This window comes from Alteromonas sp. AWJ4_197, from assembly GCF_056160285.1.
In genome coordinates this window covers 57,672-115,342 of record NZ_JBSWWW010000005.1, presented here as the reverse complement: position 1 = coordinate 115,342, position 57,671 = coordinate 57,672, and the positions used below count along the sequence as shown (strand labels likewise).

At 48.6% G+C, this 57,671-nt stretch carries 51 protein-coding genes; 21 read left to right on the top strand and 30 right to left on the bottom strand.

Going from position 1 to position 57,671, the window contains the following annotated elements:
- Positions 1–348: 348 nt before the first annotated feature.
- Positions 349–4,245, bottom strand: a complete 3,897-nt coding sequence (purL, locus tag ACXAGC_RS12165; RefSeq protein ID WP_474844617.1) for a phosphoribosylformylglycinamidine synthase — start codon at positions 4,243–4,245, stop codon at positions 349–351.
- Positions 4,246–4,459: 214 nt separating this feature from the next.
- Between purL and ACXAGC_RS12160 the strand changes: the two genes are divergently transcribed.
- Positions 4,460–5,413, top strand: a complete 954-nt coding sequence (locus tag ACXAGC_RS12160; RefSeq protein ID WP_474844616.1) for a membrane-bound lytic murein transglycosylase MltF — start codon at positions 4,460–4,462, stop codon at positions 5,411–5,413.
- Between the two features lie 275 nt (positions 5,414–5,688).
- On the opposite strand, the gene tadA is transcribed toward ACXAGC_RS12160, so the two are convergent.
- Complete coding sequence (gene tadA / locus ACXAGC_RS12155) at positions 5,689–6,225, bottom strand: tRNA adenosine(34) deaminase TadA (protein WP_474844615.1); 537 nt, start codon at positions 6,223–6,225, stop codon at positions 5,689–5,691.
- 295 nt (positions 6,226–6,520) lie between these two features.
- On the opposite strand from tadA, the gene ACXAGC_RS12150 reads away from it, so the two are divergent.
- On the top strand, positions 6,521–6,754 hold the full coding sequence (locus ACXAGC_RS12150; protein WP_119500502.1) for a hypothetical protein: 234 nt from the start codon (positions 6,521–6,523) through the stop codon (positions 6,752–6,754).
- Positions 6,755–6,762: 8 nt separating this feature from the next.
- Here the strand turns inward: ACXAGC_RS12150 and ACXAGC_RS12145 are convergent, their stop codons facing one another.
- Complete coding sequence (locus ACXAGC_RS12145) at positions 6,763–8,700, bottom strand: cation:proton antiporter domain-containing protein (protein WP_474844844.1); 1,938 nt, start codon at positions 8,698–8,700, stop codon at positions 6,763–6,765.
- 174 nt (positions 8,701–8,874) lie between these two features.
- Here ACXAGC_RS12145 and ACXAGC_RS12140 point away from each other — a divergent pair, with 174 nt between their 5' ends.
- Positions 8,875–9,780 carry a GGDEF domain-containing protein gene (locus ACXAGC_RS12140; RefSeq protein WP_474844614.1) on the top strand — a complete coding sequence of 302 codons (906 nt, stop codon included), beginning with the start codon at positions 8,875–8,877 and terminating at the stop codon, positions 9,778–9,780.
- Positions 9,781–9,842: 62 nt separating this feature from the next.
- On the opposite strand, the gene tilS is transcribed toward ACXAGC_RS12140, so the two are convergent.
- The 17 genes from tilS to rpsB all read right to left on the bottom strand — a co-directional run bounded on the left by tilS (position 9,843) and on the right by rpsB (position 29,408).
- Entirely contained in the window at positions 9,843–11,195 is a 1,353-nt protein-coding gene (gene tilS / locus ACXAGC_RS12135; RefSeq protein WP_474844613.1) for a tRNA lysidine(34) synthetase TilS, read from the bottom strand.
- A 16-nt stretch (positions 11,196–11,211) separates the two neighbouring features.
- A complete protein-coding gene (gene accA, locus ACXAGC_RS12130) occupies positions 11,212–12,168 on the bottom strand; it encodes an acetyl-CoA carboxylase carboxyl transferase subunit alpha (protein WP_119500499.1) in 957 nt (318 codons plus the stop codon).
- Positions 12,169–12,201: 33 nt separating this feature from the next.
- Positions 12,202–15,684 carry a DNA polymerase III subunit alpha gene (dnaE, locus tag ACXAGC_RS12125; RefSeq protein WP_474844612.1) on the bottom strand — a complete coding sequence of 1,161 codons (3,483 nt, stop codon included), beginning with the start codon at positions 15,682–15,684 and terminating at the stop codon, positions 12,202–12,204.
- A gap of 11 nt (positions 15,685–15,695) precedes the next feature.
- Positions 15,696–16,271, bottom strand: a complete 576-nt coding sequence (rnhB, locus tag ACXAGC_RS12120) for a ribonuclease HII (RefSeq protein ID WP_474844611.1) — start codon at positions 16,269–16,271, stop codon at positions 15,696–15,698.
- Positions 16,264–17,418 (bottom strand): lipid-A-disaccharide synthase, encoded by a 1,155-nt coding sequence (gene lpxB / locus ACXAGC_RS12115; RefSeq protein ID WP_474844610.1) that lies wholly within the window; start codon positions 17,416–17,418, stop codon positions 16,264–16,266. The genes rnhB and lpxB overlap by 8 nt, the downstream gene beginning before the upstream one ends.
- A complete protein-coding gene (lpxA, locus tag ACXAGC_RS12110; RefSeq protein ID WP_474844609.1) occupies positions 17,419–18,189 on the bottom strand; it encodes an acyl-ACP--UDP-N-acetylglucosamine O-acyltransferase in 771 nt (256 codons plus the stop codon).
- A 1-nt stretch (position 18,190) separates the two neighbouring features.
- On the bottom strand, positions 18,191–18,640 hold the full coding sequence (gene fabZ, locus ACXAGC_RS12105; RefSeq protein WP_303574431.1) for a 3-hydroxyacyl-ACP dehydratase FabZ: 450 nt from the start codon (positions 18,638–18,640) through the stop codon (positions 18,191–18,193).
- A gap of 186 nt (positions 18,641–18,826) precedes the next feature.
- Complete coding sequence (locus tag ACXAGC_RS12100; protein WP_119500493.1) at positions 18,827–19,342, bottom strand: OmpH/Skp family outer membrane protein; 516 nt, start codon at positions 19,340–19,342, stop codon at positions 18,827–18,829.
- Between the two features lie 48 nt (positions 19,343–19,390).
- A complete protein-coding gene (gene bamA / locus ACXAGC_RS12095) occupies positions 19,391–21,868 on the bottom strand; it encodes an outer membrane protein assembly factor BamA (RefSeq protein WP_474844608.1) in 2,478 nt (825 codons plus the stop codon).
- A gap of 57 nt (positions 21,869–21,925) precedes the next feature.
- Entirely contained in the window at positions 21,926–23,281 is a 1,356-nt protein-coding gene (gene rseP / locus ACXAGC_RS12090) for a sigma E protease regulator RseP (RefSeq protein WP_474844607.1), read from the bottom strand.
- Positions 23,281–24,462 carry a 1-deoxy-D-xylulose-5-phosphate reductoisomerase gene (ispC, locus tag ACXAGC_RS12085; protein WP_474844606.1) on the bottom strand — a complete coding sequence of 394 codons (1,182 nt, stop codon included), beginning with the start codon at positions 24,460–24,462 and terminating at the stop codon, positions 23,281–23,283. The genes rseP and ispC overlap by 1 nt, the downstream gene beginning before the upstream one ends.
- The gene (locus tag ACXAGC_RS12080) at positions 24,462–25,325 is read right to left on the bottom strand and encodes a phosphatidate cytidylyltransferase (RefSeq protein WP_119500489.1); all 864 of its coding nucleotides are present in this window, start codon (positions 25,323–25,325) and stop codon (positions 24,462–24,464) included. The genes ispC and ACXAGC_RS12080 overlap by 1 nt, the downstream gene beginning before the upstream one ends.
- Before the next feature lie 53 nt (positions 25,326–25,378).
- A complete protein-coding gene (gene uppS, locus ACXAGC_RS12075; protein WP_474844605.1) occupies positions 25,379–26,158 on the bottom strand; it encodes a polyprenyl diphosphate synthase in 780 nt (259 codons plus the stop codon).
- Between the two features lie 9 nt (positions 26,159–26,167).
- Positions 26,168–26,725, bottom strand: coding sequence for a ribosome recycling factor (gene frr, locus ACXAGC_RS12070; protein WP_119500487.1), 558 nt, complete (start codon positions 26,723–26,725; stop codon positions 26,168–26,170).
- Between the two features lie 16 nt (positions 26,726–26,741).
- Positions 26,742–27,482: a UMP kinase gene (gene pyrH / locus ACXAGC_RS12065; RefSeq protein ID WP_119500486.1), complete on the bottom strand. Its 741-nt coding sequence runs from the start codon at positions 27,480–27,482 to the stop codon at positions 26,742–26,744.
- 193 nt (positions 27,483–27,675) lie between these two features.
- The gene (tsf, locus tag ACXAGC_RS12060; RefSeq protein ID WP_474844604.1) at positions 27,676–28,548 is read right to left on the bottom strand and encodes a translation elongation factor Ts; all 873 of its coding nucleotides are present in this window, start codon (positions 28,546–28,548) and stop codon (positions 27,676–27,678) included.
- A 128-nt stretch (positions 28,549–28,676) separates the two neighbouring features.
- Positions 28,677–29,408: a 30S ribosomal protein S2 gene (rpsB, locus tag ACXAGC_RS12055; protein ID WP_119500484.1), complete on the bottom strand. Its 732-nt coding sequence runs from the start codon at positions 29,406–29,408 to the stop codon at positions 28,677–28,679.
- Positions 29,409–29,812: 404 nt separating this feature from the next.
- On the opposite strand from rpsB, the gene map reads away from it, so the two are divergent.
- The 3 genes from map to dapD all read left to right on the top strand — a co-directional run bounded on the left by map (position 29,813) and on the right by dapD (position 34,264).
- The gene (gene map, locus ACXAGC_RS12050; protein WP_474844603.1) at positions 29,813–30,607 is read left to right on the top strand and encodes a type I methionyl aminopeptidase; all 795 of its coding nucleotides are present in this window, start codon (positions 29,813–29,815) and stop codon (positions 30,605–30,607) included.
- A gap of 184 nt (positions 30,608–30,791) precedes the next feature.
- Positions 30,792–33,443: a [protein-PII] uridylyltransferase gene (glnD, locus tag ACXAGC_RS12045; RefSeq protein ID WP_474844602.1), complete on the top strand. Its 2,652-nt coding sequence runs from the start codon at positions 30,792–30,794 to the stop codon at positions 33,441–33,443.
- Positions 33,440–34,264 (top strand): 2,3,4,5-tetrahydropyridine-2,6-dicarboxylate N-succinyltransferase, encoded by an 825-nt coding sequence (dapD, locus tag ACXAGC_RS12040; protein WP_119500480.1) that lies wholly within the window; start codon positions 33,440–33,442, stop codon positions 34,262–34,264. The genes glnD and dapD overlap by 4 nt, the downstream gene beginning before the upstream one ends.
- Before the next feature lie 100 nt (positions 34,265–34,364).
- On the opposite strand, the gene ACXAGC_RS12035 is transcribed toward dapD, so the two are convergent.
- Genes ACXAGC_RS12035 through ACXAGC_RS12025 form a run of 3 tightly spaced genes read right to left on the bottom strand, consistent with a single transcriptional unit; the run spans position 34,365 to position 35,896 of the window.
- Entirely contained in the window at positions 34,365–34,814 is a 450-nt protein-coding gene (locus tag ACXAGC_RS12035; protein ID WP_349584919.1) for a flavodoxin domain-containing protein, read from the bottom strand.
- A gap of 22 nt (positions 34,815–34,836) precedes the next feature.
- Positions 34,837–35,556: a pseudouridine synthase gene (locus tag ACXAGC_RS12030; RefSeq protein WP_474844601.1), complete on the bottom strand. Its 720-nt coding sequence runs from the start codon at positions 35,554–35,556 to the stop codon at positions 34,837–34,839.
- Between the two features lie 28 nt (positions 35,557–35,584).
- On the bottom strand, positions 35,585–35,896 hold the full coding sequence (locus ACXAGC_RS12025; protein WP_474844600.1) for a YqcC family protein: 312 nt from the start codon (positions 35,894–35,896) through the stop codon (positions 35,585–35,587).
- 109 nt (positions 35,897–36,005) lie between these two features.
- Here ACXAGC_RS12025 and ACXAGC_RS12020 point away from each other — a divergent pair, with 109 nt between their 5' ends.
- Positions 36,006–37,058 carry a DUF3549 family protein gene (locus ACXAGC_RS12020; protein ID WP_474844599.1) on the top strand — a complete coding sequence of 351 codons (1,053 nt, stop codon included), beginning with the start codon at positions 36,006–36,008 and terminating at the stop codon, positions 37,056–37,058.
- A 4-nt stretch (positions 37,059–37,062) separates the two neighbouring features.
- Positions 37,063–37,365, top strand: a complete 303-nt coding sequence (locus tag ACXAGC_RS12015) for a DUF3301 domain-containing protein (protein WP_303574442.1) — start codon at positions 37,063–37,065, stop codon at positions 37,363–37,365.
- Positions 37,366–38,212: 847 nt separating this feature from the next.
- Here the strand turns inward: ACXAGC_RS12015 and ACXAGC_RS12010 are convergent.
- Both ACXAGC_RS12010 and ACXAGC_RS12005 read right to left on the bottom strand, forming a co-directional pair.
- A complete protein-coding gene (locus tag ACXAGC_RS12010) occupies positions 38,213–38,860 on the bottom strand; it encodes a GNAT family N-acetyltransferase (RefSeq protein ID WP_474844598.1) in 648 nt (215 codons plus the stop codon).
- Positions 38,861–38,995: 135 nt separating this feature from the next.
- A complete protein-coding gene (locus tag ACXAGC_RS12005; RefSeq protein WP_474844597.1) occupies positions 38,996–39,355 on the bottom strand; it encodes a DUF3192 domain-containing protein in 360 nt (119 codons plus the stop codon).
- A gap of 208 nt (positions 39,356–39,563) precedes the next feature.
- Between ACXAGC_RS12005 and ACXAGC_RS12000 the strand changes: the two genes are divergently transcribed.
- Positions 39,564–39,857 (top strand): hypothetical protein, encoded by a 294-nt coding sequence (locus ACXAGC_RS12000; RefSeq protein WP_474844596.1) that lies wholly within the window; start codon positions 39,564–39,566, stop codon positions 39,855–39,857.
- Between the two features lie 3 nt (positions 39,858–39,860).
- Here ACXAGC_RS12000 and syd read toward each other — a convergent pair whose 3' ends face one another.
- Positions 39,861–40,409: a SecY-interacting protein gene (gene syd, locus ACXAGC_RS11995; RefSeq protein ID WP_474844595.1), complete on the bottom strand. Its 549-nt coding sequence runs from the start codon at positions 40,407–40,409 to the stop codon at positions 39,861–39,863.
- 102 nt (positions 40,410–40,511) lie between these two features.
- On the opposite strand from syd, the gene queF reads away from it, so the two are divergent.
- The 7 genes from queF (at position 40,512) to ACXAGC_RS11960 (ending at position 48,085) form a co-directional block, all read left to right on the top strand.
- Positions 40,512–41,354 carry an NADPH-dependent 7-cyano-7-deazaguanine reductase QueF gene (queF, locus tag ACXAGC_RS11990; protein WP_474844843.1) on the top strand — a complete coding sequence of 281 codons (843 nt, stop codon included), beginning with the start codon at positions 40,512–40,514 and terminating at the stop codon, positions 41,352–41,354.
- A 32-nt stretch (positions 41,355–41,386) separates the two neighbouring features.
- Complete coding sequence (locus ACXAGC_RS11985; protein ID WP_474844594.1) at positions 41,387–42,907, top strand: GGDEF domain-containing protein; 1,521 nt, start codon at positions 41,387–41,389, stop codon at positions 42,905–42,907.
- Positions 42,908–42,916: 9 nt separating this feature from the next.
- Positions 42,917–44,275 (top strand): nucleotide 5'-monophosphate nucleosidase PpnN, encoded by a 1,359-nt coding sequence (ppnN, locus tag ACXAGC_RS11980; protein WP_474844593.1) that lies wholly within the window; start codon positions 42,917–42,919, stop codon positions 44,273–44,275.
- A gap of 91 nt (positions 44,276–44,366) precedes the next feature.
- The gene (locus ACXAGC_RS11975; protein ID WP_119500471.1) at positions 44,367–44,741 is read left to right on the top strand and encodes a DUF3192 domain-containing protein; all 375 of its coding nucleotides are present in this window, start codon (positions 44,367–44,369) and stop codon (positions 44,739–44,741) included.
- A 10-nt stretch (positions 44,742–44,751) separates the two neighbouring features.
- Entirely contained in the window at positions 44,752–46,365 is a 1,614-nt protein-coding gene (locus tag ACXAGC_RS11970) for an HDOD domain-containing protein (RefSeq protein WP_474844592.1), read from the top strand.
- Positions 46,366–46,584: 219 nt separating this feature from the next.
- Complete coding sequence (locus ACXAGC_RS11965) at positions 46,585–47,592, top strand: isocitrate dehydrogenase (RefSeq protein WP_119500469.1); 1,008 nt, start codon at positions 46,585–46,587, stop codon at positions 47,590–47,592.
- A 169-nt stretch (positions 47,593–47,761) separates the two neighbouring features.
- Complete coding sequence (locus tag ACXAGC_RS11960; protein ID WP_119500468.1) at positions 47,762–48,085, top strand: ComEA family DNA-binding protein; 324 nt, start codon at positions 47,762–47,764, stop codon at positions 48,083–48,085.
- A 58-nt stretch (positions 48,086–48,143) separates the two neighbouring features.
- Here the strand turns inward: ACXAGC_RS11960 and galU are convergent, their stop codons facing one another.
- The 4 genes from galU to wecA form a co-directional block, all read right to left on the bottom strand.
- Positions 48,144–49,037, bottom strand: a complete 894-nt coding sequence (galU, locus tag ACXAGC_RS11955; RefSeq protein WP_119500467.1) for a UTP--glucose-1-phosphate uridylyltransferase GalU — start codon at positions 49,035–49,037, stop codon at positions 48,144–48,146.
- Positions 49,038–49,397: 360 nt separating this feature from the next.
- Positions 49,398–50,255, bottom strand: a complete 858-nt coding sequence (locus tag ACXAGC_RS11950) for a glycosyltransferase family 2 protein (protein WP_474844591.1) — start codon at positions 50,253–50,255, stop codon at positions 49,398–49,400.
- The gene (locus ACXAGC_RS11945) at positions 50,252–51,142 is read right to left on the bottom strand and encodes a glycosyltransferase (protein WP_474844590.1); all 891 of its coding nucleotides are present in this window, start codon (positions 51,140–51,142) and stop codon (positions 50,252–50,254) included. The genes ACXAGC_RS11950 and ACXAGC_RS11945 overlap by 4 nt, the downstream gene beginning before the upstream one ends.
- Positions 51,143–51,236: 94 nt before the next feature.
- Complete coding sequence (gene wecA, locus ACXAGC_RS11940) at positions 51,237–52,307, bottom strand: UDP-N-acetylglucosamine--undecaprenyl-phosphate N-acetylglucosaminephosphotransferase (protein ID WP_119500465.1); 1,071 nt, start codon at positions 52,305–52,307, stop codon at positions 51,237–51,239.
- Between the two features lie 553 nt (positions 52,308–52,860).
- Here wecA and ACXAGC_RS11935 point away from each other — a divergent pair.
- From ACXAGC_RS11935 to ACXAGC_RS11915, 5 genes are read left to right on the top strand one after another with little or no spacing between them, the layout of a single operon-like run.
- Positions 52,861–53,214: a hypothetical protein gene (locus ACXAGC_RS11935; protein WP_474844589.1), complete on the top strand. Its 354-nt coding sequence runs from the start codon at positions 52,861–52,863 to the stop codon at positions 53,212–53,214.
- 14 nt (positions 53,215–53,228) lie between these two features.
- On the top strand, positions 53,229–55,076 hold the full coding sequence (locus ACXAGC_RS11930; RefSeq protein ID WP_474844588.1) for a polysaccharide biosynthesis/export family protein: 1,848 nt from the start codon (positions 53,229–53,231) through the stop codon (positions 55,074–55,076).
- Complete coding sequence (locus tag ACXAGC_RS11925) at positions 55,076–55,858, top strand: ABC transporter permease (RefSeq protein ID WP_119500462.1); 783 nt, start codon at positions 55,076–55,078, stop codon at positions 55,856–55,858. The genes ACXAGC_RS11930 and ACXAGC_RS11925 overlap by 1 nt, the downstream gene beginning before the upstream one ends.
- Complete coding sequence (locus ACXAGC_RS11920) at positions 55,855–56,505, top strand: ABC transporter ATP-binding protein (protein WP_119500461.1); 651 nt, start codon at positions 55,855–55,857, stop codon at positions 56,503–56,505. The genes ACXAGC_RS11925 and ACXAGC_RS11920 overlap by 4 nt, the downstream gene beginning before the upstream one ends.
- A gap of 25 nt (positions 56,506–56,530) precedes the next feature.
- Complete coding sequence (locus tag ACXAGC_RS11915; protein ID WP_474844587.1) at positions 56,531–57,637, top strand: KpsE/RkpR family capsule polysaccharide export protein; 1,107 nt, start codon at positions 56,531–56,533, stop codon at positions 57,635–57,637.
- Positions 57,638–57,671: the final 34 nt, after the last annotated feature.

The window sequence follows — 57,671 nt, the reverse complement described above, 5'->3', positions numbered from 1 at the left end:
ATGGGTATGGAGATGCGGCTTCCGCAAACAGCGAGTGCGGCCGGTTTCGAAAACTGAAAAGGCTGAAGATGTCAGCTTCCGCAACCAGCGAGTGCGGAAGCGACTCAAGTGCTGAACAGGTTGACTAACCAGCGCTCGCACAAAAAAAGAGGGGCTGCGTTTTAAAAACCGTTTTGGCAGGATTTGAAACCTGAAAAGGCTGGAGATTGAAGATTTCGCAGAACGGATTCCGTTGCAAAAGTTAAAAACCGTCAGCCGCAGGGAAGCGGCTGCCGAGCCCCCAGGGATGGGTTTACGGCGTGTTTTTAACTTGCAACGGTCTCCGTTCGTCAGCGAAATCGAAAACTACTAGCCGACGAAAACGCGGGCGTTGCGGAAGATGCGCATCCACGCGCCGTCTTCCTGCCAGTCGTCCGGGCGCCAGGAGTTCGCTACAGTACGGAATACACGTTCCGGGTGAGGCATCATAATCGTTGCCCGACCATCAGCAGATGTCAGACCCGTGATACCCGCCGGAGAGCCGTTCGGGTTCGCAGGATAAGTATCTGCTACCTGACCGTAGTTGTTCACGTAACGCAGGGCTACCTGATTCGCGCTCTGTACCGCACTCAGTGCGTCAGCAGAGGCAAATTCCGCCTGACCTTCACCGTGAGATACCGCGATAGGCATCATTGAACCTTTCATGCCCTGCAGCAGCACAGAGTTTGACTCCATCACTTCGACCATGGCAACACGGGCTTCAAAACGCTCAGACACGTTAGTCACAAAGTGTGGCCAGTTTTCTGTGCCCGGAATCAGGGATTTCAGGTTAGACAACATCTGACAACCGTTACATACACCTAAGCTGAACGTATCGTCGCGGTCAAAGAAAGCTGCAAACTGGTCACGGGCCTGTGCATTGAACAGAATCGACTTCGCCCAACCTTCACCGGCACCCAGTACGTCACCGTAAGAGAAACCACCACAAGCCGCCAGGCCTTTAAAGTTGTTCAGAGATACACGGCCGCTCAGAACGTCACTCATGTGCACGTCGATAGCAGTGAAACCCGCGCGGGTAAATGCTGCAGCCATTTCCAGATGAGAGTTAACGCCCTGCTCACGCAGAATAGCCACTTCAGGTTTCACACCCTTAGCAATGAAAGGCGCAGCAACATCTTCAGTAACATCATAGCTCAGCTTCGCGCTCAGACCAGGATCTGCCGCATCCTGCTTGGCAGCGTGCTCTTCGTCAGCACATTTCGGGTTATCACGGAGGCTTTGCATGTTATGTGTGGTTTCTGCCCACATGGTACGCAGGTTCACGCGGGTGTCGGTCAGTACTGCAACATCACCACGGTTGAACTCAACCATGTCTGTCGCATTCAGCGTACCAATATCGTGTAACAGCGCGCCCAGACCGTGAGCTTCAGCAATCGCTGTCACAGCTTCAACATCGCTTTCTGCTACCTGAATAACCGCACCTAATTCTTCGTTAAACAGTACCGCTAAGTCATCGTCAGCCAGACCATCAAGAGAAACGGTTACACCGGTCTTACCGGCAAAGGCCATTTCAGCAACGGTTGTAAACAGACCGCCGTCAGAACGGTCGTGGTACGCGATAACCAGTTCTTTTTCTACCATCGCCTGTACAGCGTTGTAGAAACCAAGCAGGGTTTCAGCGTTGTCCACATCAGCCGGTTTGTCGGCCAGTTGCTGATACACCTGTGCCAGACAGCTTGCACCCAGACGGTTCTGACCCGCGCCTAAGTCAATCAGCATCAGGCGGGTTGCGCCTTTATCTGTACGCAGTTGTGGCGTCAGCGTTTTACGAATGTCTTTTACTGCACCAAATGCCGTGATCACCAGTGACAACGGAGACGTTACTGCCTTGTCAGCACCATCGTCGTCCTGCCATGCCGTTTTCATCGACATGGAGTCTTTGCCCACCGGAATCGTCAGGCCCAGCGCCGGACACAGTTCTTCACCTACCGCTTTTACGGCTTCGTAAAGACCCGCATCCTCGCCCGGGTGACCGGCAGCAGCCATCCAGTTCGCAGACAGTTTGATACGCTTGATATCACCAATGTTTGATGCAGCAATGTTAGTCAGTGCTTCCCCCACTGCCAGACGGGCAGATGCTCCGTGAGACAGCAGTGCTACAGGCGTACGCTCACCCATAGACATGGCTTCACCATGATAGGTGTCAAACGCACTGGCGGTAACTGCAACGTCAGCCACCGGTACCTGCCACGGCCCCACCATCTGGTCACGTGAGACCAGACCGGTTACTGAGCGGTCACCAATGGTAATAAGGAAGGTTTTTTCAGCGACTGTTGGCAGACGCAGCAGTCGCTGAGCCGCATCAGCCAGCGTGATGTCTTCACGCTTCAGCGCTTCCGGCGCAACCGTTGCTGATTGTACATCACGATGCATTTTAGGCGGCTTGCCTAACAGTACATCCAGTGGCATATCAATCGGTTGGTTATCGAAGTCAGCATCGTGTAGCGACAGGTGCTGTTCTTCAGTAGCCTCACCCACTACCGCAAACGGGGCACGCTCACGGGCACAAATCGCCGCAAATTTTTCCAGGTTCTCAGGGGCGACAGACAGTACATAACGTTCCTGCGATTCGTTACACCACAGTTCCAGTGGCGTCATGCCCGCTTCGTCGGCCAGCACGTCACGCAGTTCGAATTTACCGCCACGACCACCGTCGTTAACCAGTTCAGGCAATGCGTTAGACAGACCGCCCGCACCCACATCGTGGATAAACTGGATCGGGTTGTTGTCACCCAACTGCCAGCAGGCATCGATAACTTCCTGACAACGACGCTCCATTTCAGGGTTGTCACGCTGTACAGAAGCAAAATCCAGATCTTCGTTAGACTGACCGGACGCCATAGAAGACGCCGCGCCGCCACCGAGACCGATATTCATTGCCGGGCCACCCAGCACGATAAGTTTCGCGCCAACGGTGATTTCGCCTTTTTCGATATGGGATTTACGGATGTTACCCAATCCACCGGCCAGCATGATCGGTTTATGGTAACCACGTACTTCCACACCGTTGAAGCTGGACACTTCCTGCTCATAAGTACGGAAATAACCTAACAGGTTAGGACGACCGAATTCGTTGTTAAACGCCGCGCCACCCAGCGGGCCTTCAATCATAATATCCAGCGCGCTGACAATACGCTGTGGTTTGCCATAGCTGATTTCCCATGGCTGCTCAGCACCCGGAATGCGCAGGTTAGACACGGTAAAGCCAACCAGACCGGCTTTAGGCTTAGAACCACGGCCTGTTGCACCTTCGTCACGGATTTCACCACCAGAACCGGTAGCGGCACCCGGGAACGGCGATATGGCTGTTGGGTGGTTGTGGGTTTCCACCTTCATCAGAATGTCGATATCTTCATGATGATATTCGTACTGATGCGACTGCGGGTCAGGGAAGAAACGACCCGCCTGCCAGCCTTCCATCACAGCTGCGTTATCTTTATACGCAGAGTGAACAAATTCAGGGTGGGTTTCGAAGGTGTTTTTAATCATTTTGAACAGGGACTTGTCCTGCTCTACGCCATCAATAGTCCAGCTGGCGTTAAAAATCTTATGCCGGCAGTGCTCAGAGTTGGCCTGCGCGAACATGTACAGCTCAACATCGTTAGGGTTACGGCCTAGACGGGTAAAGCTGTCAAACAGGTAATCAATTTCATCGTCGGCAAGAGCCAGACCCAGACTGATATTCGCATCAACCAGTGCCTGTTTGCCGCTTCCCAGCACGTCCACCGAGGTAAAGCTCTGGCCTTCGGCATGTTCAAACAATACTGATGCGCTTTCCGGCGCAGCAAACACTGATTCAGTCATGCGATCATGCAGTTCTGCTGCCACCAGCGATTTATCGGCATCTGTCAGCTCACCATTTACGTCAACATAATACGCACAACCACGCTCAATGCGGTCGATAGCCGTCAGGCCGCAGTTTTGTGCAATGTTAGTGGCTTTAGATGACCACGGAGAAATGGTGCCGGGACGGGGAGTGACAAAAAAGCACTCTCCCTGAGGCGCTTTCGCCTGAGTTTTCGGACCGTAAGTCAGCAATTTGTCGAGAACCTGACGGGCATCGTCAGTTAACGTGCCGGTTGTGTCCACAAGGTGAACAAACTCAGCGTAAATGCCATTCACAGTAATACCGGATTGACCCAGCCTTTCAATAAGTTTAGTTTGTCTGAATTCAGACAGTGCGGGAGCGCCTCTTAGGACCAACATATCGTTTTACCTGATTGTTTGGAAACAGCGTCTGACAGCTCAAACGCTATCTCTTGGATGCACGGGGATTTCGGCGCGGATTATAGAGGAATTCCGCCCACTTGATAACCTACATTCAAAACAAGTTTAGTTTTTTTTCGATTTTCAACCAAAGGTAATACCACTAACCGTGTCGAGTAAGATGTCTTTTCTCCTGTCTGTCCCCCTGACAGTAATGTTACGTTCCGTTACCGGTTTGATGTTAGTTCTGACCGTTGCCGCCTGCAGCGAACCTGAATTACCCAATCACCTTCGTTCTGTTAAGGAAGCCGGTAAGCTGACAGCAGGCATTGAGTATGCACCTTCACGTTATGAATATGGCCCGCAGGGTCCCCGCGGGTTTGACTACACACTGATCGCCGGATTCGCTGATTACCTTGGCGTTGAACTGGCACTTATCCCCTATTACGACGACCACAGTCTGAACGCTGCTCTGGCCGGCTCAGATATCGATTTGATTGTGAGCAGTGATGCCGGCGCGCAGGCATTGTCAGCAGATATGATTACCGGACCGGCGTATGCCGGCACCGCCTGGGCATTCTCTGCCCGCCTTGATGACTCTCTTCGCAGTGCAGTCTTTGATTACTTTGCGACGCTCAGGCAACAACGTGTGGTTGCCAAAATGCAGAATGAATGGCTGACGCCGGCGGCTCCGCTGCAAGAGGCAGATATTCCGGCATTCATTCTTGCGGCTGCCGGAAAAATAACTGCTCTCAAAGAGCAATTCAGTGCTTATGACAGCGATGCAAAGTGGACTTTGCTGGCAGCTTTCGCCTGGCAATTAAATCAGTGGGAAGATGCCGGTGAAACCGCCGGCGCAGTAGAGCAACTGCTTATACTGCATGAGAAAATCCCGTCACGGATCCCGACTGCGGAGAGGATGATGATGACCCTTGCAGCGTGGCGCACGGGGCTGACACATCTTGAGGATTGCCGGGAACTGACATCCCGCCAGGGCGGCAATAATGATCGCTGGCTGGACGTGAAACAGCGCTATCCATTGCTGGCCGTTAAGGACGTTTACCGTCACCTTGATTATGGCTACGCAGACGGTGCAGATACCGTGAGATTTACAGAAAATATTCAGCAGTACGCAACAACGTTGGAAACACTGTCTGAAAAAGATTGAAAATTGTCATAAAGCCTTCATGTTATACCGGTAGAACGGCATGAGGCATAAGAACAATGCCACCCTGAATACGTTCTCCTTACACATTTAAGGATGAGGAGGGTTTATGAGAAGACAAAAAGCAATAAAGGCAAAGAAAATTTTGAAAAGTAATAACCGCAGAAAATTAATGATTAAACGTGCCCATCAACGGGTCCTTCAACGCCGCCGTCATTTTATGACTCATGAAATGTTCGCGAAAAGTCCGGAGTCAGCCTGCCAGTAGCAGTTCCGGACTACGCCTTTCCCTTTCCCCCGCACTCTTCTGCCCGGGTCGCTCTGGCCAATAACTTGGCAGCCTTGATTTCAGCCCGGCGACGCCGGAAAAATGCAGACAATTTTTCTCCGCAAATGTCAGCCAGCACCCCTCCGGTGATATCACACTGGTGATTAAGCTCCGGATGTTGCAACAATTGCATCACTGATCCCGCAGCACCGGTTTTTAAATCACTGGCACCGAATACCACTCTGGCGATCCGTGCGTGCACCAGCATTCCGGCACACATAGCACAGGGCTCAAGAGTGACGTAAAGGGTTGCACCGGTAACCCGGTAATTTTCTATATGGCTGGCGGCTGCACGTACAGCCAGCATTTCCGCATGAGCGGCGGGATCATGGTCTCTAACCGGAGAATTCCAGCCTTCTCCGATGATCTTTCCGTCTGCAACGACTATCGCGCCCACCGGTACTTCGTTAATTGCTTCAGCTTTATCAGCACGAAGCAACGCCTGCTGCATCCAGTGTTCATCACTGAATAATTCTTCATTACTCATTGGTTATTTTGACCAAACTTTTGGTTATTTCGACTAAAGGAATACAGTACACGGTATAGTAAAAATCATAACCAATTGAAATATAATGATTTACCAAACTGGTCACGATCTTGCGTACTCTTAATTATAATACAGCAAAAGCACGGTTAAAGCGGGTCTGTATGCAAAAATTCAGACTGTTGAAAAACACAATGTTACGATTTAAATTGTACAAAAAGGTTATAAAACAGGCTGAATTAACGACAAAATGCCCGTAAGCCGTTACACTAAAATTTTACTTTGTTGAGGGAACAAAATGAATACAACCGCCGTTGTCATTGTTGCAATCTGTGCCTGGGCACTGGTCTCTATCGTCACTGCAGCGAAAGACAAGAGTAAATCGAAAAAAGATATCCGTAGTGATAAAGCCATGGAAGCCGAAATCGCGGCACTACGGGAACGCGTTGAAGTACTGGAAAAAATCGTCACCGAAGAAAATTACGATCTGAAAAAGCAATTTAAAGATCTGGAGAGCGGTAAAGTCGCATAACGGCTTTGTCAGGCACCGTCCATAAAACGACGTTCTGCCCGCTCTACTCTTCTCGGCTTGCCGGCGATGATTAGCACATCACCGGCTTGCAACACCTCATTGCCATCCGGTTGCGCAATTTCGTTGCCATTCCTTCTCAGCCCCTGCAGTCTTACCCGCATTCTTTGAAAATCGATGTCTGACAACGACTGACCTAAACAGGCTGCATCGTTATTCAGTACAACAGCATGTACAAATTCCAGTTTATCTTCTGTGCCGTAGCTGATTTCAGTGGTTTCCCCCGGATAAAAGCCGTGCAGGTGATCGTACCGCCCCTGACGCTCCTCCCTCACCCGTCGCAGGATCCGCGACATGGGTACGCCGGCGTAATGCAGCACCTGGGAAATCAGCATCAGACTGCCTTCCTGTATTTCAGGTACAACCTGACTGGCACCGGCTTTATACAAAGCATCCAGCTGATAGTCCCGTTTTGTGCGTACCATTAAGTTGATGTCCGGCGAGATTTGCCTTGCTGCGTTAATGACCTGCTTAGCTTTCTCAGGCTGATCAAAAGTGACCAGCAGTAAACTGGCCCGGCCAACACCGGCATTTTCAAGAATGTCCTTCTGGCTGGCATCACCAAATAAAATCGGTTCGCCGGCGTTGCGGCTTTCGTGCACCCTTACCGGGTCTGCATCAATGGTGATAAAGGCAATGTTCTCCAGTTTAAGCAAACGGGCAACAGACTGCCCCACCCTGCCAAATCCGGCGATGACAATATGGTTCTGCAAAGCTGAAGCTTCAGGAATGGCACTGTCAGGCTCAACGTTGACCGCTGACGCAGGTTCGAGTTTCTGCGCCCAGGCCACACTGCGGGTTACCAGCAGCGGTGTCAGTGCCATGCTGATCACCCCCATACTGATGATAATAGAAGATGTTCTGCTGTCGATGACTCCTTCTGCGGTAGCCAGTGCAGCAATGACAAAACTGAACTCACCAATCTGACACAATTTGATGCCGGTAGCCCAGGCATCCACCGCATCAGAATTCAGTAACCTTGCAACCAGGCGCAATACCAACACCTTAAGTACCATTAATACCGCCACCCCACTGAATATCCACAAACCATCCTGGTAAAGTACGTGCAGATTCAGTTGCATGCCGACAGTGACGAAAAACAGGCCCATCAGAATATCTCTGAATGGCCGGATGTCCGCTTCCAGCTGGTACTTATACTGGCTTTCTCCCAGCATCATCCCGGCAAGAAAAGCCCCCAGCGCCATGGACAAACCGAAAATATAGGTCAGCCCGCCGGCGAGAATAGCCACAAGAATCGTGGTGAGCACGAACAACTCATCAGTTCTGGTTTTCGCCACCTCCCGGAATATCCAGGGTAAAACCCACTTGCCGGCAGACAGAAGCAGGATCACGACCAGTACACCTTTTATGAGAGCCTGAATTAACGCGGTGGCGAGACTGATATTTTGTTCAGATGACATTAATGGAATAGCAATAAGGAATGGCACCACTGCCAGATCCTGAAAAAGCAGAATACTGATGGCCATTTCTGTACGACGATGATTAAGTGCTCCGGCTTCAGTAAGCTGCTTAATGACGATAGCAGTGGAGCTCAGTGCCAGCATGCCGCCGATGATAACTGCCGGCCCCCAGGCAAATCCGAGAAAGTGTGCGATTGCTGAGAACACACCCGTAGTAACGACCATTTGCCCTAATCCGACACCGAAAACCAGTGAGCGCATGGACATAAGCTTGGGCAGTGAAAACTCGAGCCCCAGAGAAAATAACAGAAATACAATCCCGATTTCTGCCAGCAGGTGCATGTCTTCCGGATGAGGGAACAACGCCAGCAGTTCCGGGCCGGTAAGCAGTCCGGCAAAAAGGTAGGCCAGAATCGGTGGCAAATGAAGCTTGCGGAATACTGCTACACTGACTACTGACAGCGCCATTAACACTACGATTTGTCCAAATCCACTTGCTACCACGGCAACTCCTTTAATCCGGCACTACAAGCAGGCACACCACTTGCAAGACTTCAGTCAGATACGCTTAGATGACGATTTTCTGACGTAAAAGTAAACAATTGACTCTAAGTATAACCCATGTTCCCGAGGAGTACTGTTTTGGAATTCTCAACTTCTGTTTATGAACACGTATACCCTGACAGCTTTTATCCTATGGCCTCATCCGGCCCGCGGTTAACCGCCGATCAGAAAAACAGCTTCCTGGGGCAGATCCTGTCAACCATCGATATTTCTGCACTGGGTTCTCTTTACTTTCATCAACTCAGACAACATGTTGCACTCGTTCACCTTAACCTGAGCGATGCGTCACGTCACCTGAGTTATGGCCGCATTAAGCCGGAAGACAATGACTCAAACACCCTGATGCTGCCTATGAACAACCGTCACAGCACATCCGCGCCAGAATACATCCGCTATGTGTTTGCCAGCATGCCATCACGGGAAGAGCGTCAGTGTGTGGCTGAGTTACATGTGCTGTTCAGCCATCAGTTCGCCAATGCTCTGGAGTTCGAACGACTGAAAAAAATGGCGACAAAAGATGCACTGACCACATTAGGTAACCGCAACGCATTTGATGAGTCCTGTGGCCGTCTGACAAGCAGAGCGGATCGTCATGATGAAAAATTCGGATTACTGGTCATAGATTTAGATAACTTTAAGACAGTGAATGACACCTATGGGCACCAGGAAGGTGACAAGGTATTGCAAGCTGTGGCTGCGGAGATTTCGTCTGTGCTGCGTAATGAAGATGAAGCATTCCGCATCGGGGGTGATGAGTTTTGTTGTCTGCTGGACTGCAAACAAAAAGAGTCGCTGAAAGTCATTGCTGACCGAATCAACAAACGAATCGAAAAGAACACGTTACTCAAAGGTCACGGAGTTTCCTGCAGTATCGGCGGTGCGGTCTACCGTCAGGGAGACAACATGCAGTCGTTATTTGAGCGAGCTGATCACGCGTTATACCAGGTCAAAGCCGCCGGAAAGAATGCTTATCTTGCGGCATAATCTCCCCGCAGGCTTTTAAACGAAGAGGCAAAACCTTGCCTCTTTACCAGAAGACTGCCATCTTATTCACCGCTACTTTTGTACATTATCCTGTTGAGATCCTGATTGCCGGCCGCCAGCCAGACCACTCTGTCGGTAAGCAGCAAAGCTGCCGCTTCACCATTGCATAGTAAAACAGGAATGCGTTCTCTTTCCCAGGGCGGTATCTTCCACTGCTTAAACCATTTCCGCGCTGTTTTCCCTGTGGGGTTCCGGCTCACATAAATTTTATCCAGACTCACCGCCGGCACCCGCTGCCAGTCACCCGGGCCGGAGATTTTAAATGTTACCGGCAACCCCGGGACTTGCTGCCACTGCTCTTTATCTACCTGTTGCGGATCCCCGCTTTCCTGCATTATATCGACCGTGCAGTTCCCGCTATCCGCAGTAACCAGCAGTTCGCTGTTGTAGCGGCGGATCACGCCAGTGCCGCCTTTAACGCATGGTATGGCATCGTCTCTGGCATGTAACATAGCAAGGATCTCGTCCATCTGAGCTTTAGAAGGCAAGGTCACACCCCGTCCGGTAAGCCAGTGACGGATAATCGCCCTCTGCCAGCCTGTGCTTTGCAGCAGCAAAGCAGGAACACTCAGTCCACCGTTACCGGTCTCAGCGTCTTTAAGCCGTTCCGCGGTCACTTCTGCCAGCAATGCATTTTGTTCCTGTAACAGTTCACAGGAGCGTGAAGCGGCTTTTGCAAAGCCGGGCCAGCGCCTGTGCATATCCGGCAGAACACGGTTGCGAAGAAAATTACGGTCAAAGCGGTCGTCCTGATTGGACTCATCTTCAACCCGCGGCATTGCCAGTGAATCCGCCGCAGCCTCAATGTCTTCACGGCGAAAATTAAGCAGAGGCCGCAGAATAGCAACGGGTGACTCGCTCTCACTAACTAGCCGGTAATGCAGCCCCGGCATGCCAGCCAGACCTGCCGGCCCGCTTCCCCGCTTTATCGCCAGTAATATGGTTTCGAGCTGGTCGTCCTGATGCTGGCCTAAAACCAGCGCACCGTTGTGCTGCCGGCAATAGCGCAGTAATGCATCATAACGGGCATCTCTGGCACTTGCCTCAAGGCTGGTGCGGGACTGAACCGTCACGTTAACGGATAACGCAGAAAAGATAACATTGCGCTGGTGACAAAAGGTTTCGCAGTGGTTTTGCCACGTGTCTGCGTTGGGACTCAGACCGTGATGGATATACACCCCGTGAACGGGCAAAGAAGAATATGAAGAGAGTGCGTGGAGTAATAAACCGGAGTCTACCCCGCCACTGAAACCTACCACAAGGCAGTTGGGCGACGGGGTGACAGTATCGAGCAACCTGGCCGTTGTGCAGATGATGTCAGAACACAGCGGCTTGACATCCATTTCACCAGCCATCGTTACCCGCTCCGGATCAGCAGTAACCGAAAGACATCAGTCTCTGGTAACGCTCTTCCATCAGGTTTTCAACATCCAGTGTTTTCAACTGGTTCAATTGCTGTTTGATGGTCGCTTTCAGGTTTGCAGCCATGCCGTCATGGTCACGGTGTGCGCCACCTAAAGGCTCTTCAACAATACTGTTGATTAAACCCAGTTCTTTGATTTGCGGTGCACTTACACCCATCGCTTCTGCAGCCAGGGGCGCTTTATCTGCGCTCTTCCACAGAATAGATGCACAACCTTCCGGAGAAATAACGGAATAGGTAGAATATTGCAGCATGTTAACGCGGTCGCCAACACCAATTGCCAGTGCACCACCGGAACCACCTTCACCGATAACGGTACAGATGATCGGCACACGAAGCTGAGCCATTTCAAACAGGTTGCGGGCAATAGCTTCACTCTGTCCACGTTCTTCCGCGCCAACGCCCGGATATGCTCCCGGTGTGTCGATAAGTGTAACGATAGGCAAATTGAAACGCTCAGCCATTTTCATCAGACGCAGAGCTTTACGGTAACCTTCAGGTTTTGGCATACCAAAGTTACGCTTAATTTTTTCGTGCGTATCACGCCCTTTCTGATGACCAATCAGCATAATTGGCTGATCATCAATTTTTGCCAGACCACCAACAATCGCTTTGTCGTCAGCGTAAGCACGATCACCGGCCAGTTCATCAAACTCAGTGAAGATGCGGCCAACATAATCCAGCGTGTAGGGACGCATGGGGTGACGGGCAAGCTGGGAAATCTGCCAGGCGCCCAGATCTGAGAAAATCTTGCGTGTTAAATCCGAACTTTTAGTACGAAGTTTTGTGATTTCTTCTTCAATACCAACGTCAAATTCACCGCCCTGATTAACCAGCCGAAGCTCTTCGATTTTTGCTTCTAGTTCAGCGATCGGCTGTTCAAATTCCAAAAACTGTATACTCATTCTGTGTCCTATCTATACTACCTTTCACGCCTGTCAGTGATAACACATGGCGACTGACTGCTCACCCAGACACTGTTTTAATTCGTGCAACAGCTGGTCTTCCGGCGTCACATACCATTGTGCGCCACAGGCCAGCACTGCTTCCGCATCTGGGTGTACTACACGCATTTGTACCGGACAACTGCCGCCCCGGTACGTTTGAAGAATTGCCTGTAGCGACGAAATTCTGTTTTCATCAATTTGCACGGTGTCGAGTTCCAACATCAGTGCTTTTGCGTTCTGTTCTCTGGCCTGAACAATATCCATTGCATCACGGGCAGAGATTGTATTGCCACCGGAGAAATCATCAAAGCTGACCTGTCCTTTTATTAACAGGATACGGTCAGTTTCGAGAATACTCTCATATTTTTCGTACATATCGGGGAAAAAACGTACATCCATGCGCGCGCTCTTGTCGTCGAGAGTCACAATGGCCCAGCGACGCCCCTTCTTGTTTGTCATTACCCTGACGCCCAGCACCAGACCAACGGCGGTAGACATCTGATCTTTTCCGGTCGGTTTTAAATCAACCAGACGACCATCAGAGTAATGCTTAATTTCGTCAGCATACTGATTAATAGGATGCCCTGTCAGATACAAGCCCAGGGTGTCTTTTTCACCATCAAGCCAGACTTTTTCCGGCCAGTACGGCACATCCGCAAAGGCTTGCTTTACGTCATCCGGCTCTGTAGTCAGCAAACCGAACATGTCAGACTGTCCGTAGGATTCCGCTTTTGCATGTTGATCAGCTGCTGCAATAGCTTCAGGTAAAGAGGCCATAATCGATGCACGGTGCGGACCCTTGCCGTCCTGCGGACCAAGATTGTCCATGGCGCCGGCGAGGACCAGCTTTTCCAACACCCGCTTGTTCACCCGTTTGAGGTCAACTTTAGCACAGAAATCAAACAAATCAGTAAAATTACCTTGTTGTTCCCGGGCTTCAATAATGGCTTCAATGGGGCCTTCACCGACCCCTTTAATAGCACCGATACCGTAAACAATGCGGCCATGCTCATCAACCGTAAACTTATACCGGCCAACATTCAAATCCGGCGGCAAAATGGTCATCCCCATACGGTCGACTTCATCTACCAGCGTTACTATCTTATCGGTGTTGTCCATGTCCGCCGACATTACCGCCGCCATAAATTCAGCAGGGTAATGTACTTTCAGCCACAGCGTCTGGTATGACACCAGTGCATAGGCCGCAGAGTGCGATTTGTTAAATCCGTATCCGGCAAATTTTTCTACCAGATCGAAAATTTTCATCGCCAGCTCGCCGTCGATGTTGTTGTCTCTTGCGCCATCCTCGAAGGTTGAGCGCTGCTTCGCCATTTCTTCAGGTTTTTTCTTACCCATCGCACGGCGAAGCAAGTCAGCGCCACCCAGACTGTACCCGGACATTTCCTGGGCAATCTGCATAACCTGTTCCTGATACAGGATGATACCGTAGGTGGGCTCAAGAATTTCTTTCAGACACTCATGCTGATAATCAGCATCCGGATAAGAGATTTCTTCACGACCGTGCTTACGGTCAATAAAGTTGTCTACCATGCCTGATTGCAGCGGGCCCGGACGGAACAGGGCCACCAGTGCGATAATATCTTCGAAACAGTCTGGTTTCAGGCGCTTGATCAGCTCTTTCATCCCGCGGGATTCAAGCTGGAATACTGCCGTGGTTTCTGCCGCCTGCAGTGAGCGGAAACTCTTTTTATCTTCCAGCGGGATGGCACTGATATCGACATCCACTCCCTGACCTTCTTTGATCATGTCCAGTGCCCACTGGATAATGGTCAGTGTACGCAGACCGAGGAAGTCAAATTTAACCAGACCTGCCGTTTCAACGTCGTTTTTATCGAACTGGGTGACCGGGTTTTTCCCTTCGTCATCACAGTAAAGCGGAGCAAAGTCGGTGATAGTAGTAGGCGCAATAACCACACCACCGGCGTGTTTACCGGCATTACGGGTAACACCTTCCAGAATGCGGGCCATGTCGATAAGGTCTTTGACTTCCTCATCGTCGTTATAAAGTTCCGGTAAACGGGGCTCGACCTCAAAGGCTTTGCCAAGAGTCATACCGGGATCGGACGGGATCAGCTTGGAAATCCGGTCAACGAAACCGTAGGGATGACCAAGCACACGGCCCACATCACGCACAACAGCCTTAGCAGCCATCGTACCGAAGGTGATAATTTGTGATACCGCCTGACGGCCGTAAAGCTCGGCCACGTGGTCAATAACCTCATCCCGCCGGTCCATACAGAAGTCGACGTCGAAATCAGGCATAGATACACGTTCGGGGTTCAGGAACCGTTCGAAAAGCAGGTCAAATTCCAGCGGATCCAGATCGGTAATTTTCAGCGCATAAGCCACTAATGAGCCTGCACCGGAACCACGGCCCGGTCCCACCGGAATCCCGTTGTCCTTACTCCACTGGATAAACTCCATAACGATAAGGAAGTAACCCGGGAACCCCATCTGGTTAATTACGTCGAGTTCTATTTTCAGACGGTCGTCGTATTCAGGACGCTTTTCTGCTCTGACGGTTTCATCAGGGAACAGGAATTCAAGACGCTCTTCCAGTCCCTCTTCCGATTTTTTAACCAGAAAATCTTCCGTTGTCATACCACCGGTAGGGAACTGAGGCAGGAAGTATTCACCAAGCCTTACAGTGACATTACAACGTGTAGCAATTTCTACTGTATTTTCGATAGCTTCCGGAATATCACTGAACAGTTCAACCATTTCATCGCTGCTACGCAGATATTGCTGTTGGCTGTAGCGTTTAGGGCGACGGGGATCTTCCAGTGTGTAACCGTCGTGAATGGCTACGCGGATTTCATGGGCCTCGAATCCCGCCTGTTCAATGAAACACACTTCATTCGTAGCCACCACCGGCAAACCGTATTCTTCTGCCACAGCCACAGCCTGATGAAGATAGTCTTCTTCACCGGGACGGCCGGTGCGGATAAGCTCAAGGTAGAAACGGTCGGCAAAATGCTGCTGATAAAACTCAAGGGAATCAGCCAGCATTTTCTGGTTGTTCTTGGTCAGAGCAATACCGACGTCGCCGTGCAATGCTCCGGAAAGTACAATCACGCCTTCAGCATGTTCTGCCAGCCAGGCCTGCTCTATCACCGTTTTATGGTGCACCGCACCGCGCAGGTAGCCTTTTGAAATCAACAGGGTAATATTTTTATAGCCCTCGTTGTTCATGGCCAGCAAAGTGAGGCGGAAAGGTTCCTCATTCAGAACATCGTTCTGCACCCAGAAGTCGGTGCCGATAATGGGTTTGATGCCGCGGTTATGGGCTTCAGAATAGAATTTAACCAGACCACACATGTTCATCTGGTCTGTAATAGCCACCGCAGGCATGTTAAAGGCTTCAACCTGCGCGAGGATGGGTTTAACCTTGTTTAACCCATCCATCATTGAAAAGTCGCTGTGAACGCGAAGATGAATAAACGGCGAAGACATGTGAGTTTCTCTTATTTTTGTGCTGCCAGACGCGCCTGTACGGGCTTAAAGCTCATACGATAACACGGCAGGACACCATATGCTTCTAATGCTTCAAAATGGGCTTTCGTCGGATAACCTTTGTGGCCGGCGAAGTTGTACTGCGGATGAAGGGCATGCAATGCAATCATATCATTGTCACGTTCAACTTTAGCAAGAATCGAGGCTGCAGAGATTTCTGCATGCAGTCCATCCCCTTTCACGATCGCTTCTGCTGCATACTGCCAGTCCGGCAGACGATTTCCGTCTACCCGCACGAAATCCGGCTGTACTGACAATCCCTCAACGGCACGCTTCATGGCCAGCATGGTTGCGTGCAGAATGTTCAGCGTATCGATTTCCTGTGGCGTTGCCCGCCCGATTGCCCAGCAGAGGGCTTTTTGCTTAATCTCTTCTGATAAAGCGATACGTTTTTTTTCGGATAATTTCTTTGAATCGTTGAGTCCGGCAATGGGTTTTGCAGGGTCAAGAATAACCGCAGCGGTCACTACATCCCCCACCAGCGGTCCGCGTCCCACTTCATCAACACCGGCAATATATTCAACCATTGATAACCTCTGCAATCGCATCTGCTGCCATTTTATCAGCATCCAGTTTTAGGGACTGGTGCAAACCGGTAAACCGGCTTACCAGTTCAGTCGTATCCTGCGTGAAAAGGGGCAATAAGTAATCGCAAAGCGTGTCAGGATTCACGTCGTCCTGCAGTAATTCAGGAATTAACGCTTCATTGGCCAGTAAATTAGGCAGGGAGAAGAACGGCGCTTTGTAGAGTCGCTGCATTATTTTATAGGTCAGCGGTGACAACTTATAGCAAGTCACCATGGGGCGCTTGCAAAGCATGGCTTCCAGGGTTGCCGTACCTGATGCCAGCAAAATGACATCGCTGGCAATCATGGCGTCTCTGGCCTGCCCTTTCACCAGCTTGTAGTCGCTGTCACTGAGCCAGGCACTGCAATGCTCTTTCAGATAAGCCTGAATGCCATTAAAACGATACTGATTAGCAGCAGGAATGACAAAACGGATGCCTGGCAGCAGGGTTTTCATTTTCTCCATGGTGGCAGTAAAAACAGGTAACAGTGCTTTTAACTCACCGCCACGGCTGCCGGGCAATACGGCCAGCACAGGACCGGAGCTGCTCAGGCCCAGTGTCTCACGGGCGGCAGACTGATCTGGTTCTAATGGCACGGCATCAGCCAGTGTATGACCGACAAACGTGTAGGGAACATGGTACTTATCGTAAACCTGCTGTTCGAAAGGAAACAAACCCAGCACGTGATTTGTGGCGGCTTTAATTTTATGAATGCGTTTTTCACGCCATGCCCACACGGTAGGACTGACATAATGAACAGTTTTAATCCCCCTGGCTTTCAGGGCTTTTTCCACACGAAGATTAAAGTCAGGTGCATCCACACCAATGAATACATCCGGCGGATTGGCTTCAAAATGCGCCAGCAGTTGCTTCTTCAGTTTGAGAATAGCAGGAAGATGAGACAACACTTCCACCAGTCCCATGACAGAAAGTGTTTCCATATCGAAGAGTGAGTGAAAGCCGGCGGCTTTCATGTGATCACCACCGATGCCTTCGATAATGGCATCGGGGTAACGCTTTTTCAGTTCGGCTATCATACCGGCGGCAAGCACGTCTCCTGACGGCTCACCTGCCACAACGCCAATTCGCAATGTTGATGCGGGCATTTAGCGGATGATACCCCGCTCAGCATTTTCAAGGAAAGACACCAGTAAGCGGATATTTTCATCGCTTTGGGCTACATCAGACAGCTTAGCCACAGCTTCAGCGATGGTATTGTTGTCACGGTAGATGGCACGGTAAGCCCGCTTTATTGCCATAATTTGACCGGATGTAAATCCACGGCGGCGTAAGCCTTCAGAGTTAATGCCCGCAGCGACGTGCTTCTGCCCGTTAACCATGACAAACGGCGGTACATCACGCAAGACTATCGCGCCGGCGCCAACGAAGGCATGACTACCTACTTTGCCAAACTGGTGAATAGCGGCACCACCACCAAAAATAACAAAATTACCCAGTTCAACATGCCCTGCCAGTGAAACATTGTTCGCAAGAATACAATCGTCCCCGATGATCACATCGTGAGCCACGTGGGCATTGATCATAAACAGGTTGCGGGAGCCAATTTTTGTCACCCCTTCATCCTGAATAGTGCCGCGATGCACTGTACAGGTTTCACGGAACACATTGTCATCACCGATTTCCAGACGGGTTTCTTCTCCGGCGTACTTTTTGTCCTGGCATTCTTCACCTACAGAACAAAACTGAAAGAAGCGGTTGCGCTTACCCACAGTCGTCGGGCCTTTGATGACCACATGAGACTCAAGTACACAATCGTCACCGATAACCACATCGTCACCGATATAACAGAAAGGACCTACGGAAACATTATTTCCCAGTGTCGCCTTTTCAGATATCACGGCAGTAGAATGAATCACGTTAAACCATCTCTCTCATTGCACACATGAATTCGGCACTGCAAGCTTCTTCACCATCAACGCTGGCGGTACCCTTAAACTTCCAAATCCCTCTGCGCTCTTTGACCAGACATACATCAAATTCCAGTCTGTCACCAGGCGTAACAGGACGCTTGAAGCGCGCGCAGTCAATGCCGGCATACAAGTATAGCTTATCTGACTTACCCATGGTTTTGAATCCAAGCACGCCGGCAGCCTGTGCCATTGCTTCCAGGATAAGAACGCCCGGGAAAATTGGACGGCCGGGGAAGTGCCCTGTAAAGCAGGGTTCATTCATGGTGATGTTTTTATATGCCTTGATAGACTCGCCTTCCACGTAATCAGTTACGCGATCAACAAGCAAGAACGGATACCGGTGAGGCAATAAATCCAGGATTTCCTGAATATCAATAGTGTTGAGTGAATTGGCCAAAAAAGCTCTCCTAATGCCAAAACCAGTCTGTCATAGGCTTATAGCAGACTGTTTGCCGTATTGTAATTTTAAATGGCGGCAACCATACGCGCATATGCGCTAAAAACAAATCAGACCAACGCCTCACGACGTTAGTCTGCTTGCGGGCTCAGGCCCGGTAATCTTCAGCCGGTAACCGGCCGGACATTACTTAATTTTTTTAACCTGTTCCAGCACTTGCTCAGACAGATCATGCTGGTCGTCTGCGAATGCTACAGCACCGGCATTCAGTACCAGGTCGTATTTTTCTTTCGCAGCTACTGAGTCGATCGCCTGCTTGATCAAGCCCAACAATTTGTTGCGCTCTTCGTTGCTGCGACGCTGGATGTTCTGTTGCAGAGGCTGACCTTTTTCTGCCAGTTGCTCACGAACACTCAGAATTTTCTGTTGCAGTTCTTTTTTCTCATCTTCACTCATCGTAGCGGCATCACGCTGCAGACGCTCAGCATAGAACTGACCATCTTTCTGAAGCTGGTTAACTTCGTCGATTTGCGCTTTGAATTCAACCTGAATGTTATTAGAGATTTCAGCGGCCTGTGGCATCGCCTGGAATACGCCCTGTACATCTACAACGCCAATTTTTTGTTCAGCCATTGCAGAGGCACTTACCAGCGCACTACCTAACATCAGGGTTGCTACGAATTGTCTTGCCAACTGTTTCAAAAGGAACTCCTTTTTAAAATTTAAGCCCGGTTCACTGCCGGATTAGTATTAGAATGTTTGACCGATATTAAACGTAAAGAACTTGGCATCATCACCATCGCGTTCCTGAATAGCGCGCGAGAAGCTGAATACCATAGGTCCCATCGGTGAAATCCATTGTACAGAAATACCGGCGGAACTACGATACTGTGTCCAGTCGGAATAGTCCAACAACTTACCGTACGATGAGTTGATCTGGTCTAAGTTTTTGTACTTATCGTAGTCGAATTCAGTATCCCACACGTTACCTACGTCGAGGAAAACACTGGTACGTACTGAATTATCGTATTCCACATCCACAAATGGTGTCGGAACGATTAACTCGATGCCACCCAATGCCATGGCGTTACCACCCAGGCTCCGGCTGGAGATCTGAATACTATCATCAGCTGCATCGCCCGGATACACCTCTCCGTCAGGACCGGTCACCGTATTATAATTACGTCTGATCACACCACGGGGGCCCACGGTGTTATTTTCAAAGCCACGCAGCGTATCTGCACCACCGGCCGTGAAGTTTTCCGTAAACGGCAGGATCTGCTCATTACCGTTAATGTCGCCGTAGCCGTTACCATAACCTAAACGCAGACGAGCCAGCACTGACCAGCGCTGATTACGTGACAGCGGGAAATAGAACTTGGTATCGAATACAGTTTTAAAGTAATTCACGTCAGAGTTCGGCGTAGTAATACTGAAACTCGCACGTTGTGATGAACCGGCTGTAGGGAACAGACCACGGTTCAGTGTACTGCGGCTCCACGCCACACTGGCCTGGAAGCTGTCATAGTTAATAGGTGCTTCCGGATCGGCGGAATCACGGAACTGATTATAAAACTGCTCAGTCTGCTCGTAATAACCGGTGTTATATAACTCCACACTGGAGTAAGTAATACCGAAATTAATACGGTTAACTTCGTTGATTGGATAACCAACGTTAGCGCCCACTGACCAGCGCTTAGAGTTGTACTGGATAACGTTAAAGTCAGAGCCGTCGAACTCGCTGTAACCGATGCTACCACCCAGACTGATACCGTCGATGGTGAAATAGGGGTCGTTATAGGTAATCTGAGCTGAACGCTGATACGATACCGTACTGATGTTCAGACCCACCTGCTTACCTGTACCCAGGAAGTTATTTTGTTGAATACCGGCATTCAGACTCAGTTTCGTTCTGTCACCGTAACCGATACCGGCGTTAAACGAGCCTGAAGGTTGCTCCTTGACTGAGAAGTCCACATCAACCTGATCATCAATACCTGGCAGACGGTTAGTTTCGAACTCAACCTCTTCCATGTAAGTCAGACGGGAAAGCTGCGCTTTTGAGCTTTCCAGCAGTGAATTCGACAGCCACGTGCCTTCCATCTGGTTAACGTTATGACGTAATACATTATCAGACGTAACAGAGTTACCTTCGAAGTTTATACGACGCACATAGATACGCTTACCCGGATCGACTGACAGGGTCAGTTTCACTGTTTTATCTTCGTCGTTGATTTCCGGCACCGTGGTCACTGTCGGATAAGCGTAACCAAAACGGCCCAGGTATTTACTGATAAATTCTTCGGTATAGGTAACTTCAGCCTGACTGTAAAGCTCGCCAACAGTCAACGGCAGCACCCGCTCGATATACTCTTCGTTACCCAGCAAATCACCGACAAGCTCCACATCAGAGATGGTGTATTGCTCTCCTTCGGTGACATTCATCGCAACGTAGATGCCGTCTTTTTCCGGCGTCATGGAAACTTGCGTAGAATCAATATTGAAACGCAGGTAACCACGGTCCATATAGTGGCTTCTTAATGTTTCCATATCCCCTTGCAGGGTTTGCTGCTGGTAGCGGGTTTCAGACAGAAAATCCCACCAGGGTGTGTCGAACTGCAGTTCAAGGTCCTGCATCAGTTCTTCATCAGTAAATACTGAGTTACCGACGATATTAATTTGCTGGATTTCTGCGGCATCGCCTTCTTCGAACAGCAGTTTCAAATCAACACGATTACGGGGCAACGGTGTCACAATAGCAGACACATCAGCATTGTATTTACCAATGCTGTAGAAGAAGTCTTTGAGGCCATTTTCAATTGACGTCAGCACGGTTTTATCCAGCGGCTCTCCCACACGGATCCCGTTACCATCCAGACTCTCCTGTAACTGCTCGTCTTTGATGTCATCGTTACCTTCAAAGATAATGTTACTGATAGTAGGACGCTCTGACACTTTCACGATAAGGGTATTACCGTCGCGTAATACCTCTACCCGCTCAAAGTGAGTAGAAGAATAAAGAGAGCGAATAGCCTGGGTGATGCGGAAGCTGTTAAGGCGGTCGCCTACCTGAACAGGCAGATAGGTCAGTGCCGCACCCAGTGCCACACGTTGCAGGCCGGTAATTTTAATATCTTCAACAACGAATTCACTGTCAGACGCTGCAGCATTGGCGAAGCTAGCACTGGAAACCATGATTCCGGCTGCTACTAACTGATTTAACTTCATCTATTCTTTTATTCCTGGCCGCGTTTGCTGTTCTAATGTAAAACTGCCGTTTTGTCCCTAAGAAACAAAGCGACTAATATCGTTAAATATGGCGATGCTCATCATCATGAAAAGCAGTGCGCCGCCAATTTTAAACCCCCACTCCTGCACATGTTCCGGTACAGGTTTGCCCGATGCCCACTCGATGAAATAAAACAGCAAGTGACCGCCATCCAGCATGGGGATTGGCAACAAATTGATAATGCCGAGACTGACACTGATCAACGCTAAAAAACTTAAAAAGTATGCCAGTCCGTATCCGGCACTGACGCCTGCGCCCTGCGCAATGGAAATTGGTCCGCTGAGATTATTCAGCGATACATCGCCGGTAACCAGCTTGCCGAGCATTTCCACGCTGACGGCAGTCAGCCGCCAGGTTTTATCCAGTGCTTTACTCACGGCTTCAACAGGACCGTACTGATGAGTAAAGACATAACCTTCAGGCCAGGGTTCAGCTTTAGGGCTTACCCCTAAGAAACCATCCTGACCGTCAGGGGTATCCCGGCGCGCTATTGTAGCACTAACTGTCTGTTGCTGACCGCCCCGCATTAATGTAATGCTGACGGTTTCACCGGGTAACCCTTTAATAGTGTCAACCAGAGACATCCAGCTTTCTATCTTTTCGCCATTTAGCGCAATCAGTTCATCATCGACCAGTAACCCCGCCTGCTCTGCAGGACTGTCTTCAGAAATGAATGCCACCACGGTGGTAATTTCAGGTCTGAAAGGTACGATGCCCAAACTGTTTAAAGCAGACTGTTTTTCCGGGTCAAAGTTCCAGCCGGCAATGTGTAAATTCGTCTGACTGGTCACACCTTGGGCAGATTTCACGGTAATTACCACCTGAGGTGTACCAATCGCAGAAATCAATTCCAGATTTACCGATTCCCAGTCAGGCGTTTCATGACCACCCACTGCAATAATTTCATCACCGGCTTTTATCTGAGCCTGCGCGGCGAAACTGTCCGGCGTTATATCGCCAATCACCGGTTTTACTGTATTCTGACCAATCAGGAACATCATATACAATGCGAGCACTGCAAAGATAAAATTTACACCGGGGCCAGCGGCAATAATTGCCATACGTTGTAATACAGGTTTGTTATTGAACGCCAGGTGACGTTTTTCCGCAGGCACGTCATCCACACGCTCGTCGAGCATACGTACATATCCGCCCAGCGGTATAGCGGCTACCGCAAATTCGGTGCCCTTCTTATCTTTTCGTGTCCAGAACGGTTTACCAAAGCCGATTGAAAACCGTTCGACATGCACGCCACACATCCGGGCAACAATAAAATGTCCCCACTCGTGCACCGCGACTAGAATACCCAGTGCGACTATGAATGAACCTAAACTCCACAGAAACGTGAACACTACACCTTACTCCGTACCAGTTCTGTGGCGACTTCTCTCGCCATTCTGTCTTCTTCAAGGATCTGTTGGAGTGACGATACCGTTACAGGTTCCATTCTGTTTAACGTTTCCTCGTTAATTGCTGCAATATCGGTAAAACCAATGGCGCCATCCAGAAAGGCGGCAACGGCAATTTCGTTGGCCGCATTAAGGCGCGTTGTGGCAGCCTGACCGCTGTCACAGGCATCAATCGCCAGTTTCAGGTTAGGATACCGCGCGTAACAGGGTGACTCAAAAGTAAGGCTTGCCATTTTCGCAAAATCCAGCGGTTCAACGCCGGCATCAATACGTTCAGGCCAGGCGAGGCCATAAGCAATGGGCGTACGCATATCAGGGTTGCCTAACTGGGCAATCACCGAACCATCGGTGTACTGTACCATGGAATGGATCACACTTTGAGGATGCAGTACCACCGTAATATCTTTTGAAGAAGCACCGAATAACCAGCAGGCTTCAATAAATTCCAGTCCCTTATTCATCATGGTCGCCGAGTCCACCGTGATTTTCCGGCCCATGGACCAGTTCGGGTGATGACAGGCTTCCTCTACAGTGATGCTGTGAAAGGTGTCAATATCGCGGTGACGGAAAGGTCCGCCGGAACCGGTGAGCAAAATTTGACTGATCCCTGCCTGCTGCAATTCACCATAGCGAAATCCTTCAGGCAAACACTGGAATATGGCATTGTGTTCACTGTCTATGGGAAGAATTTCTGCCCCGCTCTGATTAGCGGCATCGATGAAAAGCGCACCGGACATAACCAGCGCTTCTTTGTTTGCCAGCAATACACGCTTACCTGCTTTTACCGCTGCAAGGGTTGGTAATAAGCCTGCTGCGCCAACAATGGCCGCCATCACCGAAGTCACCTCCGGTGCACTGGAAACTTCTTCCAGCGCCTTAGGGCCACAAAGAATTTCCGAACTGACTTTCATCGACTGCGCCAGCTTCACCGCATCGTCATACAAATTATCGTCTGCGACTACCACGTAACGTGCTGCGCAGCTGATTGCCTGCTGCATGAGCTTTTCAAGCTGACTGTTGCCGGTAACAGCGAAAACCCGGTATTTATCCGGGTGTCTGTTGATAACGTCGAGGGTACTGCAACCGATGGAGCCTGTTGCGCCAAGTATGGTAACTGTCTGCATCAAGCCATCCAGGTAACATAGCAAAATGCAAATACGGGAAAGGCCGCAGTGAGGCTGTCGATACGGTCAAGAATACCACCGTGTCCGGGCAATAATTTGCCACTGTCCTTAATGCCTGCACAGCGCTTCAGCATGCTTTCGTTTAAATCACCCAGCGCAGATACCGCCACGGTAATGCCACCAATAAGCAAGTGCAGCCAGATGCGGTCTGTTGCTACCTGATAATGTAATGCTGCAAAAGCGATAATAGCGAAAGATGCACCGATACCACCGATTAAACCTTCCAGCGTTTTGCCGGGTGACACATTAGGCCGCAGTTTATGGCGACCGAATTTAACGCCGCTGAAGAATGCGCCGATATCTGCCGCCCAGACAATACCGAGCACATAGAAAATCAGCGATGAGCCATATAAGGTGTCAACATCATGAAGACTGGTTCTGAGACTGATAACGGCAACCCAGGTCGGGATTAAGGTCAGCAGACCGAAGCCTAAACGAATCAGGTTATTGTTCCGCCAGAAGGCTGAATAACGGGGATAGAAAATGATCATCCACAGCGAGAACATCCACCAGATAACGGATACGCCAAGGATGAAATGGTAAAGCCCGTGGAGTTGCCCCTGGTACCAGATGTATTGAGCATCCACAATGGACGACAGCACCAGACACAGCGCAAAAACAAAAGCAGCGAACATGGCTTTGCGGGGACGTGCTGTGATGCCGGACATATTCGCCCACTCATAAGCACCCAACCCGACGACACCGGCAATGGCAACTTCAAACTGCCAGACCGGTAAAAAAAGGATGGCTATCAGCGCCAGAGGCGCCAGAATTAATGCTGTTATTATTCGTTGTTTTAGCATAATTGGCGATGTGCTCCTGATGGCGGTGCCGGCACCGCCGTTAGTTGCAGGCTTCAGTTCCGTGGAACGCTGACCTGTTCGCCCGTAAGACCGAAACGGCGCTGGCGTTGTTTGAAATCATTGACTGCCTGCTGAAAAACATCTTCAGAAAAATCAGGCCATAACACGTCAGTAAAATAGAGTTCAGCGTAGGCACATTGCCACAGCAAAAAGTTGCTGATGCGATGCTCACCGCCTGTGCGGATAAGTAAATCCAGCTCCGGCAGCCCTGCTGTTGACATTTTTGCGTCGAAAGCCTCTTCAGTGATATCTGCAGCAGTCATCGAGCCTTCTGCTACAGCCTGAGATAACTCCCGTGCCGCATTAACGATATCCCAGCGGCCACCATAATTGGCAGCAATATTGAGAACAAGATCCTTATTGTCAGCAGTCATTTCTTCTGCTTTACGGATCTTATCTTTCAATTTATCATCAAAAGCTGAAACGTCACCGATCACTTTTAAACGTACACCGTTTTTATGTAATCGCTTCGCTTCATTGTTCAATACCAGATTGAACAGTTCCATCAGCACCGACACTTCTTCTTCGGGACGCTTCCAGTTTTCACTGGAGAAAGCGAACAGCGTCAGTGATTGTATTTTGTTCTGGCGGGCAAAACGCACTACCGCGCGAACAGACTCAACGCCGGCCTTATGGCCAAACGTTCTGATTTTGCCCTTTTTCTGCGCCCATCGACCATTTCCGTCCATGATGATCGCAACATGCTGAGGACCCGGTACATTGACCGGGGTCTCAGTGGTTTCAGGCGCTGTGTTAGACCGCATTCCTAACATAGTAACTTTTTAAATTTCCATCAGTTCTTTTTCTTTGTCTGCCAGCATGGCATCCACTTTTTTAATAAAATCATTCGTCAGAGACTGAATGTTTTCTTCCGCAGCGCGGCTTTCATCTTCACTGATTTCTTTTTCTTTCAGCAAATCTTTAATGTCACCGTTTGCGTCACGGCGGATGTTACGGATAGCAACACGACCACCTTCCGCCTCGTTACGTACAACGCGGATAAGATCTTTACGACGCTCTTCCGTCAGCGGAGGTAACGGGATACGAATCGACGCTCCTGCACTCATCGGGTTGAGGCCCAGATCAGATTGCATGATAGCTTTCTCTACAGCCTGAATAGCACTTTTATCAAATACACTCAGCGCCAGCGTGCGGCTGTCTTCTGCGACAACGTTCGCAACTTGCTTCAGCGGCGTATCCACACCGTAGTAAGGCACCATGATGCCGTCAAGCAGGCTCGGGTGAGCACGGCCTGTACGAATTTTGCTTAACTGACTTTTCAGTGCACTGATGCTTTTATCCATACGCTCTTGCGCATCTAATTCAATTTCATCAATCACAGTTGTTTCCTATTTCTTACTTAAAATTTTCAGGATGGTCAATCAACGTACCTTCCTGCTCACCCATGACAACCCGCTTCAGACAGCCCGGTTTGTTCATGTTGAATACGCGGATAGGCATACGGTGATCACGTGCCAGAGTGAAAGCAGATAAATCCATCACTTTGAGTTCTTTTTCCAGCACTTCCTGATAAGACAGTTGGCCATACAGTGTAGCGTCAGGATTTTTTACCGGGTCGTCACTGTATACACCGTCTACCTTAGTGGCTTTCAATACGGCTTCAGCTTCAATTTCAATGCCGCGCAGACAGGCAGCAGAATCGGTAGTGAAGAAAGGATTACCGGTACCTGCAGAGAAGATCACAACGCGGCCGGATTTTAATAAGCTGATAGCTTCTGCCCAGTTGTAGGCGTCACAAACACCATTTAAAGGAATAGCAGACATCAGGCGGGCGTTTACAAAAGCACGGTGCAATGCATCACGCATAGCCAGACCGTTCATGACAGTAGCTAACATACCCATGTGGTCACCCACTACACGGTTCATACCCGCTTTCGCCAGGCCTTCACCACGGAACAGGTTACCGCCACCGATAACTAAGCCTACCTGTACACCCAATTCAACCAGCTCTTTAATTTCCTGAGCCATGCGATCGAGCACTTTAGGGTCGATACCGAATCCTTCGGAACCCATTAGCGCTTCACCGCTGAGTTTTAACAAAATACGTCGATAGGCTGATTTTGGTGTGATACTCATTGTTTGAATAGTCCTTATGAATTCGGCTTGTCTCATGCCTCGTTATACATAACAAGAAATGACGCAAGCCGACTCGTTACAAGCGATATTTTTACTGTCAGGCAGTTGATTGCCTCACTCATAAAAAAGCACCCCCGAAGAGGTGCTCTGTAGTGTATCCGACATTGGCCGAATGAAAAAGCGAAACGCAGAATTATTTCTTCGCCGCTTCCATTTGAGCCGCAACTTCAGCTGCGAAGTCTTCAGTTTTCTTCTCGATACCTTCACCCACTTCAAAACGGATGAAGTTAACAACGTCAGCACCTTTGCTCTTCAGCAGTTCGCCAACAGAAACAGAAGGATCTTTAACGAAAGGCTGACCTGTCAGGCTGATTTCGCCGGTGAATTTCTTCATACGGCCAGCAACCATTTTTTCAGCGATATCAGCAGGCTTACCAGACTGGATAGCCAGTTCTACCTGGATTTCTTTCTCTTTTTCTACTACTTCAGCTGGCACTTGCTCAGGCTTAACGAACTGAGGGCTTGCCGCTGCAACGTGCATTGCTACGTCTTTAGCCAGTTCTTCGTCGCCACCGTTTAAGATAGCGATTACGCCGATACGACCGCCGTGCACGTATGCACCCAGGTTGTCGCCTTCAACGTTGATAACGCGACGAGGAGAAATGTTTTCACCGATTTTAGCAACTAACGCGTCACGTACTTCGATAACTTTCGCGCCGTCTAATTCAGCTTCGTTCAGCTCTTCAACAGAGTTGATGTTGCCAGCGTGTGCAACGGCCAGAACTTTGTTACCGAAGCCAAGGAAACCTTCGTCACGGGCAACGAAGTCAGTTTCACAGTTTACTTCCATCATGGTAGCGCGGTTGCCTTCAACCTGAGTCAGGATTACACCTTCAGCGGCGATACGGCCAGCTTTTTTAGCGGCTTTAGCCTGACCAGACTTACGCATGTTTTCGATGGCCAGTTCGATGTCACCGTCGGTTTCAACAAGCGCTTTTTTACAATCCATCATACCTGCGCCGGTACGCTCACGCAGTTCTTTAACAAGTGCTGCAGTCACTGCCATTTTTCAATTCCTCAGCATTAAACATTTAATAAGGTAAAAGGGGCTATTGGTGCCCCTCTTGAGATATTCGGTATTTTTGATGACAGTGGCATGTCATTGCCATGACCACTGTCACCGGTCAGGTCTGATTACTCAGCGGCTTCTACGAAGTCGTCTTGCTCAGCCTGAACTTCAAGGTTGCTTTCGCGACCTTTGTTTACTGCATCAGCAGCAGCATCAAGATACAGCTGGATAGCACGGATCGCGTCGTCGTTACCAGGGATGATAAAGTCAACACCGTCAGGGTTAGAGTTAGTATCTACAACACCAACTACAGGAATACCCAGGTTACGTGCTTCAGTGATTGCAATGTGCTCGTGGTCAGCGTCGATAACAAAGATCACGTCAGGCAGACCGCCCATGTCTTTGATACCGCCAAGGCTGCTTTCCAGCTTGTCCATTTCACGTTGCAGCATCAGCGCTTCTTTTTTGGTCAGCTTGTCGAAAGTACCGTCTTGTGCTTGTTGCTCAAGATCTTTCAGACGCTTGATAGACTGGCGAACTGTTTTCCAGTTAGTCAGCATACCGCCCAACCAACGCTTATTCACGTAGAACTGGTCACATTTCTGTGCTGCATCTTTTACAGCTTCACCAGCCGCACGCTTAGTACCAACAAACAGGATTTTACCTTTCTTGGAAGCAACACCAGACAGGTAGTTCATTGCTTCGTTGAACAGAGGTACTGTTTTTTCCAGGTTGATGATATGAACTTTGTTACGGGCACCGAAGATGAAAGGCTTCATCTTAGGGTTCCAGTAGCGGGTTTGGTGACCGAAATGCACACCGGCTTTCAGCATGTCACGCATTGATACGTTAGCCATGATATTTTCCTCTTGGGGTTAGGCCTCCATATACCCCTTCCATCGATCCGCGCAGTCTGTGAAGACCTTGCAGACACCCCGATGACAAGTGTCGGTATATGTGTGTTATTTAAAAAGTTAATTTACGAATATTGCGGTCCGGATAAACAGTGTTTTTCCGACTCTCACAAAACGCGGGCGCTTTATACCACAACAGCCCCCCATGCTCAAGTTTTAACGTCATCTTAGGCAGTCGAAATGCGGGATGACTATACAGTTGCGCTGTCAGACGTTACCATAATAGCAATCATGCGCCTGCCGTTTTAATTTGTGATAACTTCAAATACCTGAGTCAGGTATATCATCAGACTAAACACATTTCCGGCGCATTCCCGTTTTCTCTGTTATCAATGATCGAGGGTACAGTGGCAGCTATTATTAAAACCGCTGAAGAAATTGAAAAAATGCGCGTTGCCGGCAAACTCGCCGCAGACGTGCTGACGATGATTACACCACATGTAAAAAAAGGTGTAACCACTGACGAACTGAATGCCTTATGCCACGACTTTATTGTCAATGAGCAACAAGCGATTCCGGCACCATTAAACTATGGTCATCCGCCCTTTCCTAAATCTATTTGTACGTCGGTAAACCATTGTATTTGTCATGGCATCCCGTCGGATAAAAAACTTAAAGACGGCGATATCATTAATATTGATGTAACCGTGATAAAAGACGGTTACCACGGCGATACCTCAAAGATGTTTATCGTCGGCAAGCCCGCCATTCTGGCTGAACGCCTGGTGCGGGTAACACAGGAGTGTTTATACAACGCCATCAGGCAAGTAAAGCCCGGCATGCGCCTGGGGGACATCGGTCACCTTTGCCAGACACATGCTGAATCGCATAATTATTCTATCGTCCGTGAGTACTGCGGACACGGTATTGGTGCAGGTTTCCATGAAGAACCTCAGATTGTTCACTATGGCCGTCCGGGCACGGGTGATGAACTGGTTCCGGGTATGTGCTTCACAATCGAACCCATGGTAAATGCCGGTAAGCGCCACTCAAAGGTACTGCCGGATCAATGGACTGTGGTCACTAAAGACCGTAGCCTGAGCGCCCAGTGGGAGCATACTTTGCTGGTTACTGAAGACGGCGTTGAAGTACTGACGCTGCGTGAAGAAGAAGATTTGCCCAGAGTCATCAGCCACAGTTAATTCCGGCCGGTAAGTTTTTCCGACAGGCGTATCCCGGCGCCTGTCCTTCTCCCTTAGTTATAACTTTTTCGACTAATTATTCACTTTTTAGCTCATTTTCATCACCTTTGCATAATGCGAAAATATGACGTTTCGTGTTATTGTTCGCGAGATTTTTCCTTTCTGAAGTAATAAAAGGCACATTTTGAGCTTACAAAGACTAATCGAACAGGCCGAAACCATCACCTCCGCTGAAGATATCGCAGGTATCAAAGCGCGTATTACCGCGTCTAATCAGTGGCTCGAAAGTGCGTTTGATACGACACCGGTGGATCAACTGGTCACCGGCCGTGCGAAGTTTGTGGATGCCATGCTTGCCCACCTCTGGCAACTGATGGGTCTGGATGTTGTATCCGGCCTGGCGCTTTGTGCGGTAGGGGGATATGGCCGCGGTCATCTTCAACCGCATTCAGACATCGACTTATTAATTGTCAGTCACAAAAAGCTCAATAAAGATGTGCAGGAGCGTATCAGTCAGTTCATCACGCTGTTATGGGATATCAAACTGGATGTGGGTCAATCTGTCCGTACAGTGAAAGAAACACTGCAACTTGCTAAAGAAGATATCACGATCACCACAAATCTTGTGGAGAGCCGCCTGCTCACCGGTGATATGGATGTGTTTGAAACACTGTGGGATAAGCTGAACAGCCGCAAAGCCCTTTCATCGAAAGACTTTTTCAAAGCCAAGTACGACGAGCAAATGGCCCGCCATGCCAAATTCAATGGCACGTCTTACAACCTTGAGCCTAATATTAAAGAGAACCCGGGCTGTTTACGTGATATCCAGTCCATTGGCTGGGTCGCAAAAAAGCACTTTAAAGAATATGACGGCTTTAATCTGGTTGGCCACGGTTATTTTACCGAAGAAGAACATGGCGAACTGATAAGCTGCCGCATGCACCTCTGGCGTATGCGTTTTGCTCTGCACCTTATAGCCGGACGCAGTGAGAACCGCTTACTGTTTGATTACCAGCCGGATGTAGCAGAAAAACTGGGTTACGGCCGCGACGGAAAAGCATCAGTAGAAAAAATGATGCGGGACTTTTTTCGCATTATCCGCCGTGTGAGTGAACTGAATAAAATGCTGCTGCAACGGTTCCGCTACGATATGCTGAATCAGAGTGTGCAGTCTGAAACGCCGGTTAACGCAGACTTCAAACTCCTGGACGGAATGATATCCCCTACCCGCTCCGGTGTATTTGATTGCCCGGAAGCTGTGCTGGATTTTCTCAAAGTCGTGGCCGACACCCCTGCGGTACAGGGACTGGACACCGATACCATCCGCCAGCTCAGGAATGTCCGCAGAAAGTTTGAAAATAACTACTACGTAGAACGGGAAGGTTGCCGCGAACGGCTGATGCTTCTTTTCCGCCATCCGCACTTTTTCGATTTCGCATGGGATATCATGCATCAGTACGGCATTCTGGAATGTTACCTGCCTGAATGGGATAAGATTGTTGGCATGATGCAATTCGATTTATTCCATGCCTACACCGTTGATGAACACACCCACCGTGTGGTGAAAAATGTGAATCATTACTTCCAGCCGGAAAACATTGAATTTCCCCGGTGCGGCAGAATTGTCCGTAACCTGGACAAACCTGAGCTGATTTATATTGCCGCAGTATTTCACGACATTGCAAAAGGCCGGGGCGGCGACCACTCAGAACTGGGCGCTGAAGATGTGGCAAAGTTTGCCGGACTACATGGCATAAAGCCGAAAGATGCAGAGCTGATTGAATGGCTGGTCGAAAACCACCTGCTGATGTCAGTGGTTGCCCAGCGTCGTGATATTTATGATCCGGATGTGATCAGCGAATTTGCCACCGCCGTGCGCAGCCACACCCACCTGAACCTTTTATACGTACTCACTCTGGCGGATATCCGCGCCACCAATGATAACCTGTGGAACGACTGGAAATCATCGCTGCTCAGAGAGTTGTATCTCATGACCCAAAAGGCACTGGACAATGGTTTGCAATGCCAGGTCACGCTGGACGACCGGGTAAAAGAACATAAACACACAGCGCGTATTATTCTGGACGCGCAAGGCGTGCCGGAAAACGATATTCAGTCGCTGTGGGATCGTCTGGAAGACGATTACTTCGTGCGCTTCAAGCCGGCGCAGATTGCCTGGCATACATTGGAGATTTTAAACGGGGAAAAATCCGTACTGGCAGACAATCCCGACGCTCTGGTTGTTAAAGCTAATGACAACTCCGCAAAAGGCGGCACTGAAATTCTTATTTACGGGCGGGACCGGAAAGCACTGTTCGCTCAGGTTGCCTCAGTCATAGACAGCAGAAACTGTTCAATTCACGATGCCCACATTACAGTCACCCGTGACGGCTATGTGTTTGACAGCATTCTGGTGCTGGAAAATGACGGTTCCAGATTAAGCGGTGAAAACCGTACGAAGAGTCTGGAGAACGCCATTCTTTCTCAACTGGAAAAGCCGGGACGGGCCCATGACAACAAGCGCAAACTTTCCCGCCAGATGCGTCAGTTGGATGTCCCCACGAAAGTCCGCTTTTTTACATTAAATGATGAAAGCACACTGATAGAACTGGAAGCGCTGGACGCCCCCGGGATTCTGGCTAAAATTGGCCATGCATTCGTGGATAAAAGCGTGGTTCTGAAACTGGCAAAGATTGCCACCATCGGGGAGCGTGCCGAAGATATTTTTATTGTCAGCAACGACGCTGGCAAATCATTAACCCAGGAGCAGCAGGTTGCCCTTAAAAAGCAAATCCTGTTTAAACTCGATCAACTTGAAGACATCAACATATCATGACTGAATTGAAATCCATCATTGAAGATGCGTTTGAAAACCGTGACGCTTTGTCACCCTCTTCTGCGCCGGACGAAGTAAGACAAGCTGTTGCAGACGCTATCGCTATGCTGAACAGCGGTAAAGCCCGCGTAGCGGAAAAAATTGCCGGTGAATGGGTTGTTCATCAATGGCTGAAGAAAGCGGTATTACTGTACTTCCGTCTTCACAACAATGACATTATCGATGGTGCTGAAACAACATACTTCGATAAAGTACCTTTAAAATATACCGGCTACACTGCTGAACAATTTGCCGCGGAAGGCGTACGTGTTGTGCCACCGGCTGCAGTACGTACCGGTTCATTTGTCGGTAAGAATGTGGTTGTGATGCCGTCTTACGTAAACATCGGCGCATTTGTTGATGAAGGCACTATGGTAGATACGTGGGCAACTGTTGGCTCGTGTGCACAAATCGGTAAAAATGTTCACCTGTCTGGCGGCGTAGGCATTGGTGGTGTACTGGAACCACTGCAGGCCAACCCGACGATTATTGAAGATAACTGCTTTATCGGTGCACGTTCTGAAATCGTTGAAGGCGTGATCGTAGAAGAAGGCGCGGTAATTTCTATGGGCGTTTACATCTCCCAGAGCACCCGCATTTATGACCGTGAAACCGGCGAAATTACTTATGGTCGCGTACCGGCAGGTTCAGTTGTGGTTTCAGGTTCTCTGCCTTCTAAAGATGGCTCTCACAGCCTGTATGCAGCGGTCATCGTGAAGAAAGTGGACGCAAAAACCCGTGCAAAAGTAGGCATCAACGCCCTGCTCCGTGGGGTAGAATAATTCTGCGGATCACATAAATAAAAAGCGCAGCCGGGAGTATAAACTGACCCGCCTGCGCTTTTTTCGTTATAGCTGCCTGCTATAAACACACTGACGGCGATTACACCACCAGTTCATCTTTGATAGATTCAACAAACGCCAGCACCGGCTTTTCCGGCTCAAAGCATTCAATAGCATCCACCTCCAGCATCTCAGCCACGGCTTTACCCTGCAATTCGCTGAGCAATTCAAACCACTGGCGTCCTGCTGCACAATACGTATCTCCGTAGCTGCTGTCACCTAACGCACAAACAGCGAATGGTTTTCTGTCGAGCAACGGAAACTGGTCTTTTAGATCTGAAAATACAAATTCCAGATTCGGTGGCACATCTCCCTGTCCGGTTGTTGATGTGATCACCAGCAAAGCACCGGCGTCAGTCACATCTGAAACTTGCGGATCACTGCACACCTGACACTCGATTCCTTGCGCACTCAGGGATTCAGCTACCGTTTCTGCGGCATGCTGCGCATTTCCGTAAACACTGCCGGCAAGAATGGTTAATGCTGTCATATCAGCCCTCTTTAATCAGTCATTAAGTCACCTCGTACCCGGCCAGGTTGCTGAGCATACTGGCAAAAGGCGCATGAGGCGTAGTATTGATGGTAACGGTTTTTCCCGTCACCGGATGTGAAAATTGCATTAAAGTACACGTAAGGGCTAATTGATTAAAACCAAACTGCTCCCGTGCAAATTTATTTTGTTTGCCATCACCGTGTGAGGTGTCACCGATGATTGGATGGCGTAAATGAACAAGGTGTCTGCGCAACTGATGTTTGCGTCCGGTAAACGGCCTCAGCGCCACCAGCGAATAACGCGCAGAATCATACCTTCCCACCGGCACAGGCACACTGAATTTTTTCATAACCGTGTATTCAGTTACTGCATGCTGCGGGGCTACGTCTTCTGCCCGGTGAGCATCGGCAAACTTGTCCCTTTTAAATGTGAGGGCATAATCGATTAAACCACAGCCATTCATCCATCCGCGCACAAGGGCCAGATAGCCTTTACGGATCTGTTTGCCCATCATTGCCTGCCCCAGCTGACTGGCGATCTGTCCGTTAAATGCAAATACCAGTACACCGGAAGTAGGCCGGTCCAGACGATGGACCGGATAAACGTGCTGCCCCACAGTATCCCGTAATCTCTGAACAGCAAATTCAGTTTCCCGCTTATCTATCGGGCTGCGGTGAACCAGCAAACCCGGAGGCTTGTCCATGGCAACAATGTGATCATCCCGATATAAAATCTTCACTGGCTGATGACCGGTTATCAATCCCGCTTCACTCTCCACAAACAACCTCGTCAAGTTGCTGCAGCACCAGATGCAAATCCACCTCGCCCGGCAACGCAATTTGCGCCATCGGCAGTAAAGCCATATTGGCGGGTAAAGATTGTCCTGCAGCGATTAATTGCTGAAAGCGGGGAATGAAAATAAATTGCAGCCATGCTTCAAAGGCCAGCGTATCGCGGGCGAAGGGCTGCGTACTTTGCAACGCTTCCGGCGCCGGTGCTGTTGACGACCAGTAGCCACCTGCTTTAAGGACTATTTCCAAATCTTTCAGTAACAGACCAATGTGTTCAACCTGTGACATAACGGCTCTTTATGATGAAAAGCGGCCATTATAGAGTCACTGTTACGGTAGCAAAAGCCCCGGCACACCGTTATCATACCGCCTTTGTTTTCAGGTGGAGCAGTTCAGTATGTCCGGTCAGTCAGCCCAATCTATTCAAACACTCAGCGAATTTCTGCTTCACGCAGGAACGGACTTTCAATTGTTTGATTTAGGCCGCGGTGTACACCCCCTGGACACACAGCAATTCCTTGAAATGGAAAGCGGCATGCGCCCCTGCCCCAGACCACGCCAGCAACACGCCTGGTTTGGCATTGTCTTCTGGTCGGGCAAGCCGGTAAAACATCATTATATCTGGTTTCTGAAGTTCCCGGTTGATGAGCGGGGTTTACTGGTCATGGCCGCCCGTAATCATTTTTTGCAAATTATTGTCGATGTGCTCGGTAGCAGTCCGGAAAATGAAAAGCAGGATACATTGCCGGATAATCCTTACTCTTTTGTGCCGGTACAGTCGCAGATGGCGCAGTTCAACGCCCTGACCCGAAATATGCTCGGCCTGCCGGCGGCGCCGGGCACAGATAAAGTTGCGCAGTATGTAAAAGCCCCGGCAGTCAGTGACTGGCGGGAACTCTCTGTACAGGCCATTGCCGATTATGCTACTACGCTGACATCAGATGACGCGGTCACCGCTGTAATAACTAACCTGTCACTTTTTCAGCAGGATTTTGTCAAGACACTGATGGAGAGTTGCGAACCCGTCGACCTGGCACCAACATTGAAACAGGCCATCGCCGTTTACTGTCAGGAAACGCTGATTGAGAACCCGGTAACGGGTCTGGCAGCATTGCGGGCGCTGGCCAGCGAAACAGCAGATGAAAGTGTCACAGCACTGTTGACAGATTTACTGAACGGGGAACAGGCAGATATTCATCTGCTCAGCGTGATTGCCGGCCGCCACTATGCGCAGCTCGATGAACCCCTTCTTGTTCGCTTTTTTGAAAATGCTGCCGCTGTGGATGATAAAGAAAGCAGGCAAGGCGCAGTATTTGGCGGTTTTTTCTCTGACCTGGTTCAGTTACCGGTGCAGAGATTACAGGTATTGACCCTGTTGAGAACAGATACGTGCAGCGAAAAGCTGAAGCTGGCCTTCGGGCGGTTGTTTAACCAGGCACAGAAGCAGTAAACAAATGACTTTAGGTGAATTAACTTTATTTCTGTTGATTGGATTTGCGGGCTTTCAGTTCTGGCGGATCCGCAGCATTTCAGAGGCGGCATTCGAACACGCGCGCCGGTACTGCGACACGCATCATCTCCAGTTGCTGACACTGGCCCGGCGCTCCACACGACTGACTTTCAAATATGCTAAGCCAGACTGGCATTCACGATTTGAGTTTGAATTTTCCGGAAACGGAGAAGACAGATATACTGGAGAAATGGAAATGGTGGGAAAACGGGTACTCAGAACGCAATTACCGCCTTACCGCGTATAAAAACGCAAAAAAAGCGATAGCCCGACGCTATCGCTTTTTCTGAATTTTGAGCGTCCTTCTCTGCGATCCATTGCGACTTTCACCGTCCAGTAAAAATCCGTATGCGCCCCTTTCCTTCTTTTCCTGCGTCATCCTGAGCAGGCCACTCTGTTCCGTGAGCGGATCCCTTTCCATTTTTCCTGTAGTAACTACACATCCTTCGTGCAGCATTCTTCAATCCCTGAAGTTGTCCATTGCGTTCATCATGAACGCTATCCTTATCCCTTAATCCATATTAACCACTCATCCGTGCAGTGGTAATCCCCGTTCCTGAGGTTGTCCCTTATGCGCTTTCCCTCGCGCTTCCAATGTCCTTGTGACCGCAATCCCCGTGGTATTCTTCATCCTGAAGTTGTCCCTGACGGTCATCCTGACCGTATCCCTTTTCCGTTCTCCTGAAAACTGGCTCTTCCTGAGTCAGTATTCCGTTCCTTCGGTTGTCCGCAGTTCATCCATGAGTGTCGTAAAGTTCGTCCCTGACTCGTCGTGTTTCCCTGTGACATGTTTAATAGTACTGATCCTGTAGATCTGTGCTACATGCTTTTTTCAATTATTTTCACCGTCATAAATCTGTCATTACCGGCATTATCAAAAAATCTAACAAAAACAGTAGCTTTATACTTTGGTATAATAAAAACGTCATAAAAAAAACTTCAAAGTCCTACACTTTTGTAAGACATGTCTTACAAACTTTTGGGTAATGTCTACCTGGGGAATTCTGCGAAAAAACACCGGTAGCAGAATAGTGATGAAAAAAAGCGCAACCATCAGGTTACGCTTTCAAAACAGGGAGATAGAGGCTAAGTGATCAGACTAGTGGCTTTGGCTTAAAGAGGATCTCTCCGGTAACGTCAGACACTGTGATCACCGAGATCTGTTGATAGAACCCGCTTCTGAAGAACTTCAGATATTTGGGTACGCTCACAAAAACGCCTACCCCTTCGCTGGATGGGTCTTCATTAACAATACTGTCTATTGCCCCCATTAACAAATGACCCAGACCATGATGCTGATGGTCCGGATGGACGGCGATAAAAGACACCATATGATAATGTTCAGCGGGCATTGCACTACGGATCTTCTCTTCTTTCTCAACCATAGCACGGGTACTGAAATAGCCTGCTGTCAGCAGCATTTTCAATCGCCAGTGCCAGAAACGCCCGCTGGAAAAGCTGCTTCCGGGTTTCGTCAGACAAGTGACAGCCAGCAAGCGACTGTCTTCGAACAAACCTATCATGGGTTGACCTGCATCCCAGAAGGCATCCAGCTCTTCTCTGATGGCACTGCGCAGACGGCCTTCATAGCCTTCTTTTTCTGCCTGAAAGATGTCCATGAACAGAGGATCATCATGATAGGCGTTATAAAGAATGGAAGCGGCTACTTTCAGATTGTCGGCAGTGAGGAATACTGCACGCACGTCTTCGATATGTACATCTGGCTCAAGAACGGTATTCATGGGACGATCTCCTGTAAATGAGAACAGGCGGATGTACTACTGACGCCTGACAAACAGTTATAGCCTGTTTTTTAATCACTTTACAGAAGAACGCCTCACTTGTTAACTAAAAGTTAATTCACACTATTGAGCGGTTCAGAGCTGGTTGTAAGCACCCTCACCCCAGCCCGTAAGAATTCCGTCACGGAATACCAGAGGCGTACATTCGTCTTTAGATGTGACACCATCATCCATGGTGCGTTGAGTACGGTAGAACAGTACGCGATAAGCGTGATCATTCTTATCGTGCATTTCGTTAAAATCGGCTACACCCATTTTGCGGACAACAGACTCGTAGGTCATACCGGTTTCTAACTGCGAAACATGCTTACGGTTATTGTATTCACGATCCTGCCAGTCTGAAGAATAATGTCCGTCATCTCCGCCTACAGAGATAACACAACCGGTGAGTGTGAACGGTGAAATAAGAGCAGCGGCCAGAATGAGATGTTTCATTGTAATCCTTTTTATAAAAAATAATTTCAGTGGTTTTATTAACACCTAAAGAATCAAATTTCAGACCACAAATTAACTCACTGATTTTGTTTAACATTATAAAATTTAGCAAAACAAACTGGGTTAAAATTTAGTGTATTACACTATTAACTGGTGCTTTATACTATTCCCGAAACCTCTGTATTCTCAGTAACCGAAGTAAGGAAAAATGATGTCTCAGGCCGACCAGTCACAACAACTCGTTATGATTTGCCACAAAATGCACCAGGAAGGTTTGCAGCCCGGCGTAGGGTTGTTGCGCGCGCGGGCTCCTTTCAAAGTCTCAGTGACGCAGGCTATCGATGCCATAAAAGCCTGGAATGCCAGCAGCAAAATGCCGGCAACACCAGCTTCAGATGCCGGCGACCGGGTCGCTGCGCTGGAAAAACGTGTCAGCGAAATGGAATCGGCTATTGCGATACTTGAACAACGTCTCGCACAATTGAGCGATAAAACAGCGTAAAAATTAAGGACGCGGTATAAGCGCTGACAGAAAATCAGCCATTGAAGGGGCAAGCACCTGCTCAGCACGTTTGCCAACTCTCTCCAGCAACACCTCTCCGGTACTATTGTCCAGTGAAATCAGGTAGTCATCGTCGTCTGTGAGTGCGAAGAATAACGTAGCAGGCTGTTTCAGGCGACGTTTCATCATAATGTGCCCTATGAGATTTTCCTGAAGTCTTTCAAAATCTTCATCGCTGCAAACCTGCAGCAGTTCACAGTTGCCCTGCTCTGCCTTTGCCGGTAAATGAAAGCTGAAGTAGCGGGTGAACCAGGTAACAAAATCAGGGTGCAATTTAATATCCAGCGCCTCTTCCAGACCATTGAAGTTATTGTTGCCAGTTTGCTTAACAGGTTGCCAGTTTATCATTTCACCATTTTCAGCATTCCGTGAATAACACGGTGAAGGCCAGTCTTTATCAAATTCAATCGTCAGAAAATCGGGATTTTGTGACGCAGCGGTAAGGCATTGCTGAATAAAAGCATCTAAACTTTGTGTTAATTGGTCGGGCATTTCGGTGGCCTTTTGGTTACACTGAGGACCTGCTTCATTCTGGTTTTATCAGATTGCGGGCCCGTTGACTTTTCTGCCCGCTATTTTAAGGTTGAATCACACATTATGACAAACCCAAAGCCTTTCAAGGTGCCTTCAGATCTTTCCCTTGGAAAAACGGTTGAATATGAAACGTCCTACAATCCTTCATTGCTACAAGCTGTACCACGGAGCCTGAGCAGAGATACACTGTCATTATCAGCGGAAGCCTTGCCTTTTCAGGGCTGCGATATCTGGACCGGCTACGAGTTGTCATGGCTGAACAGCAAAGGTAAACCCTGTGTGGCGATTCTTGAATGCAGAGTACCGGTCACGTCTCCTTCATTAATTGAGTCTAAATCTTTCAAGCTTTACCTTAACAGCTTTAATCAGTCGAAATTTGATGATGCAGAAGCGGTAAAGGACGCCCTGACCAGAGATTTATCTGCCTGTGCCGGAGAAGTTGTCGATGTCGTAATTATCCTGCCAGACGCATTCAACACGCTGGGAATGGAAGAACTGTCAGGGCAGGTGATTGACGATCTGGATATTACGGTGACGTCATATTCCCCTGACAGCGGGTTATTAACTACAGAAAATCAGGATGTTGCCGAAACAGTAGTCAGTCATCTGCTTAAATCGAATTGTTTAATCACAAATCAGCCAGATTGGGCTAGTATTCAAATCAGGTACAGCGGAAAACAAATCAATCACGCATCGTTACTGAAATATCTAATTGGTTTCAGACAACACAATGAATTCCATGAGCAGTGCGTTGAACGAATATTTTGCGACATTATGAGCCAGTGTAAACCGGAAAAACTTACCGTCTTTGCCCGTTATACCCGACGGGGAGGACTGGATATTAATCCGTTCCGGTCGAATTATGAAACTGCAGGTTTAAACACCCGTTCGGCTCGCCAATAGTGGGCGGTCACTCCGCCGGTATGCAAAGGAAAATGATGGATTCTAAGCAATTATCTTCATTAGCTTCACATAATGAGACGCTGGTACAGTTCATAATACGGTTAAGTTCCTTTTATGAGGGTTTGTCAGCCGAGACAGATAAAGAATTGCGGGTTCTGCGGGGACACCTGTCCGGAAAACCTGATTTTACTCTCGCCACGGTCAGTATTAACAAGCTGAATACCCATATTCAGCATGCTGACACGTCAGTGAAACAGCACACCCAACTTACCGTTAAAGAACTTGAAAAGGCGATCAAACAGTTTCAAAGCACATTTCAGCAGAATAAGACATTGCGTCAGCAAAGTACGCATTTACTGATTGCCGCTCAACAGCCCGTCGATAACCTGTTTCAGCTGCAGTCATTGTGTCTTAAAGCAATCAAGCTGTTCTCTCTTGTGTCAGCAGAAGCCGTTGATGAAAACGCCGGCTCATCTCCCCGACTGCACAAGAGGCCTGAAGCACGGACGAGCGGCTCACTGTTTGAGGAAATTCAGAACGAACTGAGTCAGCTCATCGACAGCTATGCAAAAAAGCAACCTGATGAACCGAAGGTCGTTGATTTGCGCACGAAACTGGAGTCGCAACTTTCTGAAGAAGAGCTGCTGCAGACTTGTATTATTGTTATCAGGCTGGTAGTCACGGAATCCATGCATGAGGCAACCCTGTCCGGACGTATGATCTACCGTATCCATCACGCGTTAGGCGGGATTCAGGAAGGCGTTGAAGCCAGTATGGCTTCGTCGGGCAAAGCCTTTGAAGCGCGAAATGCCAGTGCAGATGACATTACCAGCCAGCTGACGGAAATGGGTCAGACCGTTCAGGACTCTGATTCACTGGAGAAACTGAAAACGCAGGCTCAGGCACACATTACGTCTATTTCTACGGCCGTGGCTAACCGGAAAGAGGCAGACAATAAGGAACAGCAGGCACTGATGGGCTTGCTGAGTGCTATGCAAACGCAAATGGAAACCCTGCAGCGTCAAACCCAGGTTTACCGTCGCAAGCTGGCTGAGCAGACTGCATTTAGTCATACTGATCCTCTTACCCGCCTGCCAAACAGACTGGCTTACAATGAACGCTTCAACCGCGAGTATGAAGATGCCCTGAATGACAACCGTGCGTTATCACTCGCTGTGATTGATATCGACTTTTTTAAATCTATTAATGATCGCTTCGGCCATCAGGCCGGTGATAAAACCTTGCAGGTGGTGGGACACCATCTGAGAAAACAGCTTCACGGTGATGAGTTTATTTCACGCTGGGGTGGTGAGGAGTTTGTCATGATCCTGCCATTTATCGAAACCTCAGCGCTGGAAAAAAAGCTGGATGACATGCGGGAGTCACTATCCCGTTTACCTTTCAAATTTAAACAGGAAAAAGTCAGTATAACCGCATCATTCGGTGGTACCTGCCTGCGTGAGAACGATGAACCTCATTCCATGTTTGAGCGGGCCGACGAATTACTCTATCAGGCGAAAAAGAACGGCAGAAATCGCGTTGTAGTCGAATAGGACTGTGATATGAATAAAGTGCAACTGAACCCGGTAGGCTGGATGAGCCAGCTGTCACAAGACGAAGTCGCCAGACTTCAGGACACCACTAACAGCAAGTTATTCGATGTTTTTAAACGATGTTGTCTCGCAGTCCTCAACAGCGGCGTAGACGAAGACAATTTCGAACTGCTCTTTGCACCATACGACGACTTTGATATTCGCCTGATACGACGTGAGCGCGGAGTCAAAATAGAGCTGATTAATCCCCCTGAGGTTGCCTTTGTGGACGGCAAGCTCATGCGTGGCGTACATGAGCACATATTCGCGGTGCTCCGTGATTTACTGTTCATGGGCAATAAATACGCTTTTGTACATGAAAAAGCGCCCACAGAAGGCAGTGCTGTTACCAATATGGTGTTCGATATGCTGCGTCACGCCCAGGCACTGGAAGGCAATGATGAACTGAATACCATTGTTTGCTGGGGTGGTCATTCCATCAGGCAGCACGAATATAAATACACCAAGGAAGTCGGATACCAGCTGGGTCTGAGAGAAATGAATATTTGTACCGGCTGTGGTCCCGGCGCCATGAAAGGGCCGATGAAGGGGGCTGCCATCGGCCACGCCAAACAGCGTTATTCCAAAGGGCGCTACATTGGCATTTCAGAGCCGGGCATTATTGCTGCCGAGCCGCCAAATGCTATCGTCAATGAACTCATTATCATGCCGGATATAGAAAAGCGTCTTGAGGCTTTTGTTCGTCTTGCACACGGCATTATCATCTTCCCGGGTGGCGTGGGTACAGCAGAAGAATTGCTGTACCTTCTCGGTATTTTGATGAACGACCGCAACGCCCAGCAGCCTTTCCCTGTCATTCTTACCGGTCCCGCTGAATCAAGAGTCTGGTTTGAAGCGATAGACGAGTTTATTGGTGCAACTCTCGGTAAAGAAGCACAGGATAAGTATCAGATCATTATTGATGATGCCGCAGAAGTCGCCCGTACGCTCAGCGCCGGTTTGAAAAAAGTAGAAAATTTCCGCCGCGCAATGGGGGATGCATTCAGCTTCAACTGGTCGGTGCGTATCGATGAGTCATTCCAGATGCCTTTCGAGCCCACTCACGAGAGTATGGCTGCCCTTCCTCTGCACACTGACCAACCGGTTTCAGAAATAGCGAAAGTACTGAGACAAGCCTTTTCCGGCATTGTCGCCGGTAACGTAAAAGCGGACGGTGTAAAACAGATTAAAGAACAGGGGCCGTTCCGTCTTACCGGCGATCCCGCCATGATGGAACGCATTGATACGCTGTTGCAGTCATTTGTATCACAACAGCGAATGAAGTTGCCCGGTTCGGATTACGTTCCCTGCTATACAATTAATACCTAGTTCCGGTTAAAGCTTGTTACGATTTAGTCGTTACAGTTGAACGGTGTTTTAAGGTACACTGAGGGCAATTCGCAGTTAAAAGTGAAAAAGGATGAATGGCAAGGTTTTAAAACTGATTTTGCTGGGCGCGTGCGCCTACGCCCTCTTTGTTTTTCTGGTAATGTCATTTTACCCTGACAAGCCGGAAAATATGGACTGGCAGGATCGGGAAGAATACAACAAGGTTCAAATCACCAAACTGAAGTTAGGTGCCACCCGTGAAGAAGTACTTGCCCTGCTCGGGTCTCCGGACATTACCGAAGCAAAGATGGACTCTGGCACAACTATCCAGGTAATGTTTTACCGTACTCAACATGTCAGGGCTGATGGCCTGACTACTCAGGATGAGTGCACACCTTTGTTGTTTGAGGGCGATCAGTTGATCGCCTGGGGAGAAGGTGCCTATCAGAGTTATCTGAAGTCATAACTCCCCTGCAATGCACAGTGCCATTGAAGATCTTGTAAACCATATCCATCAAACCAGCCTGCTGTTTACGCAGGCGTGTCCTCCCGCAGAAATAACGAGGCAGAGTCTCTCTCTGGCCATCCGGCTAATTAAATCCGGCCGCACATTACCCGACTCACTTCTTGCCATTGGATCGCTTCCGCAGGACTCTTCTGTTCACAATCTGTTGCCACAACGTGCAGCTTGTTTAATGACCTTTCTGGGCCTTAAGTTTCAACTTAATGATCACTATCTTCAGCACCTCGTAGCCGCTACTTTCGCCGTTTGCAGTCTGAAGGACAATGCTGAACAACAAGAAGGTTGTCATCTTTTCTGGCGGGGGAAGCGACTGCTTTTTTTTTCCGGTTTACTGAAACTTAAAAAAGTGGTTCAGGAACCCGCCCCCCACCGTTTCCTTCATCCTCACCGGTTAAACGAAGAACAGTCTTTGTTTATCTCCGTCATTTCACTGATTAAAAATCAGCAGGGCTCAATGGTAAGCAGATTGAAAACGGTTATCCCCCGCACTAATGAGAGGGATCTGCACCGGTTTGAATCTTTGCTGAAGTATCCCGGCGAATTTATGCCCGGCTGCGCAGTGTCTTTTCCTAAAGGCGAAGGTGTTTTCCTGTTCACTTTAACGTCCACCACAGGTGCTGTATTGACAGCCTCCGGGGATGTTGAGGAGAAACACCTTCGTCAGATTAAAATAACACGCTATCAGGCTCTGTCTCTGAATGAATGGCTATCAGAAGTAAAAGCCTGCGATGCGGCTTTTAAACCTGCCGTCAGACAACTGATACCCGATACCTACCCTGTGAGTCGTTTACCCAGTGATCTGCAGACTATCATTACGAGTTTGCACGATACCAATACCGACATTCACAAGCTCTCAGGCAGGCTTTCACGCATGCCGGTATTTTCAGACTATCTGAAGAAAACGGCCAGTCTGGACAACCGGCTTCAGTTACCGGTAAAAGACGTTAAACAAGCCATTATGACATACGGCCTTACCCGGATAGGCGATATGCTTATCATGCGGGCACTGAACCAGCGTCTGCACCAGCGGCACTTCCCGCAGCTTGCTGTTTGTATCCGGTTCGCTGAACTTGTTGCTGCGATTGCATCAGAACTGGCTGAGAGGAGTAATGTTAAGCAGACACCGCAAACGGCAGCTTTGATTGCCACCTTCACAACCGCACCTTTATTTACTTTGCATGCACTGAAGATTATAAAACACTGGCCGCTTCAGCGGCAGCGGCTGTATCAGCTAACAGCATTGCAGGAGACGGAGACCCAGCCCCTCCCTGCCCTGTCTGCTTCACTGGCAAAACAGTGGCAACAGCCGGCGCGCTATCAGGCTGTGATCAGCCATTGTTCAACGTTACCGGCTCATGTGCCTGAAGTGGTACGGGCAGACGCGGCTTTAGCCGGACTCAGTATCCTACTGGCTAACAAATGGCTGTTTGGTGGCACTGAATGTGAGGATACGAAGCTGTTTCAAAGTCAGGCATTACAGACTCTGAAGCTCACACCTTCTTCTTTGTCACAGATAGCCGGCGCTACCGGCTATCTGATGTGGTTACCTCTTCGCCAACGCTCATAGCCAACATTCATGAAATTTATGGCGAGTGACATGCAGTTTTCTGTTACACCCTGTCGTCTTGATATAAAATAGAGGGGTTAAGACTTTTGCCGCTGGCATCGGTTTTACGCATTTCCGGCTTTGGCGACTCTCCGTAGGTGACACAACTTTACCGCTGTCACAGTAGCGCCTGGCAACCTGACGATTAATTAAAAACAGAAACCCAAAGGATTCCTCAACATGACTCAGCAACGCATTACAGTCATTCGCGGCGACGGCATTGGTCCGGACATCATTGATGCCACTATTAAAATTCTGGACAAGGTGGGATGTAACTTCGCTTATGACTATGCTGATGCAGGTCTGGTAGCGCTGGAAAATCATGGCGAACTGCTACCACAAGAAACCCTCGACCTTATCGCCAAAAACAAAGTGGCACTGAAAGGCCCGCTGACGACGCCGGTTGGTGAAGGTTTTACATCAATCAACGTAAGCCTGCGTAAGCAGTTTTCTTTATATGCTAACGTACGTCCGGTGTTATCTTTCAAGGGTACCAAAGCCCGCTATGAAGATATCGACATCATTACTGTACGTGAAAACACCCAGGGTATGTACTCAGGTCTTGGCCAGGTGGTCTCTGAAGACGGCCAGGAAGCTGAAGCGATGAGTAAAATCACCCGCCAGGGTGCAGAGCAAATCGTAACGTTTGCCTATGAACTTGCCCGCCGTGAAGGACGCAAGAAAGTCACTGCAGTGCATAAGGCTAACATCCTGAAGTCTACATCCGGCTTATTCCTGAAAGTGGCCCGTGAAGTGGGTGAGCGTTATCCGGACATCGAATCAACAGAAATGATTGTTGATAATACCTGTATGCAACTGGTTATGAACCCTCACCAGTTTGATGTCATTGTTACGACCAACCTGTTCGGTGACATTTTGTCTGATCTGTGCGCCGGTCTGGTAGGCGGTCTGGGTATGGCTCCGGGAGCAAACATCGGTAAAGACTGCGCCATCTTTGAAGCGGTACATGGTTCTGCACCGGATATCGCTGGTAAAAACCTGGCAAACCCGACATCAGTGATCCTTGCTGCAATCCAGATGCTTGAATATCTCAACATGGGTGACAAAGCAGAAAAAATCCGCAGTGCACTGAAAGAAGTTATCGAAACCGGTGACCGTACAACCCGTGATCTGGGTGGCCAGGCCGGAACGACTGAGTTTACCGACGCGGTACTGGAACGTCTCTGATAGCGAACGGCTGAATGAACTTTGTAGAAAGCGGACATCATGTCCGCTTTTTTATTGTCCTGACCTTTACCTGTACAAAAACTGGCCTCTCATTTTATCTTCTTTGGATTTAAGCTTTTTATGTACACCGGTACACACAAATCACTTAATTCAACACAAGGAAGATACAATGAACAAATCCAGACTGGCACTGGCCGCTTTATTTGCAACACTCTTTTTGAGTCAAAGTGGCGCTACTCTTGCCAATACTATTGAAACAGATGTCACTGAAGCAGCCGGAATTACTCTGCCCGATGCATTAGACTTAAACACTGTTACGGCAGAAGAATTGACTGCCTTACCTGGCATCGGACTGAGTAAAGCGGAAGCCATCATTGCTTACCGCAATGAAAAGGGCTATTTCCATGAAGTGGACCAACTCACCGAAGTAAGAGGTATAGGTGAAAAATTGCTGGCAAAAGTACGGGACCGCGTAAAAGTAGTTCAACATTGATCACCGCACATAAAAAAGCCCGCAACACGCGGGCTCCATTATTATTCTCGTTGCGGCATTAACCATTCAGTGAAGCAATGTACTGCTTGAACTCTTCACCCAGGTCAGGGTGACGAAGAGCATATTCAACATTTGCTTTCATATAACCAAGTTTACTACCACAATCATGGCTCTTGCCCTTCATGTAATACGCATCAACCTGCTCAATTTTCATCAGTGAATCAATGGCGTCAGTTAACTGAACTTCACCACCGGCACCTGGAGGCGTGAACTCCAGCAGATCCCAGATTTTCTCGGACAGCACATAACGACCGACTACTGCAAGATCTGAAGGTGCTTCTTCCAGTTCTGGTTTTTCTACCATTTTGTGGATTTTCGCAGATTCACCCGGCTTAATGTCTACGCCTTCCAGATCTGCAATACCAAATTTAGAAATATCTTCTTTTGGCACCTGCTCCACCATAACCTGACTAACACGGCTGGTATTAAATTTAGCAACCATGTCTGCCAGGTTATCTTTCTTCGGATTACTCGCAACATCGTCAATAATTACGTCAGGCAGAACAACCGCGAACGGCGCATCACCTACCAGCGGATGCGCACACAGAATTGCGTGACCCAGACCTGCAGCATGGCCCTGACGGACGTGCATGATGGTTACGTCTTTTGGACAGATTGACTGTACCGCTTCGAGTAACTGACGTTTAACACGTTTTTCCAGTGTCGCTTCAAGCTCGAAGGACGTATCGAAATGGTTTTCAATGCTGTTTTTACTCGCGTGAGTAACCAGGATAATTTCTTTCACACCAGCAGCAACACATTCGTTCACTACATATTGGATAAGCGGCTTATCAACAACTGGCAGCATCTCTTTCGGGATGGCCTTGGTTGCCGGCAACATACGTGTTCCCAAACCAGCTACCGGAATAACCGCTTTCTTTACTTGACTCATATTCGTGTCCTTTTACTGAAAATCCTCAACCGATGATGTAGTAATGCAATCCGTATTCCGCTCTACAACATGGTTCACAACTTAAGCTGCCGTCAGTGATTAACACCAGCTTTAAATATCATTTTACATAAGCAGGATGCGTTACCCATGCTTCTACGATAAACGAGTTAATATGGCTCAATCAACTTGCATTTACTACAACCAATACAAAATAGCAGCCGCTTACGCACAGCTTCGGTGCATACGCACTAAAATAGACACAAACGCACTTCATTAGAACAATTTCTTCATGTCGTCTATGTATTAAAATCGCGACAGTTTACTCAACCACCGTGACGGATTGATGACGAAACATGAATCCTATTTCAAAGGTCCTTTTTTTCCTTTGAGTCCGTCGACCAATCCCTTCGCAAAATACCGGCCCCGCTGCTTTCCGTTATCGAAAACCCAGCGGTTAATGAACCACCTTAACGGAATGGCCGGAATGTTTCTCAGCTTCCAGTAAAGCGGCACGTAGCTTCTGCGACTTAATATAAGCACATTACGTACCTGATAATATAATCTGACCGGTGCACCACGTTTAAAGGTAATTCCGAGGACCTTATGTCTGCCGTCACCCTGCTTATGTACCATGGTCACGTCCGTTAACTTAACCACAGAGAATCCTTTGTGTCTGGCTCTCCAGCACCATTCATGGTCTACACCGTCAATGAACAATGACTCTTCCTTGTGACCAATGGTTTCCAGCTCAGAAAGGCTGAGCATCATCCCTGAGGCAATTATTTGTTTAACACTGGCAAGGCCGTCCCGCACATCTACTGCCTGCTGCACTTTTGGCTTTACCGGCTGATTATAAAATTCACAGATAATTTGCGGGCCCACCGCCGCTACCTTGCCGAAATGTGCTTGCGCTTCAACAAATCCGGCGCACAATCCCTCCATCAGCGCTGGCGTAACAGCACTGTCCTGATCGAATAAAACAGCATGGCTGAACTGTTGCCCGGCGAGATGAGACAAACCGCGATTCTGAGCAGCGGCAATCCCGATATTTTGGGGATAATGGAGATAAACCACTTCCTGCGGCAATGCCAGCTTCAATTCATGGGGAGAATTATCGACCAGTACCACCTGATAACCTGAATCAATCAGCGTTTCTAACATCCGGCTAAGATGCGAAGTATCAGGATGAAACAGGATTATAACAACCCCGGTTTTCATGACTTCTCGCCTCTCTCCAACATCTTCCGGTCCAGTTTATACGCCAGTTTAACCAGCTTTGAAGGCATCATCCGCATAAGCAGTACGCAACTGGCATAAAACAGATTCCAGGGCGTCATCCGCTTTAAGGCGCGCATAGCGTAGAGCCTTGCACGAAATTCGTTGACCGACTTGGAAAAGCCCCGGCGTTTATAGAAATTATTTACCCGGCGGAATTCCAGTAAACGCTCACTGAGATTTCTGAATACGAAACCTTCCTGTGCCAGCTGGATCCACAGAAAATAGTCCTGAGTATTCATCAGTTCAGCATCATAGCGAAAGCCCTTCCGGAATATTTCATATCTGAAAGCGACCGTAGGATGATTTATGGAACAGCGGCGGGGTAAGACTTTAACGATTTGCTTGTGGGATGCCGGCATAATTCTCGCCCCTACGACCACACCACTTTCATTGATTTCAGTTAGTGCTGTACCAAGGATCCCCACATTCTGATGATTGCTGAGGTATGTCACCTGTTTTTCGATACGATCCGGCAATGAAATATCATCGGCATCCATTCTGAAAAAGAAATCAAAGTTCAACGCCATGCCCCACTCTATAGCAAAGTTCATACTGGCCGCCAGACCAATATTAGAGCTGTTCTCTGCGAGAAAAATACGTTCATCACCGGCCGCGGTATGCGTCAGAAAATCACTGATATTGCTGTCGACAGGACCGTCTTTGATGATAAGGAAAATAAACGTTGAGTAGGATTGACCGGTAATGCTGCTGACAGCTTGCTTCAACCAGTTCAACTGGTCTTTATGATACACCGCCATTGCCACCAGAGACCCGGTACCGGCAGGAATTTTACCCTGATGAATTATCGTTGTTTTTGCTTTTGACAAGGCAGCCGCCAGTAACACATCACTATTTTAACTGGCAGCAAACATACCAAAATTATTCCCTGTCGTCTGCACTATTTATGGGCAGTTGACGGTTTTAAGGTTTTGTTTTCAATGATCGTTTAACGTGACGGATCAATTTCCAGATGTTTTGAATGATATAGCTGTAAACCATCAGCAAGCCGAGGAACGACCAGAACATTACATACTCAGGCACCATCAGGATTTCTCCCAGAATACCCACACCGGCGTAACACAAACCCAGGAACAAAATCGCAGCCAGCGCTTGTCTGCTGGAGAGCCCTGCGCGCATAAAGATATTGTGCAAATGCTTGCGGTCAGGGCGCAACATTGACTGCCCTTTGCGTGCACGGCGGTACATGATAGCTGCCATGTCCATCAGCGGAAGACCAATCAACCACACAGCGGTAATAGGTCTGAAAGCGGCGGCCTCGCCCTGCGTGTGGTCCACCAGCAACCACACAATAGTGAGCCCGACAAACATACTGCCGGCATCACCCATAAAAATTTTATTGCCTTTGAATCCTTTCCAGCTCAGATTGAAAGCCAGAAACGGCACGATAGCAGCGACAATAATCAGCGGCTCCATGATAGCCGCACCGTTACCTGTTCCCAGCAGAATACCGACAACAGTCAACAGAACAATCAAACTCATGCCACCGGCGAGCCCGTCAATACCATCAATCATGTTGAAAGCGTTAATTACACCCACAACGCAGACGATGGTAAAGAAGTAACCGGCAATCCCCAGATACGCTTCACCGAAGCCGAAAATGTTACCCAGGGAAGTAATATAATTCTGTGCACTCCATGCCATGATGGCAGCAACACCAAACTGACAAAGGAGACGGCCTTTGGCACTTAACTGGAAGCGGTCGTCCAGCATGCCAAGCAAGACAATAAACGCTGATGCAGTGAAAAACAGAGGATTGTTTTTCATCCACACATCAGTCGCAACACTCGCCACCAGCACAGCCATGAAAATGGCAACACCACCAGTCAAAGGCACCATGCCTGCGTGACGTTTACGGTAAGTCGGATGATCAACCAGGCCAAACTGATGAGCCAGTGGTGTCATCACAATCAATAAAATCAGGGCGACAAAAAATGCCGTGAACAACGGTACAATTTGAAGATAATCAAACATACAAAGTACTAATCCCTAACCATAGGTCTGACTTGCCGGTAGATGTGAAATGTGTGTGAGCGGTGTTGATAGCGATATTCCATTTTGTCTAAAACTTCCTGATGCCGGGCAGCATTTTGATCAGCAAACACCAACATGCCAATATAATAATAGACTAAAGACAAAAAGACTACCTCCTGAAATTACAACAGAGAAATTTTCTTTCAAATCTTTAAATCTGCTTTACCTGTTCTGACACACATCTGACATTCCACCGCCTTACAAAGCATACTGCGAACTTTTTTAGCTTCACAGACTCACACAGACGTCATTTTTTAGTTTTAACGTTACACGGGGAAACCGTCTTATGCAGATACGAAACATCTGCAGGCACTCCTGAGTAACAACACCATTTTAAATGTCATGAGCTGTTAAGCAATTATCAAGCCATCACTTTAATTGGTTACTAAACATGACAAATTACAGATTTAGCGCAGATGCATAAAGGGCAGACTGCAAAAGCCGGTGAATGTGGTATGCTATCCGGCCAGATTAGACAAGGAATTATTAAGACATGAGTATTATCAGAAGTTTAAGTGCTGGTCTGATAGGTCTTACCGTACTGTTGAGCGGATGTTCTTCAGCCCCTACGCAGGTGAATGCGAATATTCCGCTGGTTTCAGGCGATTCAATGCGACTAGCTGACAGCCAGGTATATCCGGTACCACAAGGCAATTTGGCGCCGGGTGAGATGTTGCAGATTGGCAACGAACAGTATCAGATCCATAACCGCTATATTTCAGCATCAGGATTAACCTGTATGTCATTGCGGGATCTGACCAATCCGGCAAACCGTCGTGCAATTTGCGAACGGGACGGGCAATGGCAAATGCTTGCTCCACTTCTTACTCAAATCTCAGCTAAATAATCATGGCAGAACCTATGTCAGTAATCCGTACACTTTCCACCTTGGGTAAGGTGGTATTGGCCTGTGCCTGTTTTTCTTCTCTTGCAACAGCACAATCTCTGGCCGATCTTCAGCAATTACGTGAACAGGCCCAACAGCAAAACTCGGGCAATTCCGCTACCACTGGAACCGGGAACACCCAGACTCAAGCCGTGTCGCCGATGAATGTGCAGACTTCCCGTACTTTGCCGGGCGCACGCAGCAGCATGTCAACGTCTACCGGCCAGTACAATAAAGAACCCCGCTCCGGTGTGTCTCTGCCCGGCGAACCAACAGTAGAAGATGTATTCCCATACAGCGAACCGCTTGTCAGCCCGCCATTCGCTGCCAACCTCTTCATCGGCGGTTTTGAATCTGAACGCAGCTCAGGCCTTAATGAAAACTATCTGATTGCGCCCGGTGATAAGATTTCAATCTGGATGTGGGGTGCCGTCAACTTCTCCGATGTGGTAACTGTTGATAACCAGGGAAATATTTTTATTCCTAACATTGGTCCTGTGCATGTTGCAGACACGCCAGCCGGTTCGGTGAATGCACTGGTCACTAACAGTATTAAAAGAATCTATACCAACGACGTTAACACCTACGTGAATCTGCTCACGTCTACGCCAGTAGCGGTTTATCTTACCGGCCCCGTTATCCGCCCCGGCCAGTATGCTGGCCTGGCATCAGACAGCGTGCTTTATTATTTAAAGCGTGCCGGCGGTATTGATTTCAACCGTGGCAGCTTCCGTAAAATCGATATCCGCCGTGAAGGAAAAGTAATTGCCACGGCAGACCTTTATGAATTTATCCGTGAAGGCACCCTGCCCGGCGTTTCTTTTAAAGACGGTGATACCATTGTTGTTCATCCGGTAGGTGACAGAGTTACTGTCGCCGACGGTGCTAATAACAGCTATACCTTTGAATTCAAAAAAGACGAGTTGATGGGTGAGACTTTGCTTGACTATGCCAGACCACGGGATTTTATCAGCCATGTTTCCGTTGCCGGCCTCAGAAGCGATCAGCAGTTTGCCCAGTACGTTTCGCTAAATGAATTCAACAATGTTGTTTTGCAGTCCGGTGATGAGGTCAATTTCATTAATGACCACGTCGCGAAGGTTTACCAGATAAACATTGAAGGTGGTCACACTGGTCCTTCCAAAATCATGGTTGACCGGGGTACCCGTTTGCAGGATGTCCTGGATTACATTCATGTTGACCCGTCACTCGCCAGTGCGTCAGATGTTTATCTGCGTCGCGAAAGCGTGGCACAAAGTCAACGGGAGCTCATAGAACAGTCGCTGCAGCGCCTGGAGCGCAGCATCTATACAGCACCAATCAGTTCTACCGGAGAAGGTTCTATCCGTGTTCAGGAAGCGCAACTGGTCAGCGACTTCATTGAGCGGGCCAGACAAGTAGAGCCACAGGGTAAAGTCATTGTGGCTGAAAACGGTGAAGTGGCCAATGTACTGCTGGAGCCAAATGATACCATTGTCATCCCTGAAGCCACTGATCTCATTCATGTGGGCGGCGAAGTAATGATGCCTCAGGCTATTGTCTTCAATAAAGATGCGACCACCGCTGATTATGTTGCATGGGCCGGCGGGTTTACCCAGCGCGCTGACGACGAGCGCATCCTTATCATCAGACAGAACGGTATCGTAGAGTTCGACAGTATTCACAGCAGTTTGTGGTCTGAAGGCGAAGGTAAGCTCACTATCCGTCCCGGTGATCAGGTTGTGGTATTGCCGTCAATTGATGTGAAGTCTTTGCAGACCATCAAAGATATCACACAAATCATTTATCAGATTGCTGTGGCGGCCAACGTAGCTACCAACTGATGGATATTACCTTTAAATCACAGGTTGCAGCATGGCGAAGAGTGATCTTCGCCCTGTTTCTCCGTGAGCTGCAAAGTAAGTTCAATGATAAACTGGGACTTGGCTGGGCCTTTATTGAACCCTTCGTGTTCATTTTTGCCATGTCCTATCTCCGCAGCTTTATCAGCGGCAGCGATGTTCATTCCGTACCGTTATTTGTATTTATGATGATGGGCCTGATGGGCGTACAAACATTCATGACCTGCACGTCTGTGGTACCTGAATCAATCGGTAAAGCAAAACCCCTCTATGCATTCAGGCAGGTACAGCCTATGGCTGCGCTTATCACATCAGCATTTATGGAATTTGTGATAAAAGTTGGTGTGGTTTGCCTTGTTGTATGCGCTGTATATCTGCTGGATATTGATTTTGACGTGGACAACCCTCTGCTGTTAATTGCACTTTTCGCATTACTGTGGATTTTTTGCTTTTCCATCAGCCTGGTATTCGGTGTCCTCATCGCCTTCATACCTGAAATGAAAAAAATTAAAAATATGCTTAACCGGCCTATCTTTTTCATTTCCTGTACCTTTTTCAGTCTGCAGGATCTGTCACCTGAGGTATGGCCCTGGTTGACCTGGAACCCACTGGTTCACTTTATTGAACTCGCCAGATACGCCTGCTATGAAACCTATGGTGATACCGGAGTGTCTTTGCAGTTTGCTGTTGAAGTTACCGCCATCACTCTGTTTGCCGGATTAGCGCTCTATCACACAACCTGGAAGAAGGTGTTGTCACGGTGATTAGAATAGAAAATCTGACTAAGAGCTACCCGAGCAAACTCGGGCCGCAATACATTTTTAAAAATTTAAACTTTGAATTCCCCACCGACCATAGTGTGGCCATATTGGGTAAAAACGGTGCCGGTAAATCCACATTGTTCCGTATGCTGGCCAAAAGCGAATATCCGGACAAGGGCAGGATCCTGACAAATAAATCCATGTCCTGGCCGGTTGCACTGGCCACCGGTATTCATCCGCAAATGACCGGCAGGGAAAATACGCGATTTATTGGCCGTATCAACCAGGTGAAGTCGCTGCCTCAGTATGAAAAACAAGTGCAGGAATTCGCCGAGATTGGTGGCCGGTTTGATTTACCGGTTAAGACGTATTCCTCAGGTATGCGTGCCAAGCTGGTTTTTGCCTGCTGTATTAATATTGATTTTGATATTTATCTCATTGACGAAGCAACTTCTGTAGGCGACCCCACATTTCGCCGCAAGGCCCGTAATGCCCTGAAAGAGAAAAATCTGACAGCAGGTATGATCATGGTCAGTCACGAACTGGACCAGATCAGGGAATTTTGTACTTCAGCCATTCTTATTGAAGACGGTAAGCTGAATTATTTCAGCGACCTGGAAGAAGGCATCAGTGCCTACATGGCAGAATAAATTTAGGTTAAGTGATATTAAGATTATGAAAGCGAAAGCAACCCTCAACAAACTGAAAAAGAACAAGCTGGTTTTCATTCTTGCGCCCTGGCTGTTATATGCGTTCTACCTGATTGTGTGGGCAGCACCGCAATATGAAAGTACAAGTAAGCTCATTATTAAATCCACAGACGGCGGTAGTTCCTTTGACCCCACCAGTCTACTTGGCGCGTCAATCAGCGGCGTAGCGTCGACAAACGACAGCCAAATCATCGAAAGTTATATTAAATCTCAGGATATGATGCGTTATCTGGAGAAAACGTTGTCCTTAAGCAGCCATTACGGTGCAGACCATGCGGACATGTTCAGCCGTTTGCCGGAAGACCACAGCCAGACACAATTTTATGAGTATTACCTGCAACAAATTTCAGTGGAAGTAGATTCAGCATCTTCTGTTATCACCCTGAATGTAAAAGCTTATACCCCGGAATTTGCACAGCAGGTCAACAGCACCATTGTGGATAAGGCCGAGCAATTTCTGAACGACATTAATAACAATCTGGCCAAATCTAAAATGGAATTCGCTAAGGGCGAACATCAGGTGGTAGAAGATAAACTGCAAACAGCAAAGCGTGACATCCTCGCCTTCCAGTCTAAGTACAACGTGCTTGACCCTACCGCCGAAGGTGCCGCTTCCCAGCAAATTGCGTTCTCTTTACAGGCCACGCTGGCACAAAAGAAGGCAGAGCTGAATACCATGGAGACGATGATGTCACCCAGTGCCCCTGAGGTACAAAACATCAAACGTCAGATTGGAGCCCTGCAACAACAAATTAATATTCAAAAGGAAGGCTTCAGCAACCAGGTAACCGGTGAATCGCTGTCTGTAACAGAACAGATGGCAAAGTACTCTGACCTGCAAATTCAGATGCAACTGGCTATTCAGGCCTTTTCGTCCTCGCTGGTGTCACTGGAAAATGCCAGGGTCGAGGCCTATCAGAAGTTACAATATTTGGTCACCATCGAGTCACCCACCCTGCCGGATGACAATGCTTATCCTAAAATAGTCTATAACCTGGTGCTTTTTGGTGTCATTTTACTCATCCTGTATGGCACAGCACGTATTATCATTGCGACTATCAAAGAGTTGTAAACAGCTAAAAGGGCTACACCTGCCTTACAGGGTA

Coding starts and splice junctions, on each gene's coding strand:
- purL (WP_474844617.1), bottom strand. CDS start 4,245: ATGTTGGTCCTAAGAGGCGCTCCCGCACTGTCTGAATTCAGACAAACT.
- ACXAGC_RS12160 (WP_474844616.1), top strand. CDS start 4,460: ATGTTACGTTCCGTTACCGGTTTGATGTTAGTTCTGACCGTTGCCGCC.
- tadA (WP_474844615.1), bottom strand. CDS start 6,225: ATGAGTAATGAAGAATTATTCAGTGATGAACACTGGATGCAGCAGGCG.
- ACXAGC_RS12150 (WP_119500502.1), top strand. CDS start 6,521: ATGAATACAACCGCCGTTGTCATTGTTGCAATCTGTGCCTGGGCACTG.
- ACXAGC_RS12145 (WP_474844844.1), bottom strand. CDS start 8,700: ATGGCGCTGTCAGTAGTCAGTGTAGCAGTATTCCGCAAGCTTCATTTG.
- tilS (WP_474844613.1), bottom strand. CDS start 11,195: ATGGCTGGTGAAATGGATGTCAAGCCGCTGTGTTCTGACATCATCTGC.
- accA (WP_119500499.1), bottom strand. CDS start 12,168: ATGAGTATACAGTTTTTGGAATTTGAACAGCCGATCGCTGAACTAGAA.
- dnaE (WP_474844612.1), bottom strand. CDS start 15,684: ATGTCTTCGCCGTTTATTCATCTTCGCGTTCACAGCGACTTTTCAATG.
- rnhB (WP_474844611.1), bottom strand. CDS start 16,271: ATGGTTGAATATATTGCCGGTGTTGATGAAGTGGGACGCGGACCGCTG.
- lpxB (WP_474844610.1), bottom strand. CDS start 17,418: ATGCCCGCATCAACATTGCGAATTGGCGTTGTGGCAGGTGAGCCGTCA.
- bamA (WP_474844608.1), bottom strand. CDS start 21,868: ATGAAGTTAAATCAGTTAGTAGCAGCCGGAATCATGGTTTCCAGTGCT.
- ispC (WP_474844606.1), bottom strand. CDS start 24,462: ATGCAGACAGTTACCATACTTGGCGCAACAGGCTCCATCGGTTGCAGT.
- ACXAGC_RS12080 (WP_119500489.1), bottom strand. CDS start 25,325: ATGCTAAAACAACGAATAATAACAGCATTAATTCTGGCGCCTCTGGCG.
- uppS (WP_474844605.1), bottom strand. CDS start 26,158: ATGTTAGGAATGCGGTCTAACACAGCGCCTGAAACCACTGAGACCCCG.
- pyrH (WP_119500486.1), bottom strand. CDS start 27,482: ATGAGTATCACACCAAAATCAGCCTATCGACGTATTTTGTTAAAACTC.
- tsf (WP_474844604.1), bottom strand. CDS start 28,548: ATGGCAGTGACTGCAGCACTTGTTAAAGAACTGCGTGAGCGTACCGGC.
- rpsB (WP_119500484.1), bottom strand. CDS start 29,408: ATGGCTAACGTATCAATGCGTGACATGCTGAAAGCCGGTGTGCATTTC.
- dapD (WP_119500480.1), top strand. CDS start 33,440: ATGACTGAATTGAAATCCATCATTGAAGATGCGTTTGAAAACCGTGAC.
- ACXAGC_RS12035 (WP_349584919.1), bottom strand. CDS start 34,814: ATGACAGCATTAACCATTCTTGCCGGCAGTGTTTACGGAAATGCGCAG.
- ACXAGC_RS12025 (WP_474844600.1), bottom strand. CDS start 35,896: ATGTCACAGGTTGAACACATTGGTCTGTTACTGAAAGATTTGGAAATA.
- ACXAGC_RS12020 (WP_474844599.1), top strand. CDS start 36,006: ATGTCCGGTCAGTCAGCCCAATCTATTCAAACACTCAGCGAATTTCTG.
- ACXAGC_RS12015 (WP_303574442.1), top strand. CDS start 37,063: ATGACTTTAGGTGAATTAACTTTATTTCTGTTGATTGGATTTGCGGGC.
- ACXAGC_RS12010 (WP_474844598.1), bottom strand. CDS start 38,860: ATGAATACCGTTCTTGAGCCAGATGTACATATCGAAGACGTGCGTGCA.
- ACXAGC_RS12005 (WP_474844597.1), bottom strand. CDS start 39,355: ATGAAACATCTCATTCTGGCCGCTGCTCTTATTTCACCGTTCACACTC.
- ACXAGC_RS12000 (WP_474844596.1), top strand. CDS start 39,564: ATGATGTCTCAGGCCGACCAGTCACAACAACTCGTTATGATTTGCCAC.
- syd (WP_474844595.1), bottom strand. CDS start 40,409: ATGCCCGACCAATTAACACAAAGTTTAGATGCTTTTATTCAGCAATGC.
- ACXAGC_RS11985 (WP_474844594.1), top strand. CDS start 41,387: ATGATGGATTCTAAGCAATTATCTTCATTAGCTTCACATAATGAGACG.
- ppnN (WP_474844593.1), top strand. CDS start 42,917: ATGAATAAAGTGCAACTGAACCCGGTAGGCTGGATGAGCCAGCTGTCA.
- ACXAGC_RS11975 (WP_119500471.1), top strand. CDS start 44,367: ATGAATGGCAAGGTTTTAAAACTGATTTTGCTGGGCGCGTGCGCCTAC.
- ACXAGC_RS11970 (WP_474844592.1), top strand. CDS start 44,752: ATGCACAGTGCCATTGAAGATCTTGTAAACCATATCCATCAAACCAGC.
- ACXAGC_RS11965 (WP_119500469.1), top strand. CDS start 46,585: ATGACTCAGCAACGCATTACAGTCATTCGCGGCGACGGCATTGGTCCG.
- ACXAGC_RS11960 (WP_119500468.1), top strand. CDS start 47,762: ATGAACAAATCCAGACTGGCACTGGCCGCTTTATTTGCAACACTCTTT.
- galU (WP_119500467.1), bottom strand. CDS start 49,037: ATGAGTCAAGTAAAGAAAGCGGTTATTCCGGTAGCTGGTTTGGGAACA.
- ACXAGC_RS11950 (WP_474844591.1), bottom strand. CDS start 50,255: ATGAAAACCGGGGTTGTTATAATCCTGTTTCATCCTGATACTTCGCAT.
- wecA (WP_119500465.1), bottom strand. CDS start 52,307: ATGTTTGATTATCTTCAAATTGTACCGTTGTTCACGGCATTTTTTGTC.
- ACXAGC_RS11935 (WP_474844589.1), top strand. CDS start 52,861: ATGAGTATTATCAGAAGTTTAAGTGCTGGTCTGATAGGTCTTACCGTA.
- ACXAGC_RS11930 (WP_474844588.1), top strand. CDS start 53,229: ATGTCAGTAATCCGTACACTTTCCACCTTGGGTAAGGTGGTATTGGCC.
- ACXAGC_RS11925 (WP_119500462.1), top strand. CDS start 55,076: ATGGATATTACCTTTAAATCACAGGTTGCAGCATGGCGAAGAGTGATC.
- ACXAGC_RS11915 (WP_474844587.1), top strand. CDS start 56,531: ATGAAAGCGAAAGCAACCCTCAACAAACTGAAAAAGAACAAGCTGGTT.